54 protein-coding genes, 1 rRNA gene and 2 pseudogenes (1 of these 57 only partly in view) are annotated in these 55,354 nt (G+C 60.2%); 33 read left to right on the forward strand and 24 right to left on the reverse strand.

What is annotated here, in order from left to right; genetic code table 11:
* The 3 genes from M5C56_RS21925 to M5C56_RS21935 all read left to right on the forward strand — a co-directional run.
* Window positions 1–93, forward strand: the 3' end of a protein-coding gene (locus M5C56_RS21925) for a hypothetical protein (protein ID WP_103496921.1). The gene continues 213 nt to the left of window position 1, outside the view; 93 of the gene's 306 nt are visible here — the last part of the coding sequence; its start codon lies beyond the left edge, outside the window; its stop codon occupies window positions 91–93.
* A complete protein-coding gene (locus M5C56_RS21930; RefSeq protein WP_103496922.1) occupies window positions 90–695 on the forward strand; it encodes a hypothetical protein in 606 nt (201 codons plus the stop codon). Before M5C56_RS21925 ends, M5C56_RS21930 begins: the two co-directional genes overlap by 4 nt.
* Before the next feature lie 208 nt (window positions 696–903).
* Window positions 904–2,925, forward strand: coding sequence for a hypothetical protein (locus M5C56_RS21935; protein ID WP_103496923.1), 2,022 nt, complete (start codon window positions 904–906; stop codon window positions 2,923–2,925).
* Between the two features lie 69 nt (window positions 2,926–2,994).
* On the opposite strand, the gene M5C56_RS21940 is transcribed toward M5C56_RS21935, so the two are convergent.
* A complete protein-coding gene (locus M5C56_RS21940) occupies window positions 2,995–3,381 on the reverse strand; it encodes a hypothetical protein (RefSeq protein WP_247263304.1) in 387 nt (128 codons plus the stop codon).
* 1 nt (window position 3,382) lies between these two features.
* The gene (locus tag M5C56_RS21945; RefSeq protein WP_103496924.1) at window positions 3,383–3,724 is read right to left on the reverse strand and encodes a hypothetical protein; all 342 of its coding nucleotides are present in this window, start codon (window positions 3,722–3,724) and stop codon (window positions 3,383–3,385) included.
* 23 nt (window positions 3,725–3,747) lie between these two features.
* Between M5C56_RS21945 and M5C56_RS21950 the strand changes: the two genes are divergently transcribed.
* The 3 genes from M5C56_RS21950 to M5C56_RS21965 all read left to right on the forward strand — a co-directional run bounded on the left by M5C56_RS21950 (window position 3,748) and on the right by M5C56_RS21965 (window position 6,101).
* Window positions 3,748–4,035 carry an HGGxSTG domain-containing protein gene (locus M5C56_RS21950; protein WP_103496925.1) on the forward strand — a complete coding sequence of 96 codons (288 nt, stop codon included), beginning with the start codon at window positions 3,748–3,750 and terminating at the stop codon, window positions 4,033–4,035.
* Window positions 4,036–4,718: 683 nt separating this feature from the next.
* Entirely contained in the window at window positions 4,719–4,937 is a 219-nt protein-coding gene (locus M5C56_RS21955; protein ID WP_103496926.1) for a hypothetical protein, read from the forward strand.
* A gap of 771 nt (window positions 4,938–5,708) precedes the next feature.
* Window positions 5,709–6,101: a hypothetical protein gene (locus M5C56_RS21965; RefSeq protein ID WP_103496929.1), complete on the forward strand. Its 393-nt coding sequence runs from the start codon at window positions 5,709–5,711 to the stop codon at window positions 6,099–6,101.
* 988 nt (window positions 6,102–7,089) lie between these two features.
* Here the strand turns inward: M5C56_RS21965 and M5C56_RS21970 are convergent.
* Window positions 7,090–7,221 (reverse strand): annotated as a pseudogene (locus M5C56_RS21970) (AraC family transcriptional regulator); the annotation flags it as partial.
* Between the two features lie 59 nt (window positions 7,222–7,280).
* Here M5C56_RS21970 and M5C56_RS21975 point away from each other — a divergent pair.
* Window positions 7,281–8,126 (forward strand): LysR family transcriptional regulator, encoded by an 846-nt coding sequence (locus M5C56_RS21975; protein WP_247263303.1) that lies wholly within the window; start codon window positions 7,281–7,283, stop codon window positions 8,124–8,126.
* 335 nt (window positions 8,127–8,461) lie between these two features.
* Here M5C56_RS21975 and M5C56_RS21980 read toward each other — a convergent pair whose 3' ends face one another.
* On the reverse strand, window positions 8,462–8,794 hold the full coding sequence (locus tag M5C56_RS21980) for a hypothetical protein (RefSeq protein ID WP_103496930.1): 333 nt from the start codon (window positions 8,792–8,794) through the stop codon (window positions 8,462–8,464).
* The gene (locus M5C56_RS21985; RefSeq protein WP_103496931.1) at window positions 8,787–9,116 is read right to left on the reverse strand and encodes a hypothetical protein; all 330 of its coding nucleotides are present in this window, start codon (window positions 9,114–9,116) and stop codon (window positions 8,787–8,789) included. The genes M5C56_RS21980 and M5C56_RS21985 overlap by 8 nt, the downstream gene beginning before the upstream one ends.
* A 434-nt stretch (window positions 9,117–9,550) precedes the next feature.
* Here M5C56_RS21985 and M5C56_RS21990 point away from each other — a divergent pair, with 434 nt between their 5' ends.
* The 4 genes and pseudogenes from M5C56_RS21990 to M5C56_RS22005 all read left to right on the forward strand — a co-directional run bounded on the left by M5C56_RS21990 (window position 9,551) and on the right by M5C56_RS22005 (window position 12,558).
* A complete protein-coding gene (locus M5C56_RS21990; protein ID WP_103496932.1) occupies window positions 9,551–9,892 on the forward strand; it encodes a hypothetical protein in 342 nt (113 codons plus the stop codon).
* A gap of 717 nt (window positions 9,893–10,609) precedes the next feature.
* Window positions 10,610–10,921 carry a hypothetical protein gene (locus M5C56_RS21995; RefSeq protein WP_103496934.1) on the forward strand — a complete coding sequence of 104 codons (312 nt, stop codon included), beginning with the start codon at window positions 10,610–10,612 and terminating at the stop codon, window positions 10,919–10,921.
* 2 nt (window positions 10,922–10,923) lie between these two features.
* A pseudogene (locus tag M5C56_RS22000) lies at window positions 10,924–11,760 on the forward strand (AMP-binding protein); the annotation flags it as partial.
* Between the two features lie 531 nt (window positions 11,761–12,291).
* Window positions 12,292–12,558, forward strand: coding sequence for a hypothetical protein (locus tag M5C56_RS22005; protein ID WP_103497528.1), 267 nt, complete (start codon window positions 12,292–12,294; stop codon window positions 12,556–12,558).
* 103 nt (window positions 12,559–12,661) lie between these two features.
* Here the strand turns inward: M5C56_RS22005 and M5C56_RS22010 are convergent, their stop codons facing one another.
* Both M5C56_RS22010 and M5C56_RS22015 read right to left on the reverse strand, forming a co-directional pair.
* Window positions 12,662–12,967, reverse strand: a complete 306-nt coding sequence (locus M5C56_RS22010) for a hypothetical protein (RefSeq protein WP_247263316.1) — start codon at window positions 12,965–12,967, stop codon at window positions 12,662–12,664.
* A 453-nt stretch (window positions 12,968–13,420) separates the two neighbouring features.
* Complete coding sequence (locus M5C56_RS22015; RefSeq protein ID WP_103497530.1) at window positions 13,421–13,756, reverse strand: hypothetical protein; 336 nt, start codon at window positions 13,754–13,756, stop codon at window positions 13,421–13,423.
* Window positions 13,757–13,985: 229 nt separating this feature from the next.
* On the opposite strand from M5C56_RS22015, the gene M5C56_RS22020 reads away from it, so the two are divergent.
* The 3 genes from M5C56_RS22020 (at window position 13,986) to M5C56_RS22030 (ending at window position 15,438) form a co-directional block, all read left to right on the forward strand.
* Complete coding sequence (locus tag M5C56_RS22020) at window positions 13,986–14,207, forward strand: hypothetical protein (protein ID WP_247263302.1); 222 nt, start codon at window positions 13,986–13,988, stop codon at window positions 14,205–14,207.
* Window positions 14,208–14,299: 92 nt separating this feature from the next.
* Window positions 14,300–14,962, forward strand: coding sequence for a YafY family protein (locus M5C56_RS22025; protein ID WP_306110044.1), 663 nt, complete (start codon window positions 14,300–14,302; stop codon window positions 14,960–14,962).
* Window positions 14,963–15,066: 104 nt separating this feature from the next.
* The gene (locus M5C56_RS22030; protein WP_103497532.1) at window positions 15,067–15,438 is read left to right on the forward strand and encodes a VOC family protein; all 372 of its coding nucleotides are present in this window, start codon (window positions 15,067–15,069) and stop codon (window positions 15,436–15,438) included.
* A gap of 92 nt (window positions 15,439–15,530) precedes the next feature.
* Here M5C56_RS22030 and lysA read toward each other — a convergent pair whose 3' ends face one another.
* Window positions 15,531–16,769, reverse strand: coding sequence for a diaminopimelate decarboxylase (gene lysA / locus M5C56_RS22035; protein WP_103497533.1), 1,239 nt, complete (start codon window positions 16,767–16,769; stop codon window positions 15,531–15,533).
* A gap of 151 nt (window positions 16,770–16,920) precedes the next feature.
* On the opposite strand from lysA, the gene M5C56_RS22040 reads away from it, so the two are divergent.
* The gene (locus M5C56_RS22040) at window positions 16,921–17,856 is read left to right on the forward strand and encodes a LysR family transcriptional regulator (protein ID WP_103497534.1); all 936 of its coding nucleotides are present in this window, start codon (window positions 16,921–16,923) and stop codon (window positions 17,854–17,856) included.
* Window positions 17,857–17,894: 38 nt separating this feature from the next.
* Entirely contained in the window at window positions 17,895–18,110 is a 216-nt protein-coding gene (locus tag M5C56_RS22045) for a hypothetical protein (RefSeq protein ID WP_103497535.1), read from the forward strand.
* Window positions 18,111–18,189: 79 nt separating this feature from the next.
* On the opposite strand, the gene M5C56_RS22050 is transcribed toward M5C56_RS22045, so the two are convergent.
* Window positions 18,190–18,621 (reverse strand): nuclear transport factor 2 family protein, encoded by a 432-nt coding sequence (locus tag M5C56_RS22050; protein WP_103497536.1) that lies wholly within the window; start codon window positions 18,619–18,621, stop codon window positions 18,190–18,192.
* 199 nt (window positions 18,622–18,820) lie between these two features.
* Here M5C56_RS22050 and M5C56_RS22055 point away from each other — a divergent pair, with 199 nt between their 5' ends.
* From M5C56_RS22055 to M5C56_RS22065, 3 genes are all read left to right on the forward strand, one after another.
* On the forward strand, window positions 18,821–19,213 hold the full coding sequence (locus M5C56_RS22055) for a tautomerase family protein (RefSeq protein ID WP_103497537.1): 393 nt from the start codon (window positions 18,821–18,823) through the stop codon (window positions 19,211–19,213).
* A gap of 183 nt (window positions 19,214–19,396) precedes the next feature.
* Window positions 19,397–20,068 (forward strand): ATPase, encoded by a 672-nt coding sequence (locus M5C56_RS22060; RefSeq protein WP_103497538.1) that lies wholly within the window; start codon window positions 19,397–19,399, stop codon window positions 20,066–20,068.
* A gap of 357 nt (window positions 20,069–20,425) precedes the next feature.
* On the forward strand, window positions 20,426–21,382 hold the full coding sequence (locus M5C56_RS22065; protein ID WP_103497539.1) for a cation diffusion facilitator family transporter: 957 nt from the start codon (window positions 20,426–20,428) through the stop codon (window positions 21,380–21,382).
* Between the two features lie 24 nt (window positions 21,383–21,406).
* Here the strand turns inward: M5C56_RS22065 and ddlA are convergent, their stop codons facing one another.
* The 4 genes from ddlA to M5C56_RS22085 form a co-directional block, all read right to left on the reverse strand.
* The gene (gene ddlA, locus M5C56_RS22070) at window positions 21,407–22,501 is read right to left on the reverse strand and encodes a D-alanine--D-alanine ligase (protein ID WP_103497540.1); all 1,095 of its coding nucleotides are present in this window, start codon (window positions 22,499–22,501) and stop codon (window positions 21,407–21,409) included.
* Window positions 22,502–22,632: 131 nt separating this feature from the next.
* Window positions 22,633–23,088 carry a hypothetical protein gene (locus M5C56_RS22075; RefSeq protein WP_103497541.1) on the reverse strand — a complete coding sequence of 152 codons (456 nt, stop codon included), beginning with the start codon at window positions 23,086–23,088 and terminating at the stop codon, window positions 22,633–22,635.
* Window positions 23,089–23,380: 292 nt separating this feature from the next.
* Entirely contained in the window at window positions 23,381–24,250 is an 870-nt protein-coding gene (locus M5C56_RS22080; RefSeq protein WP_103497542.1) for a Dyp-type peroxidase, read from the reverse strand.
* A 74-nt stretch (window positions 24,251–24,324) separates the two neighbouring features.
* Window positions 24,325–25,956, reverse strand: coding sequence for a sensor domain-containing diguanylate cyclase (locus tag M5C56_RS22085; protein WP_103497543.1), 1,632 nt, complete (start codon window positions 25,954–25,956; stop codon window positions 24,325–24,327).
* Window positions 25,957–26,091: 135 nt separating this feature from the next.
* Here M5C56_RS22085 and M5C56_RS22090 point away from each other — a divergent pair, with 135 nt between their 5' ends.
* Window positions 26,092–26,571, forward strand: coding sequence for a RidA family protein (locus tag M5C56_RS22090; RefSeq protein WP_103497544.1), 480 nt, complete (start codon window positions 26,092–26,094; stop codon window positions 26,569–26,571).
* On the opposite strand, the gene M5C56_RS32405 is transcribed toward M5C56_RS22090, so the two are convergent.
* On the reverse strand, window positions 26,564–27,880 hold the full coding sequence (locus tag M5C56_RS32405) for a PAS domain-containing methyl-accepting chemotaxis protein (protein WP_103497545.1): 1,317 nt from the start codon (window positions 27,878–27,880) through the stop codon (window positions 26,564–26,566). The two genes, M5C56_RS22090 and M5C56_RS32405, sit on opposite strands and share 8 nt — an antisense overlap.
* A gap of 189 nt (window positions 27,881–28,069) precedes the next feature.
* Here M5C56_RS32405 and M5C56_RS22105 point away from each other — a divergent pair, with 189 nt between their 5' ends.
* Complete coding sequence (locus M5C56_RS22105) at window positions 28,070–28,294, forward strand: DUF6555 family protein (protein ID WP_103497546.1); 225 nt, start codon at window positions 28,070–28,072, stop codon at window positions 28,292–28,294.
* A 50-nt stretch (window positions 28,295–28,344) separates the two neighbouring features.
* Here the strand turns inward: M5C56_RS22105 and M5C56_RS22110 are convergent, their stop codons facing one another.
* The gene (locus tag M5C56_RS22110; protein WP_103497547.1) at window positions 28,345–29,547 is read right to left on the reverse strand and encodes an ROK family transcriptional regulator; all 1,203 of its coding nucleotides are present in this window, start codon (window positions 29,545–29,547) and stop codon (window positions 28,345–28,347) included.
* A gap of 205 nt (window positions 29,548–29,752) precedes the next feature.
* Here M5C56_RS22110 and M5C56_RS22115 point away from each other — a divergent pair, with 205 nt between their 5' ends.
* From M5C56_RS22115 to M5C56_RS22125, 3 genes are read left to right on the forward strand one after another with little or no spacing between them, the layout of a single operon-like run.
* Window positions 29,753–31,189, forward strand: coding sequence for an APC family permease (locus M5C56_RS22115; RefSeq protein WP_103497548.1), 1,437 nt, complete (start codon window positions 29,753–29,755; stop codon window positions 31,187–31,189).
* Window positions 31,170–32,171: an ROK family protein gene (locus M5C56_RS22120; RefSeq protein ID WP_103497564.1), complete on the forward strand. Its 1,002-nt coding sequence runs from the start codon at window positions 31,170–31,172 to the stop codon at window positions 32,169–32,171. The genes M5C56_RS22115 and M5C56_RS22120 overlap by 20 nt, the downstream gene beginning before the upstream one ends.
* A gap of 22 nt (window positions 32,172–32,193) precedes the next feature.
* Window positions 32,194–33,222 (forward strand): SIS domain-containing protein, encoded by a 1,029-nt coding sequence (locus M5C56_RS22125; RefSeq protein ID WP_103497549.1) that lies wholly within the window; start codon window positions 32,194–32,196, stop codon window positions 33,220–33,222.
* A gap of 30 nt (window positions 33,223–33,252) precedes the next feature.
* On the opposite strand, the gene M5C56_RS22130 is transcribed toward M5C56_RS22125, so the two are convergent.
* Window positions 33,253–34,566, reverse strand: coding sequence for an MFS transporter (locus M5C56_RS22130; RefSeq protein WP_103497550.1), 1,314 nt, complete (start codon window positions 34,564–34,566; stop codon window positions 33,253–33,255).
* A 256-nt stretch (window positions 34,567–34,822) separates the two neighbouring features.
* Between M5C56_RS22130 and M5C56_RS22135 the strand changes: the two genes are divergently transcribed.
* The 6 genes from M5C56_RS22135 to M5C56_RS22160 all read left to right on the forward strand — a co-directional run bounded on the left by M5C56_RS22135 (window position 34,823) and on the right by M5C56_RS22160 (window position 43,932).
* The gene (locus tag M5C56_RS22135) at window positions 34,823–36,241 is read left to right on the forward strand and encodes a TIGR00366 family protein (RefSeq protein ID WP_103497551.1); all 1,419 of its coding nucleotides are present in this window, start codon (window positions 34,823–34,825) and stop codon (window positions 36,239–36,241) included.
* A 283-nt stretch (window positions 36,242–36,524) separates the two neighbouring features.
* Window positions 36,525–37,211, forward strand: a complete 687-nt coding sequence (locus M5C56_RS22140; RefSeq protein WP_103497552.1) for an autoinducer binding domain-containing protein — start codon at window positions 36,525–36,527, stop codon at window positions 37,209–37,211.
* Between the two features lie 162 nt (window positions 37,212–37,373).
* Window positions 37,374–39,071 carry an acid phosphatase gene (locus M5C56_RS22145; RefSeq protein WP_103497553.1) on the forward strand — a complete coding sequence of 566 codons (1,698 nt, stop codon included), beginning with the start codon at window positions 37,374–37,376 and terminating at the stop codon, window positions 39,069–39,071.
* Between the two features lie 204 nt (window positions 39,072–39,275).
* Complete coding sequence (locus M5C56_RS22150; RefSeq protein ID WP_103497554.1) at window positions 39,276–40,973, forward strand: molecular chaperone HscC; 1,698 nt, start codon at window positions 39,276–39,278, stop codon at window positions 40,971–40,973.
* A gap of 13 nt (window positions 40,974–40,986) precedes the next feature.
* The gene (locus tag M5C56_RS22155) at window positions 40,987–42,621 is read left to right on the forward strand and encodes a J domain-containing protein (protein WP_103497555.1); all 1,635 of its coding nucleotides are present in this window, start codon (window positions 40,987–40,989) and stop codon (window positions 42,619–42,621) included.
* A gap of 138 nt (window positions 42,622–42,759) precedes the next feature.
* The gene (locus M5C56_RS22160; protein ID WP_103497565.1) at window positions 42,760–43,932 is read left to right on the forward strand and encodes a hypothetical protein; all 1,173 of its coding nucleotides are present in this window, start codon (window positions 42,760–42,762) and stop codon (window positions 43,930–43,932) included.
* A gap of 141 nt (window positions 43,933–44,073) precedes the next feature.
* Here M5C56_RS22160 and can read toward each other — a convergent pair whose 3' ends face one another.
* The 3 genes from can to M5C56_RS22175 all read right to left on the reverse strand — a co-directional run bounded on the left by can (window position 44,074) and on the right by M5C56_RS22175 (window position 46,011).
* Window positions 44,074–44,718: a carbonate dehydratase gene (gene can, locus M5C56_RS22165; RefSeq protein ID WP_103497556.1), complete on the reverse strand. Its 645-nt coding sequence runs from the start codon at window positions 44,716–44,718 to the stop codon at window positions 44,074–44,076.
* Window positions 44,719–44,786: 68 nt separating this feature from the next.
* Window positions 44,787–45,239 (reverse strand): ribosomal protein S18-alanine N-acetyltransferase, encoded by a 453-nt coding sequence (gene rimI / locus M5C56_RS22170; RefSeq protein ID WP_100942348.1) that lies wholly within the window; start codon window positions 45,237–45,239, stop codon window positions 44,787–44,789.
* Window positions 45,232–46,011 carry an energy transducer TonB gene (locus M5C56_RS22175; protein WP_103497557.1) on the reverse strand — a complete coding sequence of 260 codons (780 nt, stop codon included), beginning with the start codon at window positions 46,009–46,011 and terminating at the stop codon, window positions 45,232–45,234. The genes rimI and M5C56_RS22175 overlap by 8 nt, the downstream gene beginning before the upstream one ends.
* Before the next feature lie 167 nt (window positions 46,012–46,178).
* Between M5C56_RS22175 and mksB the strand changes: the two genes are divergently transcribed.
* The 3 genes from mksB to mksF are packed head-to-tail and all read left to right on the forward strand — an operon-like array spanning window position 46,179 to window position 50,999.
* Window positions 46,179–47,459: an Mks condensin complex protein MksB gene (mksB, locus tag M5C56_RS22180; RefSeq protein ID WP_103497558.1), complete on the forward strand. Its 1,281-nt coding sequence runs from the start codon at window positions 46,179–46,181 to the stop codon at window positions 47,457–47,459.
* Window positions 47,449–48,162: an Mks condensin complex protein MksE gene (mksE, locus tag M5C56_RS22185; RefSeq protein WP_100942351.1), complete on the forward strand. Its 714-nt coding sequence runs from the start codon at window positions 47,449–47,451 to the stop codon at window positions 48,160–48,162. Before mksB ends, mksE begins: the two co-directional genes overlap by 11 nt.
* The gene (gene mksF, locus M5C56_RS22190) at window positions 48,159–50,999 is read left to right on the forward strand and encodes an Mks condensin complex protein MksF (RefSeq protein WP_103497559.1); all 2,841 of its coding nucleotides are present in this window, start codon (window positions 48,159–48,161) and stop codon (window positions 50,997–50,999) included. The genes mksE and mksF overlap by 4 nt, the downstream gene beginning before the upstream one ends.
* A 2-nt stretch (window positions 51,000–51,001) precedes the next feature.
* On the opposite strand, the gene M5C56_RS22195 is transcribed toward mksF, so the two are convergent.
* From M5C56_RS22195 to rrf, 5 genes are all read right to left on the reverse strand, one after another.
* Complete coding sequence (locus M5C56_RS22195) at window positions 51,002–51,193, reverse strand: hypothetical protein (RefSeq protein WP_103497560.1); 192 nt, start codon at window positions 51,191–51,193, stop codon at window positions 51,002–51,004.
* Between the two features lie 94 nt (window positions 51,194–51,287).
* Complete coding sequence (locus M5C56_RS22200; RefSeq protein WP_103497561.1) at window positions 51,288–53,591, reverse strand: MlaD family protein; 2,304 nt, start codon at window positions 53,589–53,591, stop codon at window positions 51,288–51,290.
* Entirely contained in the window at window positions 53,584–54,207 is a 624-nt protein-coding gene (locus M5C56_RS22205; RefSeq protein ID WP_103497562.1) for a paraquat-inducible protein A, read from the reverse strand. The genes M5C56_RS22200 and M5C56_RS22205 overlap by 8 nt, the downstream gene beginning before the upstream one ends.
* Window positions 54,194–54,853, reverse strand: coding sequence for a paraquat-inducible protein A (locus tag M5C56_RS22210; protein WP_103497563.1), 660 nt, complete (start codon window positions 54,851–54,853; stop codon window positions 54,194–54,196). Before M5C56_RS22210 ends, M5C56_RS22205 begins: the two co-directional genes overlap by 14 nt.
* A 327-nt stretch (window positions 54,854–55,180) precedes the next feature.
* Window positions 55,181–55,296: ribosomal RNA gene (gene rrf / locus M5C56_RS22215) — 5S ribosomal RNA — on the reverse strand.
* Window positions 55,297–55,354 lie beyond the last annotated feature (58 nt).

Here is a 55,354-nt window from a genome sequence, read left to right on the forward strand (position 1 = left end):
CGCTCCTGCTACGCCCCCACCGGCCGGCACTGCACGGCCGGCGCTGACCTGCGCACCAAGTACGACAGCACCCCTATGGAGAGCCGCCCATGAGCAGCAGCCTTGTCATCGCCCTGGTGGACATCGCCAAAAAGCCTGGCACCAGCATGAGTACCAGCCTGATCACCACTCGGCGAATCTGCCGCATCTTCGGGGAGCGGGTTGATTCGATCCGTGTCGAGCGCCGGGCCATGCGCCGCAAGGCCAGAAAACTGAGCCAGTACCTGCCATTCACCGCCAACGCCATCGCCGAGATTGAGCAGACAGCCGCCGACCACCGCGGAGCGGAGTGGGAAGACCTGCGCACGGTGCTCGCCGCGTTCGGTCGCTCGCTGGTGCTGGACACCGAGGGGCTAGCCAGTGGGCTTGGATTTGATCGGCTATGCGATCTGCTGGCGATCAACAGCGTGGAGCGAGAGACGGCGCGCAAGGACGGTTTGGCCAGCTTGGCCGACCTGGTGTTCGCCTACGCGCTCGAGGAAAGCGCCACCCGCAGAGGCCAGGAATGCAACGACGCGCCACTGTTCAACGCCTGCCAGCTCGCATTCAAGAATTTCATCAGGGAATGCCCTGAGCATCTGCTGCCCGATCCGTTCGCTCCTGGCGCGCCATTCGGGCCCAGGCTCCCGCCCACCTTGAGCATCGTCGGCAAATAGCGATTAACACCCGCGCCACGATTTGAGAATCACGAAAACGTGGCGCGGCACAGAGCAACACCACCGGGCATCTGCCCACCACATGAGAGGTAAGACACATTGGATAAGACGCGCTCCACGAACGCGAATGGCTTCCAGCTATTTCGCCACGGGTTGTTCGGGGCATCACGCCGCCCCGTCACGCTCACATCAAAAAAGGTAACTAACCATGGGACTTGAAACATATTCCGTCGCGGTCCGGTTGTCGTTGATCAACCATGTCAGCGCAGGCCTGATGACGATCAGCAAAAGCCTGCATGGCACCGGCATGGACGTAGACCTGCTGAACTCCAAGCTTGCGGCCATCGGCAAGCAGGCCGCCCTTGGTGGTGCAATGTTCGGCGGCGGCCTGGCTATCGCCAGCCTGTTCAAAGGCCCGCTCAATGAGGCAATCAAGTACCAGAAGGAGACGGCCAAGCTCCAGCAGATGGGGCTTGGGCAATCTCAGATCGCTGATGCCATGAAGTTTTCCGAGGCCAACAAAATCATCGGCACATCGCTGATGGATCGAACCAAGATGTTCACCGACGCCCAGGGCGCATTCCGGGAGTCTGGCAAGAGCGGCCTCGATGCGCTGAACGCGGCGAAAATCATATCCCCCGTACTTGCGCAGTACCAAGTGGCGAGCGGAATGCTCGCTGAAGGCAAGCAGGGAATGGCTCACGCGCAGTTTATGCAGATGAGCAAAACAATGGAGCTGATGGGTGGGCTCAACGATGTAAACAAGGCAACCCAGATCGCCGATGGCATTTTCAAGACCGTTCAATCGAGCGGCAAGATGGTTAGCGAGCGTGACCTGCGACTGTTCATGTCGCACGGTGGCGTCGCGGTAGCCGGCCTTACCAAAAAAACGATCTTCGCTGGTTTGGAACCAATCATTGGTGAACTGGGCGGTTCTACTGTTGCCACGGGCCTGATGACCGGCTACAGCCGCACCCACGGCATGATGGCGCTCACGCCCAGCATCATGGCCAACGAAGCGCTCAGGCTGGGAGTATGGGAAAAGAGCAAGGTGACGAGAACAAAGGGCGGCGGCGCCCGGTTCCTGCATGGCAGCCCCATGAATGCCGGACTTGCGCACCTGCAGGACACCGACACGCTCAAATTTGCTCAGGAGATGATGAGCATCTATGCAAAAAACCACATCACGTCGCTGAGCGACATGGGTCGAGAGAACAACATCCTGTTCGGTCGAACTGGTGGCAGCATCTACACCCGAATCATGCAGCAAATGCCGGTTCTGCTTCATTCGGAAGAGGCTTATGACAAGGCCCAGGGCATCAGCCAGACCATCGCGGCAAACAAAGACTCACCGATGATGAAGACCCTGGAACTGTCGAAAGCGATGGACGATCTGAGCCTGTCTATCGGCCAGAACGTGATGCCGGTGTTTCTCCCCATGCTCACCAAGCTGACGGAGCTATCTCAAGAGCTTGGGAGGCATCCGGCGCTGATCAGGGGCTTCACATACTCACTTGTGGGCCTATCGGCCGTCCTGCTCACCGGCGGCCTGGTCAACATGATAGCGGCCTCGTCGAAAGGCTTTGGCCTGCTATTCACCGTATTGAGCGGAGGGGGCGGGATCACGGGAGCGGTACTTACCGGGGTGTCGATCATCGGCAAAGTGCTGATGTTCGGGCTGCGCGCAATCCCGGTGATTGGGTGGGTGATGTTGGCCGTCACTGCGGGGATTTATCTGTATCGCAACTGGGACACCATCTGGGCCAAAACGAAAGAGATCTGGGCCAAGTTCAGCCCCTACCTCATCGGCGCATTCAATTGGATAAGCGATACGGCATCCAGTATATGGACCGGAATCAAAACTGGCTTCAGGCTGTTCGTCGGCTTCTTCTTGGATCAGTGGCAGTTCTTGTTCAATGCCCTCATCAAAGGCGTCAACACTCTTCTGCCGGCGAGTATGGCGTTCAAACAGCTATCGTTTGCCGATAAGTGGAATAGCCCCGACATCCAGGGGGGCGACACCCGCCTCATCGCGCCGGTGCCGCCGAGACAGTCCTTGATTGCTCAACTGACCCAGCCGATTCATTTGGATGGCCGGAAAATCGCGGAGGTAGTTACCAACATCCAGGCCAAAGAGGCCTCCAAGCCGCAAACCGGCACCCAGGGCTTCGACCCTTCACGCAGCATGCTGATGCCGGGCACCCCGAGCGCGGCCTATCCAAGAGGATAAAAGTATAGGCTTTCCGGCTGCCGGGCCCTATGCCTTGGCAGCCGGAGCCCTGTCGGGGGTCTTTGCTGGTTAAGGGAATTCCGGCCCATGGCATTTGCCCTTAGAAAGCCATAGAGCCGTTCTTGTTGTTGGCGTGTATTTGCCCTTTCTGTACGAAAATCCAGCCGAGCCGATTGCGGCACATTCTTCCGAGTCGGTTTCAAAGCTGTAATCAATGTCGCCGGCCTTGGTGTCCGGGTCTCCTTCAGCATCTGCTTTAGAAAACCTCATCACAGCTACAGACTTTATTTTGACTCCGCTGAGCCTTGCCCGATCAGTAAGGGTTCCGACGATTGTCGGTATTCTGTCTGTGATTTTTTCAATATCTCTTGGGCTTTCGTAATACTCGCTTTCAACAGCCTGTGAAAAGCAGGAGTACACAACCAGAAACGCAATGACGCTTAGCTTTTTGCTCATATCACTCACCAAAAATCACAGCGTAAATAACGCATAGAACGGCAATCAGCGCAGGCACTGCAAACACCATGATTACGCTGCAGATGATGAACAGCAGCAGGCCATTCTGAAAGCCAAGCTTTGCGGGCTTAGGAGGCGCCGCTGACCGCCTGGGGCGTGTCGAGCCTGAAGCTCCGGCAAGCGTGACCTCTTCGACCTCTTCGTTTCGCCACTGGTAAATCCGGCCACGCCTTGCCATACGATCCACCTCGAAAGCATCAGCCATCAGTACGTCACCCAGCGTAGTCGCCACCAGGAATAACCACAGCGGTAACCACCAAAAGTAACCACCCTGACCAGTCAAAGCGCTACACCTTGGAGCCAGGTATGACCGATCATCAAGACCATCTGCGCAAGCTGTGGCGGCAGTATTGTAAAAAAAGCGCCACCGGGAGCGCTGCATGGGCTGAACATGACTACCAGTATCCACCACCGAAGAGCACGCCGCTTCCCGACGAGTTGCGCCGCCTGACCTGCGGCGCCAAGACCCGAGCCGGAACGCCCTGCAAGCGCCGCGATTTGTACATCTCTGGCCGTTGCCGCCTACACGGTGGGCTTTCTACCGGGCCGAAAGGAACAAGCCGAAGCACAGAGCCAGAACATGGCGAAGCGTAACCCCATGAGAGCCTGGTAAAAGTTGACATTGAATTGGTTTCTGCCATGTGAGCGGAAGCGGTGACCACCACCGCGGCCACAAAATCATCAAAACCCTCAGCTGTGGAAATACCGCATGAATGACCCGAGTCAAGCAACGGCCGGCGTATTTTCGCGCAGTGTTTCGCGCACGCCTATCGCGCACCTGGCCCGTGCGCGAATCCTTCCCCCGCCAATGTTTCACGCACCAGTTCACGCAGCATATTCACGCACTGGGGCCGTGTAACAGCCGGTGTAACAGCAGAGCGCGTTGCTGCAGATCGGGGCCGCGCGATGCCCCCTCGCGAGCATGTATACATTCCTGCTCCAGCAAAGGCCCGGCGCTTGGTTGCGCAGTAATTGCGCACAGCAAGTACGCACGGCTGGTACGCATTCTGGGTGCATACCCCCAGCAGGTTCGCACTTCTGGTTCGCAACCGCCAAGGCGCGAACCAGACCGCGCGCTGGTTATCAAAAGTTATGGTTTCCAGGCGCTGGTTTCCACTGTGGTTTCCACGGTATTGCAGTGCTTTTCACTGGTCGAATGCCGGTTTGTGAAATAACCCCATGAATGAGGCCAGTCAACCCCGATTCGCCCCCCCCTATGAATGCCTCCGATTGAGCAACGCTGCTACGCTTTCGTTTTCTCGAATGGAGTCGAGGCTATGCCTCCCGCTGAGTACTCTCTACCTGATGTCCTTGAACGCATGTATCAAAACCAACTCGCCTTGGAGGCCGCCTTACTGGAGCGGACCTTGTTAGTCGAAAGCCAGGGACATACCCAGGCCGGAGACAATATTCCGGGTGCCTTGGACGTGATCGGCGAAAACGCCGGACATATCAATCAGGGGCTGGCTCGACTGAAGGCACAAGGTGCGACGTGAGCCAACGTCAGAATCAGGATCGCTTATGGACGATGACTGTGAAGTGGTGTTTGTTGCCGGCCTGGGAAGGATGCTTGGCCGAACTGAGGCGTCGGTCAGAGAGGGAATTCGCCGCGGCGTGGATTGGCTACCCAAGAGTTTCAAAATGGGCAACAGGCATTGTTGGCTGAAGGCGGACGTCCGGGAGTTCCTGCGTGCTTACCGTGATGGCGAGAACAAGGCTCAGAAAGCGGGCAGAAAGCGACAGGCTCCACCGACGTTTATAACGGCTCTAGAGTTGAGGCGCGGGAGCTGATCAAGGTGTCGGCCAGCTTCCGGTGGGGCACGCGGAAAAGTTGAAGGCCGGTGTCCTCATCAGGGCGAAGGCCGAGTAATCTGGCGGAACGCAAATTTGTAAGTACAGGACGCATAGCCCTGATCGGAAAAATTCTCGCTGTTGGCCCGTTTTTTGATGGGGTACCGTTGGTCTAGATTTCCGTGCGCGCCACGAAATGCTGTAAACAAAATCGTGGCGCGGGCGATCATAAGCTATACATTTCTCAATCCCTGCCGTTAATCGCGGCTTGAGATCGATTTAACACCAGAGCAAGCCCTAGAGGGCAAGACCATGAAGCGCGAGTACCACCCCCACAAACCCGACACCTCCGAAGAAGAGGTCAATTTCGACCTCGTAAGGATGAGGAAGGCGGTAGAGGAAGGGCAGAGATTCGTAATGCCTGAAGGGATGACGCGCGAGAAATTTCGTGACTGGATGCGCGAGAACAATAATAAATGCCAAACCAGGTAGAGGTCGGAGCACATTTCTCAACGCTATTCGAAACCTTGTCTGACGAGGAAAAGACCCTAATCGAGGACTTTGTTTTTCATTTCGAAGCACAGGGCCTCAAAACGTTTATCGGTAAAAAAGGCCCCTCCGATAACGTCCCCATCACCGATCCTAGCCGCGCAGTGAAAATTGCATACGCGAAAAAGCATCAACTTTGGCATGTTCACATCGGCTACCCAAAGTGGAACGCCTCCAGAAATCCGGCAGGCGCCTACCAAACATCAAATTACGTCGTGCACTTCCAAAGATTCAACGAAAACCACATCGCCCTTATAGATTATGGATCTCACAATCCAATGGGGCTGCCTCAGAAGAGCTACCTCTTCCGCCAGCGATAGTTGATCTGCCATAGAAAAGCCAAGCCAGTGCCGGCTTTTCGTTCCTGCTCCAGTCTCGATGTCGCTTGCAGGCAAGCAGCATTCGATTACGACACGCTCTGGCTTTTCGCTAACGACCGCCCAGCATCTGCCCTACACTCGGACCAGTTGAAGGAACGGCGCCCTCTGGGAATAGCCCGGCCCCGCGCCGGGCTTTTTCGTTCTGCCCTACCTGGACGATAGCGGTATTCGAGGAGCAAGCACTCGACCAGTTCACCAAGGGCTTACGCGGGCCATCTCACAGGGTGAGGAACCTCGGCGAATCATCAGTGAAATGCTCATGTAGCCGCTTACTCGAACTACCGGAGTCGCAGTCATTTTCCATCACCCACCCTACCGAAATGGGAGCCCAGGCATTCTCGGCGGTGGCCAGCAATGATGCCTTCCAGACAGGGTAAGAACACCTCCCACCCGACCGCTTAAACAATGGGTAAGAACACCCCTCCCCTGATCACCGATGCCGGTTGCGAAAACACCCCCATGAATGACCACTGCCCCGATCCGGGGTGGCGCTGGCAGGAGGTGATGGCAAGAACGCCTCAGTGTGGTGAAAATGCCACGCGGGGCCAGTGACTCCTCAAGAGTGGGGAGCCAGGCAGCCTGGCCACTTTTGGACTGAGCCGAGGGTGGCGGTGATTCACACACTTGCGCCTTCCGGCCAAAACAGGTTTACCGTTCGTCGGGAGCAAACCCTGCTCTTTCCGGCCTTGTTCGCCGGGACGGAGCCAGGCCAAAAGCACCTCAGCAGACAGCACCGTGTATCCCATGGTGTATCCCTTAAAAACAAAAACTCATAAATTATAAGCAAATACAGCGGCTTACCTACCGAGTTCAAATGTCTGTGTACCACCAAGTACTAAAAACGGCTTACCGAAAGGTAGGCCGTTTTTTTATGCCTGGAGAAAAGTGCCAGGCCGGGCAAGCCGCTCCCGATCTCAAAAAGGCAGGTCTCGGCGGCCTGAAAAAGCCGTGCGTCCCAGGAAAGCCCGCCCGGGATAAATGGCAGGGATTTACCGCCCAAGACCGACTGGATAAGCGCCGACTCGAGGTAAATCATACGGTAGCGAAAGCCGGCTTCGGTACAGGTGTCACTGGCCATGGTAACTTCATTACCTTCGAGACAGGACCTCCAGCTCAACCATGAAAATGCCCGACATCGACGCTATCCAGGCGTTTGTCCTGGTCGCGGAGCTCAAGAGCTTCACCCGCGCCGCTGATGTTATAGGCGGCACCCAGGCAGCTATCAGCCTGAAGATAAAGCGGCTGGAAGAAACCCTGGGGCGCAAGCTGCTGGAACGCACGCCGCGGCGGGTAACGCTATCTGCCCATGGGCAGACTTTCTTGGCCAGCGCACGGCATTTGCTGGATAACTACCAGCAAGCGCTGAACTGCTTCGGCAAGCAGAAACGCACCCTGCGGGTCGGCGTCAGCCATCACATTGTCGGGGCCGATCTCACCCTATGGCTGCGACGTATGGCGAACACCGACCCGGAGGTTATCGTCGCCTTCAGCCTGGGCACTTCCCGGGACATGCTGGAGAACTACGAGCAGGGCAAGCTGGATGTGGCCTTGATCCTGAGGCACGACAACCGACGCCAGGACGGTGAGGTGATTGGCGCGGCACGATTTAGCTGGATGGCTGCACGCGACTTCGAACTGCCGCCCGGAGCACCTTTACCCCTGGCTATACAACCGGCGCCCTGTGGCATGCGGAGCATGGTGATGGCGGTGCTACAAACACAGAATCGCCCTTGGGAAGAGGTCTTTGTCGGCAGCGGGATTCTGGCCATCGGCGCAGCCGTCGCCGCCGGCATCGGAATAGGCGCGATGGTCGGGCGCATGGCTCCAAACGGCTGCGTCGACGCGGCACAGCGGATCGACCTGCCGCCCCTGCCCTCTCGCGAAATCGTGCTCTACACCGCGCAGCGCGACGCCCAGGCGCAAGCGCTGATCAGTACTTTGAGCGCAGACATTTCAAATGGTTGAGCTAGAAGAATAAGCGTCCAGTCAAGGCCATCATCATCGTCAGGCTCAGCAAACCCAGGCTGACGAGGACGAATGCCACGAGATGTACAAGTACGATCATGAGCGACCGCATTCGATACTGTTCCATATTGGCTTCCTTGGTGGGCTCCAGAAGCAGCAGTATGGGGAGGGGGATAGTGCGTGAAACAGACGTCGCGGGCTATTTCAGTGATAACCAAGTACTAAAAACGACTTACCGAAATGTAGGCCGTTTTTTATGCCTGGAGAAAAGTGATGAGCAAGGAAGGCAAAAACAAAAGGCCCGGAACGGGGCCTGGCTTGGCAAGGTTCAGGATTTATGGGTGAATGAATTTTGCTGCTGTGAAGGCAAGCCCCGCGAGAACAGCTGAGATTTGTACGAAGCGCCAAGTCGAGTCACTGACGACTTTTTGAACGTCAGTAGAGATTGAGCCGCGCAGAGCCTCCACATCCGACTTGGTTGCCATGTTTTTCTCAACGTTGTCGAGTTTTGTCTCGACGCGAGCAAGCCGTTCCCTGATCTCAGGGATTGCTTTCTCCAGTGCGGCTACGCGCGCTTCCATGGGGTGATCTCCAGGCGGTTCCTCACCACCAGTATTGCTCGAACCCTCTTTCTTGTCATCCCAGCGACCAGAAACGACATCACCCATTTTCTTTCTCCATGGCAGACAAGCCCTCCACAACTTTTTTAACGCTGGTGTAAGCCATGTAGCCGCAGCTTGGGCACTCCATCGAGAATGTTGGATGCGCCACTCGCTCAGAAAACAAATCCTCTGGTGACATCCCATCCATCCTGGTGATCATCATGCAGGACTCAACGCCCATTCCCAGGGACTTGTCGATATAGAAATTCCACTCTCCATCGTGGGGGCATACCGGACAAGAGCTTGAGCGGCCAACCTTTACCAGAAAGCTTATGAATTGGTTCAACGTGATCCGCCATTCCTTTGGTATAGAGTCGTTGTCTTCCAACCTTCACTCCTCAGTAAATCGCCTGATTTTTGACCACTTCACCGCAATGACTGGACGGATAGCCCTCATCCAACCAAGCGCTCTTACTCTATCCCCCGGCGCTTTTCCTCGACCAGCAAGACACATCTCTTTTCATCGTCTGAAATTTCCTAGAAACTTCCGACCTGTTGCGCCTGCCGATTTCGCTGGCTAGCCTTGAGTCGTCACTGCCAAATGCAGTGATCGGGTTTAGCAGCTCGGATTCGATTGGCGCACAGCGCCCCCTTTAGTCAGGCGCTTTTTATTGCCTGCCTTTTATGGTGGCTGTGCGCAGGGCACCTTCGGGTGCGCCGGGTTCTCCAATCGACCGGTCTGCTAACCTGCGTACAGCTGCCACCCCAAAATCGTTTAGCAGCGATGGTGTCGGCTCCAACCGATTTGATTGGAGATTCATCATGTTCAAGGTAACGCCCAATCCACCCGCCTCACTCGGCATGGAAACCATCGACCCACAAGCTGTCGACCGCGCCCTGGCTCACTACATACAGTCAGAAGGCCACGTACCAAGGCCTCGCAGCTCGATAGCACCGCACAAACACCCAGCCACCTCCCAAAGCCGCGAAGACGCTCTGGTCAACGCCAGCTCGATCCTCGACTCCGCTGCCGCCACCGCCTATGAAAATGCCGACAACCTCACAGGTGCCAACCGCAAGGTGGCGATGGGTATCGTGCATCTGATCGAGCTGGCACAGCGGCAGGTAGACTCTGTGATTGAAGAAATAGCCGTGCCGGGCTGACAGAGCAGTGTGATGGGGGCACCAGGCTAAATGCCCTCTCCTTTTTGCCATCCAAAAACCCTTGCTATTAGCCCCACAAAAAGCCCCGGGCGCCCGTAATGCTCTGGGGCTTTGACCTTGTCCCTGAAAAACGTATTCCTTGCCAGCCAGCGCCCAACGTCGCCGCAAGGATATGGCATGGCTAAGCCCAAGGCAGATCGCGCAAAGCATGCGCTAGCGGCCTATTTGTCTAATTGATTTATCTATTTAAATGAGTTGGCCGCCTGTTTCCTGATTATTTAGATTATCGAATTCCCCGCACAGAAAACCAGCACCGACACCGCGCTGACACGGATCGTGGCGGTGTTCGGCGTGGTGAAGCGTTACTGTGTTTATCTGTTCACGAAGCGCCTGTCTAGCGAGGTAACCGTCCTATCTGTGTAGATTGAAGGAACCGAATAAAGAATTTGGTACAGATTTCAAAAAAAACCACCATACAGATGACCATCTGATTAGTTGTACGGTGAAAAAAACAACGGTCTGGATCTTAGTTTTTCGGTAAAAACGGTAAAAAATATCACGTCATGGATATTGACCATTCTCTAACAAAACACCAACAAGCCAATAAATAATGGCGAATTTATCACTGTCTATAAGCACTCAAATACTTTAAATAAATCAAGTTATGAGCCCGCTAGCGTCGCTTTCAACCACCGTTCTTTTGAAAACGCCCACTCAATGGATGAGCTCGCCGTGAACAAAACAGCTGAATTCAACAACCGCCAGGATAATAAAGCCTCACAACTGAAAGCACGAAATGCGTCGAGAATGGCTGAAATAAGCCGTCCACATTTCGACGGCACTTATGAAAAAAGCCTGATGGGCGTGTCTTGCAGAGTTTTCGAGAACCGACGCATCGAGATTGCCACCCGCGCAAGGGAGGTGATCGATTACACCCGATACGGCTACCTCAGCCTGGACAGTCATCCCAAAGTGCTCGCAATAGCGCTCGCCAACTTTGCCTCGGTCCTTCAGACATACAGGTGCTGAGCATGAATATCGCCAACTGGCTGGACCAAGCCGGCCTTCGCTACCCGAAGCATCCCGCCTTGTTCGAGGGCCGGCAGCAAGTCGCCAACTATGGCGACTTTGTCGCTCTGGTCCGGCACCGAGCTGCGTATCTGATCGACGAGCACGGCATTGCCCCCGGCGACCGTGTCGCGCTGTCCATGAAGAACTGTTGCGAATACCTCGAACTGCTCTACGCCATCTGGTGGGCCGGTGCCGTGGCGGTGCCGATCAACTGCAAGCTGCACCCAGTCGAAGTCGGCTGGATCGTGCGCAACTCGCAGTCTCGGCTGATTTTCACCGATGGCGGCCAGGTGTTCGCGCCCGGAGCCCTGCCCCAGGAGTGTCGAGAGCTGGATCGAGAGGACATGGGAGCACTCACATCAATCACTTCGCCACCGGACACGCCTTGTCCGCGTCAGGCCGATGACGTGGCCTGGTTATTCTACACCTGCAGCCCCACTGATCACTCCCAGGGGGTGATGCTGAGCCACGGTGACATGACGGCCATGTCGCAAGACTGTACGCCCGATGTCGATCCGATCGACGCCATGGTGTATGCCGCGACCATGTCTCACTGCGCCGGACTCTACAGCCTGATCCATGTGCGTCGGGGCGCTCGCCATGTCGTCCCGGAGTCCCGCGACTTCAAGGCCGACGAGCTGTTCGAACTGGCGAGCAGGTTCGGCAATATCACGTTGTTCGTGGCTCCCGCCATGTTCACAGACATGGTCGAACAGGCCCGCCGCCAAGGCTACGACGGCAAGGGAATCAAGACAATCATCTATGGCGACGCGCCCATCTACCCGATAGATCTGCGCAACGTACTGCTCAGGAACAACTACGGCGAACTCCTCAAGACGGAGCTGAGCCTGTGGTTGAAGGTGAGCGCCAATGACGCCAGTGTTCCCTGAAGAACGTTTTCGCCGATAGCCGAACCTTCGGCGGGATCGACCCTACAGCAGTTCATCCAACTGGGGCTGGTACAGATCGTCATTGCCACATGGAGGGAGGGCTTACGTGAAAATAACGACCGTTATAACAAGGGCCATACTTCTCGTTCAGGAAACTTGAACGCTCACTGACACACGATGTCGGGCCGCCTACTCACTCATGTTCGCTTGCACCTGCACGCAGGATCAAAAGCAAGTTAAACAGTGTACAAAAACCCCCACACAGACCCGACATTACGCTGATAAAGCCGACAAAGTAGTGGTGTTAACCTCTGATCAGCTTCGGGACTTTCCCGCAGCCGGCCCCTCTGAATGGTCAAATAATTCAGAGACTACAAATGACTACCTGCGCCTCTCGTTCCGACTCACGCAGGCTTTCCCAATATTCCGGAGGTCACGATGTCTATCGGTGCAATCTCAGCTTCGATTTCAACCCCCACCACCGCCACCACCCAGGCCGCGACAACCGCTGCGAACCAGGCAGCTACGCAATCCGCGACCACCAGCACCACCGCCAGCAGCACCGCGGCAACCCATAAGCACCATCACCGCCACGCCGCACAAAGCAGCACCAGCAGCGACAGCGAAAGCACAACCGCTTCGGCCAAACCGTCTGTAAGCGGCAGCGGGCAGAGCATCGGCGAGACCATCAGCGTCACCGCCTAAGCGCTGCTCAAGCCCGTCAAAACAACAAACCCCGCTTCGGCGGGGTTTGTCGTTATACAGCGCAATCCGAGTCATCACGCCAGTGGCCATGAGCCACAAGCCCCTATTGTTGCATCGGAACCGGTTGTGGCTGGTAGTAGTAGCCCGGCGGCGGAGGGGGTGGCGGTGCCTGGTAGTAAACCGGCTGCGGCTGCTGGACGTACACCGGCTGCGGCTGGACGTAGACCGGCTGTTGAACGTAAACCGGTGGCTGGGAGTTGGCGACGACCGTCCCCACTACCGCGGCGCCGACCACACCACCCAGTAAGGCCGCCCCCAAACCATACCCACCACGGGCCTCAGCCTGCCCCGCGACGGCGAGCACGCCCAGGAGCACGACGGCTATTTTTGCTCTTGAGAGCGGAGTCATCATGATAAATCCTCTTTTCTGCATCAAACCGGCTATTTTAATAAACGCTCCGGGAATACTGATCAGACCGTTTTTCCTGGGGAATACGTCACGCGCCAAAGTAAATACTTGGTAAATTCTGTATCCGATTTGTTACCTTAAACTTTCCCCCGCCGCCCGGCAGTTCCAAAAATGCAGACCCCCCCTCATAAATGGATTGAACTCACCGACCCAACACCAACTTCCGGCTATTTTTTGTGTATATAAAACGATACATGATATAAAAAACAGCGCGACATATTAAATGCAGCACGGCGATAGCAGTATGCCTGCACCCTCGCACCCGCCATTTTGACCACGCCTCGACGGCGCAAGGGTGTCAGCCGGGTCCTGCCTTTTGGCCGCGCAAACAAACAGGTCCCGTTTTCAGGTGGGACCTGCATCACTCAGAACATCACGGTGACCAGCGAGCACTTAACGGGGCGCCGGAACCGGTTGTGGCGCGTAGTAGTAGCCCGGAGGCGGTGCCTGGTAGTAGACCGGCGGCGGTTGCTGGATATACACCGGCTGCGGCTGGACGTAAACCGGCTGTTGAACGTAAACCGGTTGGGAGTTGGCGACAACCGAGCCCACTACGAGCCCGCCGACCACCGCACCCAACAGGGCCGGACCGCCCCAACCCCAGCCGTAACCGTGGCCGTAGCCATAGTGGCCGTAACCGTACCCACCCCGGGCATCAGCCTGCCCTGCAATGGCGAGTACGCCAACAAGCAAGACAGCTACTTTCATTTTTGAGAGTCGACTAATCATGATAAGTCCTCTGCATTTGCACCGAACCGGATTTAATAATATCCCCGGGCATACCTTTCAGACAGTTCTTTTTGATGAATTCGCAACGCGCCAAAGTAAAGACTAGGTAAAGTTTGTACCCCGTTCGTCACTTGACATCGAAACCGAATTAAACACCTGCTTTGGGCAGTTTCATGAATACGAAAATAAGCCCGCAAATGAATGGCTTCCGCCCTCCCCGTCTCAACTTTTGACACGTTTATATGTATATAAAACCATACTCGGCGGCGACGACTTCGATGCGCTGACGGCGGAACGCTATGGCTGGCTCAATCGTGCGTTACCGGATGTCGAGCTGGATGGTTTCGTCGACCGGCTTGCCAGACGAATCGCCTCGTTCGACGGTCAGGCCCGGGCGAACGCGCCGCCGGACTGGGCCTTGAGTTCGAGCTGCGCATGGGTCACCACCTAGGGTGGTTGTAGTGCCTTCTCTGATATGAAATTCTCTCAAGCATCACCTTTTTTGAACTCACCTCAATGTCGCGCTCCCAACGTCTCCTGGCCTTGATCCAGATTTTACGGTGCCACCGCTTTCCGGTGGCCGGTGCAGTGCTGGCCCAGGAGCTTGGCATCACCTTGCGCAGCCTCTACAGGGACATCGGGACCTTGAAGGAACAAGGCGCAAATATCGAGGGGGTAGCCGGACTGGGGTTTGTGCTGCACCCCGGCTTTCTACTTCCGCCACTGATGTTTTCAGAGGAGGAGATAGAGGCCCTCGTCCTGGGTTCGCGCTGGGTAGTCGAGCGTGCAGATGAACGCCTGGGTCGGGCAGCACGTAATGCCCTGGATAAAATTTCGGCGGTCCTTCCATCGGGCCTGAGGGACGAACTGGACGCCTCTGCGCTACTCATCGGGCCCAGCACCTCGCCGTTGCCGGTAGACATTGTGCAGCCGCTGATTCGCCAGGCGATCAGGGCAGAACTGAAAGTGGACATCGTCTACCAGGACTTGAAAGGCGAACAGTCCTGCCGAATCATCTGGCCGTTTGCTCTGGGTTATTTTGATGAAGCCCGCGTACTGGTGGCCTGGTGCGAACTGCGTGAGGGCTTTCGGCATTTCCGCAGTGACCGGATAACCGAATTCAAGGTGGCCCAGGAGCGATATCCGCGCCGACGCCAGGCACTGCTGAAGGCTTGGCGTCTACAGGAAGGAATCAGGCCCCAATAGGCGATGACTGCTGACAAAAATGGGTAGGGGCCTGCGTAGGATAGAAAGCGCCAGCCAGCACTGTGCTGATAGCACCACTTCCATCCCAGGCCAGGAGCCCTTCAATGATCAAGCCCAATTTTTTCATCTTGTATGTCGACAGCCCGGAAGCCAGCGCCCGCTTCTACGCCGATTTGTTCGGTAGCGCGGCGATAGAGGCTTCGGCCACGTTTGCGATGTTCGCCTTGGGCTCCGGGGTCATGTTGGGTCTTTGGTCGAAGCACACGGTGGAACCACGGGTCGCCGACATCGGGGTTGCAGGAGAAGTGGCGTTCTCCGTCGCGGAAAAATCGCTGGTTGAGTCAACCTATCAAGCGTGGCTCGCCAAGGGGCTGAGCATTCTCCAGACACCGGTAGAGATGGATTTCGGCTATACCTTTGTCGCCCTTGATCCGGACGGTCATCGACTGCGTGTGTTCGCTTCGTCGGACGCCTAGTGGCGGGCCAGGCGAGCACCTCCCCAGGTCGGCAATCCCACTCACCCGCAGTGTCGGCGGGCGAGTGGGGCCAACTCCCGCTCTCCGCCTTGTCAGTCGTCTTCTTCAAGCAGCAACAGCGCACTCAGCGTCTGGCGCTTCCTGATCAGACGATGCTCGCTACCCGTCACCAACACCTCCGCCGCCTGGGTACGGCTGTTGTAGTTGGAAGACATGGAGGCGCCGTAAGCGCCAGCGGTATGGAAAACCAGATAATCGCCGACCTCGGCACTGGGCAACAGGCGAGACTCGACGATCCCACCTTCAGACTGGGTGAAGACGTCGCCGGACTCGCAAAGAGGTCCGGCCACAACCGTCGCCCGCATAGGCAATGGCTGATCGCGCCGGGTCAGCAACGATATCTCGTGATAACTGCCGTACAGCGAGGGGCGCATCAGGTCATTGAAGCCGGCATCGACCAGGGTGAAATGGTTACCGCCCATTGGCTTGGTGGCACGCACTTCCGATACCAGCACACCGGCCTCTGCCACCAGGAAGCGCCCCGGCTCGATTTCCAGGCGAACCGGGTGGCCCAGATGGCGTTCAATCTGCTTGCGGGCGTGGTCCCACTGGGCAAAGTAATGATCGACATCCACAGGCTGTTCGCCCGCCCGGTAGGGCACTGACAATCCGCCACCAGCTGAAATGGCCTCGATATCCTGATCCAGGCCCACGACCAATTCCGCCATGGTGCTGCACACTTGCTGCAGATGCTGGTAATCCACCCCGGAGCCGATGTGCATATGTAGGCCCACCAGATGCAGGCCGTAGTCCCGAACCAGCCTCAGGGCTTCGTCCAACCGGGTGTGCCAGATCCCATGTTTACTGTTTTCGCCGCCGGTATTGGTCTTGCGGCTGTGCCCGTGACCGAAGCCCGGGTTGATCCGCAGCCATACGCGGTGGCCGGAGGAAAGCGGCCCCAGTTGATGCAGCATGTCAATGGAGCCGATATTGACCTCGACCTGCGTCTCCACTACTCGCTGCAAAGTGGCCCGATCAAACACATCGGCCGTAAACACGATACCTGCCGCTCCCGCCACAGAATCGGTACTGAATCCGGCCTGCAACGCCCGCTCGATCTCGCCGAGAGAAACCGCATCCACCCTCGCCCCGGCCTCGCGCATCAAACGCAAAATATGGAGGTTGGAACAGGCTTTCTGGGCAAAACGCACTGTGTCAAATGCGCAAAGCTGCCGGATGCGCTCTTGAATCAAGCGACCGTCATACACCCACAAAGGAGTGCCATGTTGCTCGGCCAGTTGCAACAGCAAGTTGTCAGCGAGGGTTTTCATATCAGCAGGTCTCAGGCAAGCAATGCGCGCGCAGCAAGGGGCTATCGCGCAGTCGGCGGCATGATGACGAAACAAGACTCAATCATAAAATATCAATATTCAGAAAGATCATTCATTTATGATATGGCTTTCGAAATCGGTGAGCAGATCCATGTCAGCCACGTTGCGCCATATAGAAGTGTTCAGGGCCGTGATGACTAGCGGCAGCGTGACGGAGGCCGCGGCCATGTTGCATACCTCCCAACCGACGGTCAGTCGCGAACTGGCGCGTTTTGAGCAACTGACTCAACTCAAACTGTTTGATCGCGTGCGCGGCCGCCTGCGACCGACGGCACAGGCCCTCTCGCTGTTCGAGGAGGTGCAACGGGCCTACTTCGGCTTGGGGCGGATTCTCAATACAGCGGCGTCATTGCGCGAGTTCGAGCAGGGCCAGCTATCGATTGCCTGCCTGCCGGTGTTCTCGCAATCCTTGCTGCCCAAGGCGTGCCAGCGTTTCGTTACGCAGTTCCCCAAAGCGAGCATGAGCATCACGCAGCAGGAATCACCGTTGCTGGAGGAGTGGCTGTCGGCGCAGCGCTACGACCTGGGGCTGACCGAAGTGGCGAATGCGCCGCCGGGGACAGAGCTGTCCCCCTTGATGACGGTGGATGAAGTCTGCGTCTTACCGACTGGCCATCCGCTTTTGGAAAAATCGGTTCTGGCACCTGAAGACTTTGCCTTGAAACCCTTTATCAGCTTGTCCAGCCTCGATAGCTACCGGCAACAGATAGACGAAATTTTCCGACAAGCCCAGGTCGAGCGACACAGGGTGCTGGAGACCCACAGTGCCGCTTCGGTCTGCGCTATGGTTCGCGAGCGTGTCGGCCTGGCCATCGTCAACCCGCTGACAGCCCTGGACTTCGTCGGGCAAGGCCTGGAGATCCGCCCCTTCACCGTTTCGATCCCCTTTACCGTCAGCCTGATCAAACCTTTGCACCGCCCGGCTTCCAGGCTGGTCAGCCTGTTTGAGGAAGCCTTGCGGGAAGAGGCTGCGGCAATTGAAGCCCGATTGGCGGCGATCAGTGCGCATTCAAGGGTGAACTTGTAGACTCCAGGCATTGATGCTCTTACCAGGTACAAGGACGTATGAACCTGCTCGACGATATGCTGACCGAAGTAATTGTTCGCGCCATCTGCTTTCCCGTCGGCTGGCCCGTCGTGAAGTTGCTGACGCGAGGTAAATACCCAGCCAAGGGCTCATGGTTCGCCGATACACCGCAAGCTCAATGGACTACTGCTGTGGGACTTGCGGCCCTGGTTATCGCCATGATGGCGGCACTGAAACAGTTTGCTTTCCCATAGCCAGCAGAGCCTGTCGTCAGCGCGAAACGTTGGCCATGTTCAGCGCCGACTCGATAGGCTCCCCTCTATGACTCATATGTCAGAGATGAAAAGCCTGCCGGCCAACCAGCAACCACTTGCCGTGCTGCTTCTGCCAGACTTGGAAGTTCTCGATCTCAGTGGGAATCAACTCGCTGCCCTTGATCGCCTGTCCCGAAAAGTGATGGCGGACGAACGCCACGTCACCTGACAGGGTGATGGTCTGGTTCTGCATCTCCAGCGTCTTGAACGCGCTTTTCCCTGTTTCGATATCACCGATAAAGTCCTTCTTGCCCTGCACCTTCCCGCTGGAATGCCCGTAGGTCAGGTTCTCGGAGGTCAGGGCTTTCAACTCAGGGATATCCCTGGTCAACATGGCCTGGGTCAGGTGATCCACTGCGGCGGCAACCTCCTTCTCTCCCGTCGAAGGGGCTGCGGCTACGTAGCCACTGAAGAGGCACAGGAAACCAATAAGCAGCTTGATTCTTGTCATGGGGTATTTCCTTGTTGTTATGGGCACATGGGCGGTTTTCGCTGCCGACCATATCGTCAGTCATCGTACAACACAACAGGCTTTTGCCGGGCAGACCGACGGACGAAGTGCTTGATGAATCCACCGCTCCGGCCTAGCTTCGTGACACGTGCCGTTGAACGCCTGGCCGTACCGCCAACCTACTCAAAAGGATTGACCCATGCCTTTAGTCAGAATCGATGTGGCCGCCGACACCGCTCCTGAAACCATTGCCACCATCAGCGATGTGGTTTACCTGGCCATGGTCCATACCGCCAATGTGCCTGAGCACGACAAATTTCAAGTTATCAACCGCCATGCCAAGGATGAGTTGGTCTATCCCGCTGACGGCTACCTCGGTATTACCTATACGCCGAACATCGTGTTTATCCAGGTCACCTGGAATGCCGGACGAACGATTGCGGTCAAGAAGGCGTTCTACAGGGCGATCGCCGAGGGGATTCATACTAGGACCGGGCTGCGTAAAGAGGACGTGTGGATCAACCTGATCGATGTAAAACGCGAGGACTGGTCGTTCGGCAACGGCGAGATGCAGTACGCGCCAACGGAATGAGATGACATTTTAAATATTGGGGTGGCGCGCTCAATACGACGCCCCATTGACGGCTACACTACAAGGCAAGGCCGCCTATCATTCGTTCAGTTGATAGTAACCATCAAGGAATGCAAGTTCAGTTTTTCTGTCAAAGGAGGAGGATAGCGTCATGCCGAACCGACTTCAGAAGGAAAACGCGCGATGAGAATTTCTACCTTGCTGGCTCTTGTCGCCGTATTGACCGGCGGCTTCGTCGCTACCGTCCCAGCCTACGCGGCGGACGATCAATCCTGCCATTTCCTGCCGGTGGCCGACAGTGCCGCCAGCCTCAAGCACGCCCAATCGGTGGGGGTGCTTTACAGTGAAAACACAGTCAGCACCCTCCAGTACCTTGAGCGCTACCATAGCGTTGCGCTGAGCGGTGCGAAGAATGCGGCACTGGACCCGCGTATCAGCGACGCCTTCGTCAACAGCTCAGATCCGAAGCTGGCCATCGACTGGCTCATGGGCTCGCTGCAGAAACAGTTCAGCTCGGTGACCGTCTACGACAACCTCGACGCGCTGGTAAAGGCCCGTCCTGACGTGGTGGTGATGCTCGACACCTACAGCCGTCTGGTGACCAAACGCAACAGCCAGTTCGAAGCGCGTTTCGTCGCCACGTTCTACGACTCGAACCTGCAGTACATCGGCAAGGCCGAAGGCTTCGGTGGCAAGGAACTGCCTTCGGTCTGGGTCCATGGCAAGGCCGCGCCGGAGATTGCCGCGCAAATCAACCAGCAACGCGATTTGCAGGTCAACGCCCTGAAGCAATTCGATGCCTCGCTCAAAGCCTTGGTGACCACCGGTGAAACCGATCGGGTCGCCACCAACTGATTCCATACATCGCCAGGGGAAGCCACGCTTCCCCTGCTCTTTTCTACTCGCCAGCCATCAATATCCCGCCACTATTGGCGTCAATACAAGTGCCTTCGAACACGACACGATTAAACATTAAGATTCGCATTTAAGAACATAAGCAATATGCAGACGAAACAAATTTTCAATCGCCCTGATTATTTAAATAGCCTGTGTATCCCCTTCAACTTTTGAGTATGCTTTATCCCTTGAACTCGTCTATTTCAAGGCGAACGCCAATGATTGCCAATGACCTCAGAACCCACACCTGGTTAGTCGACTAGCCTGGTGCGCCGCGGGCTGAGAGTCATTTGCAAATAAGGGAAGAAGTTTCTAATGAACGATGAACAGTTCTCCGACGAACACGAGGACGAACGCTACAGTCCTGCCGAACGTGCGGCAGCGGCGTCCCGTTGTACCTGGGTCAGTGTCGGGGTCAACCTGGCGTTGTCCTGCATTCAGATCATCGTCGGTATCCTGTCGAAATCCCAAGGCCTGATCGCCGACGGTATTCATTCCCTGTCGGATTTGATTGCCGACTTTGTGGTGTTGTTCGCCGGCCATAAAAGCAAGCAGGACGCCGACGAAGGCCATCCCTATGGACACCTGCGCTTTGAAACCGCCGCCTCGATGATCCTCGGCCTGCTGCTGCTGGCCGTGGGCATCGGCATGATCGGTTCGGCCGTGCTCAAGCTGCAAACCCCGGAATCCATCCAGAAAGTACACATCACCGCGCTATGGGTGGCGGGCGCCGCGCTGGTGACCAAGGAACTGCTGTTTCGCTACATGCTCGCCGTGGCGAAGAAGGTGAAGTCGAGCCTGTTGATTGCCAATGCCTGGCATGCACGCTCGGATGCGGCCTCGTCACTGGTGGTCGGTGTCGGGATTGTCGGCAACCTGGCGGGCTACCCGATTCTTGATCCGATTGCCGCACTGGTGGTCGGCGGCATGATTGCCAGGATGGGCTGGTCGTTCGGCTGGAATGCCTTGAACGACCTGATGGACAGCGCCGCCGATGAAGAAGAGGTCGCGTCCATTCGCACCACGCTGCTGGAAACCCCCGGCATCAAGGGCGTGCACGATGTACGCACACGCAAGATGGGCGACATGCTCGCGGTCGATGCACATATCGAAGTCGAGGCTTCTATTTCCGTTGAAGAAGGGCATGCGATTGCCGTGGCCGCGCGTGAAAATGTCATGCTGCGCCATCGGGTCCTGAACCTGATGACGCACATTGACCCCTGGCATCGGCCGGACCTGGACCATCTCGACCCGTCCAGATCCGGAGCCTGAAACCAGGGCTCTTCCACGGGCCTTTTAACGGCTGTTCTTCAGACTCCTGCGCGCCGCATGCCGCTCCAGCGCCAGTTCGATCAAGCGGCTTACCAGCTCGCTATAGCTCATGCCCGCCGCCTGCCAGAGCTTGGGGTACATGCTGATGCGGGTAAAGCCGGGCAACGAGTTGACCTCGTTGATCAGCACTTCGCCGCCAGTGGTAAGAAACACATCGACCCGCGCCAACCCGGCGCAGCCCAGCACCTGGAACGCCTCGATGGCCTGTGCGCGAATGCGCTCGTTGTCCTCTTCGCTGATCGCCGCCGGCACCACCACTTCGGCGGCCTGCTCATCAATGTATTTACTGTCGTAGGAGTAGAAGCCGCTGCGCACGACGATCTCGCCGCAACCGCTGGCAATCGGTTGGTCGTTGCCGAGGATCGCGCATTCGATCTCCCGCCCGCTGACCGCCGATTCGATCAAGACCTTTTCGTCAAAGCTCAGCGCCAGGGCCAAGGCGGCCTGATACTCCTCGGCGGTCTCCACCTTGCTCACGCCCACCGACGAGCCCTGGTTCGCCGGTTTGATGAACAGTGGCAAGCCCAGCTTCGCCTGTGCGGCCTCGAAGCCGAGCCGCGCGGCGGTGGCCCGGTTCACGCTGATAAAGGGGGTCACCGCCAGCCCGGCATCGCGCAACAGGCGCTTGCTCACGTCCTTGTCCATGCACACCGCCGAGCCGAGCACGTCGGAGCCGACAAAGGGCAGGTCGGTCATGCGCAGCAAGCCTTGCAGGCAACCGTCTTCGCCGAGGGTGCCGTGGACGATGGGGAAGATCACATCGACCTGCTCCAGCAGCGCCTGGCTGCTGGTGTCCACCAACTGCTGGCTGGACTTGCCGGGTACCACGGCCAGTTCGCGATTGGATTGGTTCAAGGCGATAAGCGCCGGGTTTTCGGCGTTGATCAGGTAGTTGGAGCTGTCGTTGAGGTGCCAGTGGCCCTGCTTGTCGATACCGATCAGGATCGGCTCGAAACGCTCGCGGTCCAGTGCATCGACCACATTACGCGCCGATTGCAGCGACACCTCATGCTCCGCCCCCAGCCCACCGAAAATAATCCCGACTCGCAACTTGCCCATCTTCCGACCTCGTGTCCAAATCTGTGTTTCAGGGGATTCCCTTTGTGCGCAGACTATTCGCAAGGCGGGGATTTGGCACCCCCCTGATGGGTAATTTCTTGAACACGGCCCCTTGCCGGCTCCTGCAAGACTTATTGTTCGTCGCGCCAGTTCACATTCACTGTCTGGCTGGCCTCGCCATTCAGGACAACACTCTGCCGGTTCTCGCGACCATTACGATGGCTGACAACCTCGTACTTGCCTGCGGGCAACTTCACGTACAGCATCGGCCCGACCTGGGTCAGCGACAGTACCGACTCCCCGCCAGCCTTGTTGATCGTGATGTCCGCATCGGGCACATACTCGCCCTTGGGGCCCACAGTCGCAACAATGTGCAGGTTGTAACCACGGGTTTGCTGTAATGCCTGGCTCTCATCCTGGCCGATGCCTCCCACCAGGTAAGACACGCCGTTCTGGGTTTGAGGCGATAACTGCACCGCCTCCTGATTGATCGGTTCACTCTCACCTGCCGCCCGAACCGTCGGCGACACGCCCAACAGCACAAGGCCCGGCAAGGTACAGAGCAAAAGAGCACGAATGGAGATCATGACGAATACTCCCTGGCTCCGATGGAGCCCGAGTCTCATCCTTCAGGCGGGGCTAGCGCCTGATTTCATTCGACAGGCAGCGGCGGATCCCTGGATGGCGAGCGAGCTGCGCGGATGAGCGGGGGTTGGTTTCACTTCGCAGCGAATGCTGCCTTTAAGTCTAGTACCCGCCGACCAACGACTTAGATCAATTTCAAACCGGGTCGAGATCGGATAGGACTAGCTGTTTCCAGTCGTCCTTATGAAAACGCCCGATGGCTGGCATCGGGCGTGGGTCAGGCAGGGCAGCGGCTCAAGCGGCGTTCAGCACACTCAGGTCCAGGCGCCCTTCGCGCAACGGCGGGCACCAGTAATAGCCGCCGGTAATCGGCCGGCTGAAGCGATACAAGCCGTCGACGATGCCATCGTCCAGGCCGCTCATACGCCGCAGTTGCGCCTCGAAGGCTTCGAAAGAATGGCCGAATGCCAGGAACATCAGGCCCGCACCCTGCTCGTTCGACCAGGGCATCGAGCGGCGCACCACGAAGGCCTCCGGGGCAAAGCTCTCCTGGGCGGTACGTTTGACGTGGGCGGACTCCGGTGCGTCGTCCAGCTCTTCATTGTCGCTCTTGCGCCGCCCCATGATGTTGTCCTGCTCATGGGCGGGCAGCGCGGCGAAACCATCCAGGTCATGCTGCCACTGCTGGATCGCGGCAAAGCTGCCACCGTCCGCGGCGATCCCCGCCGCCACCGCGGCCTCGTCCACCGGGTTCTCGGTGCCGTCTTCATAACCGGTCAGGTCGTGGCCGCTCTTGTGGCGGAAGGCCTCGGTCATCTGCACCAACTTCAGGGCCGGCGCCAGCGCCTGCTCCAGCGCACGACTGCGCAGCAGCAAATCGCCACGATCTTCACCCTGTAACCAGCACCACAGGGCATGCTGGGTCGACGGATTATCCACCCCTACGCCGGTGATAACGGGAAAGGCCCGCAACCCTTGGACATGGCCACCCAGCGCCTGCACCAACGACTCGCCAAAACCGACCACGGTATGCTTTACGTCCACCAGCCGGGTGAGATTGTCGAGTGCGGCCGGCAATGCTTCGGCGGATTCAAGGGCGAAAAACAGGTGGCGTGCCTGCAAGGGCACAGGCTTGGCAAGGATGCCGGGCTGGTAGTGACTCATGGGAGCTCCTTTGGCAAAGCACGGAGTTTACCTTTGTTGCGCTCGCTACGCTTGCGACTGAAGCGACGGCGCCCTCAGAGCTTCTGTGTCATATAACGACCGCGCCCGGTTTTCTTGGCCTGGTACATGACCCGATCAGCGGCCAGCAGCAACGCATCGGCGGAACTCTCGCCGTTGCCCAGGGCGATACCGATCGAGACCCCCACCTGGCAAACCGTGCCGGCAATCAGAAAGGGCGTACTCAGCGCCGCGATGCATTTGGTGGCCACGGTACTCACGGTGTCTTCGGCATCGGTCCCGAGATCGCTCAGCAGGATCACGAACTCATCACCGCCGATGCGCGCCAGGGTATCGCTCAGCCGCACCACCGCGCCAAAGCGCTTCGCCACCTGACGCAAGACCTCGTCACCGGCCTCGTGCCCGAGGGTGTCATTGATTCGTTTGAAGCCATCGAGGTCCATGAACAACAAGCCGACCTGCGTGCCTTTGCGCTGGGCCTGGGCCAACACCTGACGCAAGCGGCCAGAGAGGTGATGGCGGTTGGGCAAGCCTGTCAGGGTGTCGTGATGGGCGATCTTCTCGAGCTCCGCCTGCTTCTCGTTGAGCTTGAGCAACAGGCGATTGAACGCCGAGATCAAGTGACCGACTTCATCGTTACGCACCACCGGCAGGGGCGCATGGGGCAGTTCGTCTCGGGTCATGCAGTCCGCCTGGGCAGCGGCATGGAACAACGGACGAAAGAAAAAATACAGCACGATGGAACAGATAATGCCGAACAGAAAAATCGAGGCGATGGCCCCCCTGATCAGGAAACGCTGGGTTCGCTCAACGGTTGAAAAGGCCTCGTGGCCAGGCAGGCTGGCCACAATGAACCAACCCGTGCTGGGTACGGAGACCATGGCGCGGAGCTCTTCCTTGCCCTCGGCGTTGAGCGTGATCCCGGTACCGCGAAAACCCGCCATGGCCTGGTCCATCAGGGCATCGAGGCCCGGCCGCGATACCGGCTTGAAACCGATCCCCTGCGTGGAAGATTCGATCTGCAGGCGACTTTCCGGAAAAACCAGCTGGAACTCGCCCGTTGTCGTTCCCCCGCGGCTCTGCAGCAAGGAATCAAGAAACCCGGGGGCGGCGAGCGACATCATGCCAACGATGACGCCCCGTACCTCGCCCTCTGCATTCATGATCGGCGCGGAGATCGGCAGCATCGGTTCCGCCTTCGACCGGCCCTCGATCGGCCGGCCGATAAAGGGCTTACCGGCCAACCCGGCCTGAACATAATCACGATCCGCATAATCGCTATCGGGCGAAGCTTCTTGATTGGGGTCGCCCGCCACCCGCTTGCCACGGGCGTCGACGATAAAGAGATCGGTCGAGATCAGGGCCTGGTAGGGAGATCGGTCCTTCAGCCAGCCGCGCAGTTGTTCAGGATGCGCCAACAAGTCGAGGGGCATGCTGGCCGCAAGGCGCTCGATCAAGAGCCTGCGCCGAACAATCTTGCTGTCGACATCGTGCGCGACATAAGTCGCCAACGCCAGTTGCTGGCCTTCCACGACGGCGCTCAGGTCCTCGCGCAGGAAGTGGGTCAATACGTAATAGCGCACGATAGCGCCAGACACGACAATGCACAGCGCCAACACCAGCAATCGGGTCAACACGCTGTTGTAGATTCGGGCGAAGGTCAAAACGGCATGATGTTTTTTTGACATTATCGAAGTGTAACCGACGACATTACACTTTTCGCTATTTTCCCCAACGCTGCACGCACGCCATAGCAAAGCCTTGCGTAGGCAGAATCGCGCTTAGCCCATATGCACTGAACATCACTTATCAGGAGCTGGACCATGTCAGACACCAGAAACGCCTCATTTGATGCCATCGCCCGGGAACTCGGCTACAGCTTCGAGGGTGAAATGAAGATCGGCGGCAACTACGTACCGGCGGTGCGGAACGATCTTGAAGTCTATGTCAGCGGGCAGATTCCGCGCGTCGATAATACCGTGATGGTGACGGGCCGAGTGGGCGCCGAAACCACACTGGAGCGGGCGCGGCACGGGGCGCAGATCAGCACCATGCGGGCCCTGGCGATTTTGCGCCAGTTGCTCGACGGCGACCTCGGACGGATCAGGAAAGTCCTGCGCATCAATGTGTACGTGCAGAGCGCGGCGGACTTCACTCAACAGAGTGAAGTCGCCGACGGGGCGTCCGAGGTACTGTATTCGGTATTCGGCGAGGCCGGAGTGCATACACGTACCTCGGTCGGGGTGTACCAACTGCCGAAAAACGCCTCGGTCGAGGTGGATATGGTAGTGGCGCTCAACTAGACAACTGGTTGGCGAACTGCCCGACCGCATTGACCACCTTCTGCGCGCCGTCCTGGATCTCGACGATCACCGTGCCCGCTTCCGCCGCCAGCGCAAGACCTTCCTCGGCCTGGGTCTTGCCGCTGTTCATCAGCGACACCGCGTCCCGCGCCATGTCCTGGTTCTGCCGGACCACACCGACGATCTCGTCCGTAGCCTGGCTGGTACGCGAGGCCAACTGCCGCACTTCGTCGGCCACCACCGCAAACCCACGACCCTGCTCACCCGCGCGCGCCGCCTCGATGGCCGCGTTGAGCGCCAGCAGGTTGGTCTGCTCGGCAATGCCGCTGATGGTCTTGACGATGGTGCCGATCACCTGGGACTGCGCATTCAAGGCTTCGATGCCGTCGCTGGCGGTTTGCATGTGCGCGGCCAGGTCACGCATCACCTCCACCGCCTGGGTCACCACGGTGGTTCCGCGCTGGGCGGTGCTGTCGGTCTGCAACGAAGTGCTGTAGGCAATGTTCGCCGCCTCGGCCACCGCCTTCTCCTGGTTCACCTGGGCGGTGATCACGGTGGCGAACTTGACCACTTTGTAGAGCTTTTCGTTGGCATCGAGGACCGGGTTATAGGACGCCTCCAGCCAGACCTCGCGACCATGGCTGTCGACCCGCTTGAAGCGACCGGCGACGAACTCACCGGCATTCAGGCGCTTCCAGAACGCCTGGTATTCGGCGCTGCTGGATTCAGCCGGCTCGCAGAAGACACGGTGATGCTTGCCCTGGATCTGCGGCAGGCTGTAACCCATGGCATTGAGGAAGCGGTCGTTGGCGGTGAGCACTTCACCGGCCAGGTTGAACTCGATCACCGCGGTGGAACGCAACAGCGCACCGATCAGGTTTTCGTGCTCGCGGGACGATTCGATGGTGCGGGTCAGATCGTTGGAATAAATCGAAAAATGGCGGATACGTCCCAGGGAATCACGAATCGGCTGCAGGATCGAACGCAGCCAGGCTTCCTGGCCATTACCGCGCAGCAAGCGCACCGCACCGCTGAAATGCTCGCCCCGGGTCAAGGCATTCTTGAAACGCTGCTGAAAGTCAGAATGCTTGAGATAGTCCGGCACGAACTCATCCAGGCTGCGCCCCACCAGCGACGTGCTCGGGTAGAGCATTTCCTGGATGAAATTCTGGTTGGCCGATTCGATGCGACCGTCGGGGTCCAGGGTCAGCACAAGCATTTCCTGCTCCAGGCTATCCTTGACTTGCTGGACGCTGGAGAGTTCTTCGCGAAGAGCCGAGAGCTCCTGCTTCAAGCCTTTGTTAAACATGGGTGGCACCGATGGGCAAATGAAAGCGCGGGTAATCAGTCATTGGCATCGGCTAGGGCAGTTTTTTCTGAAGGCGGATTCCGGGTTATTTCCAGCGAGCGGCCAGCGAACAATTCGACTGAATTTTTTCCGCCCCCCGGGATCACTTTAGAACGACAAGGACGTATCCCCAGGAGGATCCCCAGGTTTATGAGCACGGCAAAGCTTTTCGTTATCGACTACACCCTTAATGGCACGCCCAAGTCTTTCGTGATTCGCTTGGAGCACATGGACAATGCCGAGGCCTGGCACTGGGCCAGTTGTGATGCCGGCGTGGGCCGCATCGGCAAGTTCGGTCGCGAACGGGTGAAGAAAACCAGCAAACCCATGGCCGAGAAATTCGGCATCGACGCGGTGAGCTGGCGCCAGGCCTGAAACATTCCCGCTGCGTGGCCGGGGGCCGTTTGTTACCCCTGGCCGCGCCCTTATTCCGGCTTGAGCAATGCCTCATAGTCCGGACTGATTTCCGCCAGGATCATCAAGGCCGCCGCCCCCAGCGCCACCGCGTCGTGCCCGGCGGTGCCGAGTTGCAGACGTGGGTACTCGCGGTCGCGACGACTGCTGATGGAACGGCTCAACGGTTCCAGCCCCTCCACCAGCCGATTCATGATCGCGGGCGGCAGGAAACCACTGATCAGGATGGTCTGCGGATCGAGTAGAGACTCGAGGATATTGATCGCCTGGCGCAAGGCCGGCACCGCCTCGTCGAGCCAGGCCTGGACACCAGCGGCAAAGCGCGGCTCGCTCATGTCCCAGGTGCTGATGTCCTGGTCGGCACGCTGGCCCAGGTGCTCGAGCAAGGCGGCGATGGAGATGTAGCGCTCCAGGCAACCGTGGTTGCCGCAATGACAGACCTTGCCGCCGGGCACCACAGTCATGTGGCCGATTTCCCCGGCGTTGTGCCAGTGCCCGGAATACAAGCGGTTACCCAGGTACAAGCCGGCCCCCAGGCCACTGCCGATAAACAGGTGGACGAAGTGCTGCAGGTCGCTGGCAATGCCGTGCAGGCGCTCGCCCATGGTCGCCGCCGTGGCATCGTTTTCCAGCAGCACCGGCAGGCCGACGGCCTGTTGCAGGCGCAGGGCAATATCAGGCTCGTCCCAACCGGACATCGCGGTCGGCCCCACCGCGGTCATGCCCTCGACACTGAACGGTCCCGGCAGAGCCACGCCGACGCCGAGGAAGCGTCCATGGGGCAGTTGCCCGCGAAACGCCGTTACCGTCTCGAGAATCAGCGGCAAAGCCTCTTCGAAGCTGGGGTAGTTCACCGTCAGGGTGACTTGGGCGCGGGTGTTGCCCAACAGGTCGAGCATCACGCCGATGATCGAGTGCTGCGCCACGTGAAAGCCGAGGGAAAAGCCACCCTCCGGATTGATCGACAACGGCACCGGCGGCTGGCCACGACCGATCTTCTCGGCCGCGTGCACCAGCAGCATCCCCTCCTCCTGCAACTCGGCAACGATGTTCGACACCGTCTGCGCCGTCAACGAGGTCAGCCGCGTCAGGTCGGCACGGGTCAGGCGTCCGCCCAGGCGAATGGCTTCGAGGATCACCCGGCGGTTGTGCAGGCGGGCGTGTTCAGCGTTGGTGCCGGTGGTCACCGTGCGGGTGTTCTGGAGACTTTTCATCGGCGAATGATCGGCGCTGCCAATTAATTAAATCAAGTTGAATTAATACTCGTGACGTGCTTTTCTATTCGTCAGGTCGCCGCTGTCCCAGGCGCCCGCAACCCATAACAATAACGACACCGAGTCGCTGCAAGGCGTCGCCGGCACGCAGCACCTTCGCTACCTGCCGCCACCTTCGGTTACTCGCGCAAGAGGACGTCACAGCATGAGCATCTCCAATCCCCCCGGGCAGAGCTCGTCCGGCAGCAAACGCAAGATCGGTCTGTTTCCCGCCACGGCCATCAACATGAGCCAGATGTGCGGCGTCGGCCCGTTCATCACCATTCCCACCATGATCGTCATCATGGGCGGCCCACAGGCATACCTGGGCTGGATTCTCGGCGCGCTGCTGGCCCTGTGCGACGGCCTGGTCTGGGCCGAGCTCGGCGCTTCGCTGCCCGGCGCCGGTGGTACCTACGTCTACCTGCGCGAAGCCTTCGGCAAGCGCACCGGCAAGCTGTTGCCGTTCCTGTTCGTGTGGACCGCAATGCTGTTTATCCCGCTGATCATGTCCACCGGGATCATCGGCTTCGTGCAGTACCTGACCTGGTTCTGGCCGGACATGAGCCAGACCACCGGCAACCTCATCGGCCTGGTGCTGATCTGGCTGATCATCGTGCTGCTCTGGCGCAAGATCGAATCCATCGCCCGCCTGAGCATCGTGCTCTGGGTGATCATGCTGGCGAGTATCGCGGCGCTGATCGCCGCGGCCTTTTCGCACTTCCATCCGGAACTGGCCTTCAGCTTTCCCGAAGGCGCCTTCAACCTCGGCGACAGCAGTTTCTGGCTCGGCATGGCCGGTGGCCTGACCATCGGCATCTACGACTACCTGGGCTACAACACCTCGGCCTACCTGGCCGGGGAAGTCGAACAACCGGGCCGGGTGATCCCCAAGTCGATCGTCTGGTCGGTGCTCGGCATGCTGGTGATCTACCTGTTGATGCAGGTCGGCGTGCTCGGGGTGGTGGACTGGCACCGCATGCTCGACCAGAAGTCGGCGGCCTACAACTCCGTGGCCTCGGTGCTGCTCAGTGAAACCTGGGGCGATACCGCCGCGGCCGTGGTCACCGTGCTGATCCTGATCACCGCCGTGGCCTCGGTGTTCGCCGGCCTGCTCGGTGGTTCGCGGGTGCCGTTCGAGGCGGCGAAGGACAAGGTGTTCTTCAACGCCTTCAGCGTCACCCACCCCAAGCATGACTTCCCGGTCTACGGCATCCTGAGCATGGGCGTGCTGACCTCCGTCGGCTTCATGATCGGACGCCTGACCGACCTCACTACCCTGATCCAGTTGCTGACCACGGTGATGATCCTGGTGCAGTCGGTGGCGCAGATCATTTCGCTGTTCGTGCTGCGCAAGACCAAGCCGCACCTGAGCCGTCCCTACACCATGTGGCTGTACCCGGTGCCGGCGGTGATCGCCCTGCTCGGCTGGGTCTACATTTACCTGGCGTCCAACCACAACGCGCCTGGCGCCTACCCGATCCAGTGGTCGCTGGTGTGGGTCGCGGCCGGTTGCGTGGCCTACCTGTTCTGGGCGCGGGTGCAACAACTCTGGCCCTTCAACAAGACAAGCGATACCCACGATGCACGAGCCGTTGAATAACCCGGACGCCATGGCGTCCACCCAAGGTGTGCTGCTGGCGATCGACGTCGGCGGCACCAAGACCCAGATCGCCTGCTACGACCCGGTCAGCCAGCACCTGAGCACCCGCAGGCTGACCACCCATGCCGACGGCGCCCGTGGCGTACCGGCCTTCGAGCGCATCCTCGCGGCGGCACGCGCCTGTGTCGGCGATTTTGGTACCTCACGGGTGGCCAGCGTGGCCGCGGTGTTCCCCGGGGTCGTGCGTGGTCGCAACCTGTTGATGGCACCGAACACGCCGGGGTTCGAAGAACTCGACCTGCCGTCGTTGCTGGGCGAAGGCCTGGACACCCAAGCCGTGATGCTCGACAACGACGTCAAGGCCGGCGCGCTGGCCGAGGCCCGCTGGGGAGCGCTGGCGGGCATCGACAACGCCATCTACCTCAACCTGGGCACCGGCCTGGCGGCGGCGGCCATCGCCAATGGCCGTTTGATTCGCGGGCAGAACGGCGCGGCCATGGAAATCGGCTACATGCTGGAGCCCTTTCTCGACCCGATGTACCCCGAGCTGTGGCGGACCCACGTACAAGGTGCCGCGCCACTGGAAGAGTTTTTCTCGGGCGCCGCGCTGACCCGCCTGGCCACGGAAATGCTCGGGCCGGGCCACCGCGCCCTGGACCTGTTTGCCAGCCGTGACCTGACGGTTCGCCAGGTGCTGGAACGGCGTATCGCCGGCATGGCGGTGCAGGTCAGCAATCTCGCCGTGGCCCTCGATGTCGAGCGCATCGCCATCGGCGGCGGACTGTTTCACCAGGCCTCGACCCTGGCACCGGCACTGAAACAACTGATCGGCCAGGTGGTGCCCTTCCCTCCGGAGATTGTCGCCGCCCACTTTACCCATGACGCGCCGCTGTGGGGCGCCTTGAGCATGGCCATGGACGCCGCCGGCCTGAGCTTCATTCCCGGCGATCTTCTTTGCGTACCCGACGGCCCACGGGGCTGACGGACATCCAGGTATTTACGTTATGTCACTGATGCTCCAGGAAACCCTGTCGATACCCGCCGTCGTGCAACGCATGCTCGACGATGACCGCGCCATCGTCGCCCTCGGCGAGCAACTGGCCGCCGCGCCGCCGGAGCTGATCATCAGCGTCGCCCGTGGCAGCTCCGATCACGCGGCCGCTTACTTCGGCTATGCCATGATGAGCCAGGTGGGGATTCCCTGGCTGTCGATCCCGCTGTCACTGGTGAGCCTGCAACAGCCGCCGCTGCGCCTGAAACACTGCTGGGTGGCCGCCCTGTCGCAATCGGGCAAGAGCCCGGACCTGATCGCCAGCGTGAACTACCTGAAACAACTGGGGGCCCGCGTGGCGGCGTTCGTCAACACCGCCGGGTCGCCATTGGCCGCCGCCAGCGATGCCGAGGTGCTGCTGCCGGCCGGGCTGGAACAGAGCGTGGCCGCAACCAAAAGCTATGTCGCCATGTTGATGGCCGGGGTACAGACCGTGGCGGCGCTGAGCGCCAGGCTGGGGCAGGACAATGGCCTTGGTGTTGCCCTGCAAGGCTTGCCCGCCGCCCTGGCGCGGGCGGTCGACGAGGACTGGTCGCTGGCCCTTGAGGTTTTGCGCCCGGTCGACAAGATGGTGGTGATCGGACGCGGCCCGGCGCTGCCCATCGCCCAGGAAGCGGCGCTGAAACTCAAGGAAACCTCGGGGATCCAGGCCGAAGCCTTTTCCAGTGCCGAGGTCCGCCACGGACCGATGGAAATCATCGAGGCCGGTTATCCGGTCCTGCTCTTCGCCCCGTCCGGGCCCGAGCAGGCCGGCACCCTGGCGTTCGCCGAGGACATGCGCCAGCGCGGCGCCCGGGTCTTGCTGGTGGCGCCACGAGGAACGCCCGGCGCCAACCTGGTCAGCGTGCCGACGGCCCACCCGTTGCTGGAGCCATTCACCATGATCCAGGGGTTTTACCTGATGGCCGCCAGACTGGCCGAGTTGCGTGGCCGCAATCCCGATCAGCCACGCTTCCTCAAGAAGGTGACCGAGACGCGCTGACTGCGCAAAGCCGCCAGGGACGGACGCGGCTCAACAGCCGCGAACGCTCGAAGCCTCGGCCGTCGCAGAGGCACGCGGCCCGAAGTACAACGCGATCAGCACACCGACGCCGCCCATCACCGCGCAATAACCGACGCAGACCCAAGGACTCCAGGGCATCAGGCCGATCAGCAACAGCGGCGTGGTGCTGGCCCAGAGTGCGTAGGCGATATTGTAGGTAAAGGAAATACCGGAGACCCGGATGCGCGCCGGGAACAATCCCACCATCACTGAAGGCACCGCCCCTACAACACCACAGGCCAGGCCCGCCAGGGCATAGGCCAGGCCAACCCATTCAGCGCCATGGATCAGGCAGCTATAGAGCAGCGCGATGCCCAACGGCAGCAAGGCGCTGTAGAACAGCACCGCGCGCCAGGCACCGATCCGGTCCACCAGCCGGCCGGCCAGGACACAGCCAATGTTCAGGAACACGATCCCCAGGCTGCTGAGGGCGAATGTATGGCTGGCGCTCATGCCGAAGACCTTCTGCATCACGGTCGGCGTGACCACCACCAGCACCACCACCGCCGAGGTCAGGACACAGGTCAGCAGCATCGCCGGCAGGATCGCCCGACGGTGAGTGCGTAGGACCGCCTGCAACGGCACCTCCTCGCCTTCTTCACGACGCGCCTGCAAGGCCATGAACACCGGGGTTTCGCTGAGCCAGCGACGCAGCCAGACACCAATCACGCCGAACACCCCACCCAGCAGGAACGGAAAGCGCCAGGCGAAATCGAGGATTTCGCCGGGGCTGTAGATCCGCGCCAGGGCGGTCGCGGTCAAGGCGCCCAGCAGATAACCGAAGGTCAACCCGGCCTGCAAAACCCCCAGGGCATAACCGCGGTGCCCGGATGGCGCGTGCTCGGCAACAAAGACCCAGGCACTCGGCACCTCGCCGCCCACCGCCGCGCCTTGCAACACCCGCAGCAATAACAGCAGCAGCGGCGCCCAGTAACCGATCTGGGCATAGGTCGGCATGATCCCGATCAGCAGGCACGGCAGGGCCATCATCAGGATGCTCAGGCTGAAGACCCGCTTGCGCCCCAGGCGGTCGGCGAAGTGCGCCATCAGGATGCCGCCCAGCGGGCGAGCCAGATAACCGGTGACGAAAATTCCGAAGCTTTGCAGCAAGCGCAACCATTCGGGCATTTGCGGGGGGAAGAACAACTCGCTGAGGGTCAGCGCGAAGAACATGAAAATAATGAAATCGTAGATTTCCAGCGCACCGCCCAACGCCGCCAGGCCCAGGGTCTTGTAATCGGACCGGGCAAAACGACGGGCGTGCGGAATGTGATCGGCAGTCATGAAAACATCCTGGCAACGTATTCAGGTACCGCATCGGCCGGTTTGCCAGCCGCTGCAAAAATCGGAGGATACCTGAGTTTGCCAAGGGCATTGGGACGACATCGCGGATACCCGTCAGAGGGCAATATCACTCTGCTACCAAAGAGAGTCAGAAAATCTCCCCGGATTGATTTATCGTGGGTACCTGCTTACAGATTGCGCTCCCGGCGCTTCGTCTGTAGCTCCCTAATAAGACCAAGAACAAGAGGACCTCTCCATGGCCGCTGCTATAGAAACCAGCCGCTACGCCCGCTTTGCCCTGCGCTGCTCGAACTGGGCCGAACGCTGGTTTCCCGACTCCTGGGTGTTTGCCGCACTGGCGGTGATCGTCGTCGCCCTGGCCACCCTGGCCATCGGCGCGAAGCCGAGCGAAGCCGCGATGGCCTTCGGTGACGGCTTCTGGAGCCTGATCCCCTTCACCATGCAGATGGCCTTCGTGGTGATCGGCGGTTATGTGGTCGCCAGTTCACCACCGGCGGTGAAGCTGATCGACCGCCTGGCCCGGATCCCGAAGAACGGCCGTTCGGCGGTGGCCTGGGTCGCCCTGATTTCCATGGTCGCCTCGCTGCTGAACTGGGGCCTGTCCCTGGTCTTCGGCGGCTTGCTGGTCCGCGCCCTGGCGCGCCGCACCGATCTGCGCATGGACTACCGCGCCGCCGGTGCCGCCGCCTACCTGGGCCTGGGCGCCGTCTGGGCCCTGGGGCTGTCGTCGTCCGCCGCCCAGCTGCAGGCCAACCCGGCCAGCCTGCCACCGTCGATCCTGTCGATCACCGGGGTGATTCCTTTCACCCAGACCATCTTTCTCTGGCAGTCCGGCGTGCTCTTGCTGGCGCTGATCGTGGTCTCGCTGGTGATCGCCTACGCCACCGCACCGGGCCCCGACTCGGCGCGGGACGCCAAGGCCTGCGGCGTCGATCCGAGCTTCAACCTGCCACCGCTGAGCCAGCGCTCGCGCCCCGGCGAATTGCTGGAATACAGCCCGCTGCTGATCATTCTGCTGGCCTTGCTGGCCGCCGGCTGGCTGTTCCATGAGTTCTCGACCAAACCGGCGATCAGCGCCATTTCCGGGCTGAACACCTACAACTTCCTGTTCCTGATGGCCGGTGCGCTGCTGCATTGGCGCCCGCGCAGTTTTCTCGACGCCGTGGCCCGTGCCGTGCCGACCACTACCGGCGTGCTGATCCAGTTCCCGCTGTACGGTTCCATCGCGGCGCTGATGACCACGGTCAAGGGCGGCGACGCGCTGACCCTGGCCCACCACATCTCGACCTTCTTTACCCAGATCGCTTCGCACGATACCTACGCGTTGCTGATGGGGGTGTACTCGGCGGTGCTCGGCTTCTTCATTCCCTCCGGTGGCGGCAAATGGATCATCGAGGCGCCCTATGTGATGCAAGTGGCCAATGACCTGAAATACCACCTGGGCTGGGCAGTCCAGATCTACAACGCGGCCGAGGCGCTGCCGAACCTGATCAACCCCTTCTACATGCTGCCGCTGCTGGGCGTACTGGGGTTGAAGGCGCGGGACCTGATCGGCTTCTCCTTCGTGCAACTGCTGGTGCACGCACCGTTGGTGCTGTTCCTGTTGTGGGCGCTGGGGACCACCCTGGCCTACAACGCACCCGTCATGCCATAGCGGTTGCTACAAACTGCAAGCCGCTGCAAGAGCGCCGTTATCCGCGCTCTTGTGGCTCGCCGCCCCCAAGTAAAGTAACAAGTAAGTGACAATTTCAAAAACGACGACGCTAATCGTAACGATGCTGAATTGATGCTGAATAAGTACGCAAGAACGCAAATTCCGCGAGTCAGTGATCCGCGTCATGTATTACGCTGTCCGGACAAACCGGCACGATCGTACCATCACGTTTTTTTCCGAGCGTGCCCTGCCCCCACCCGTCGTGCTTCAAGGTGGATGAATCATGGACCAATGGAAAGAAGAGCAATTGCGGCTTCTGGGTTCGGCGCAAGACGAGCAGGAATTGTTCGAGCTCTTGCCCGGTCTGGTCAGGCAACTGGGCTACCCCTATTACCGCTATATCAGACTGGACCCCGGCGCCTCCCCACGGATAAAGAACAACTATCCCGAGGAGTGGAACCAGTACTATCAGGACCACAACCTCCACGAGATCGACCCGGTGCTGACCCGTGCCCGGCATTCCCATATGCCTGTGCTCTGGTCGCCGGAAATTTTTGCCAAGGCCCCAGCGTTCTGGACCCAAAAGCAATCGTTTGGCATGCGTCATGGCTGGTCACAGACGGTACAGCATGTTCAGGGCCACCAGAGCATTCTGTGCGTCGCCCGCCCCAAGGGCGAAATCGATCGCCGCGAGTTCTACCAAAAAGCCGGGCATATTCTGTGGCTGTGCAATGTCCTGCATTCAGCAGCCATCCGCGACCTGTCCAGCACGCCCACGTATCTGCTGTCTCCTCGGGAAGTCGAGGTATTGAAGTGGTCGGGCGAAGGCAAGACAGCACCGGAAATCGCCCGGTTGCTTGAGCTCAACGTGCGCACGGTGAACTTCCATATCGCCAACGCGATCACCAAGACCGGCACCACCAACAAAGTCGCGGCGATGGTCGCGGCGATTCAGTCCGGGGACTTGTAAGGCCCCCGGCAAAATTCCGTCACGCAATCCCTGCCCCATCCCCTCGACAATTGGCATACTGCCCGGCGGCAGAATGGATCTGTCGCTGTTCCGTCATATTGCATTGCTAAGTTTCGATGCGAAATATTTTGATACGTCAAACCCAGCCAGCAGGAACCCAGGATGAGTGACGAGAAAGACCTCGACCAGTCGCAAGCGCCCGAAAACGATAACCCCACCGACACCAGTCGTCGCCGCTTTCTCGGTGGCGTGGCGGTGCTGGGCGTTGGCGCGACGCTGACCGCCTGCGGTTCCCCGAGCGAACCCGGCAAGCCGGACACCCGCGAGCTGTCGGGCGCCGAGCTGGACAAGGCGCTGCACGACCAGGTGAAAACCGTGGTGGTGATCTACGCCGAGAACCGCAGCTTCAATAACCTGTTCGCCGACTTTCCCGGCCTCGAGAAACCCTTGTCAGCCCTTGCGGCGGCGGACTACCAGCAACGCGACCGCGATGGCAGCCTGCTGCAGACCCTGCCGCCGGCCTGGGGCGGTGTGCTGCAGATCGGCCCGCAAAGCGTCGACGGTGTGACCTACCCCGCGGAAACCCAGTTCCAGCAGAACCTGCCCAACGCTCCGTACGCCCTCAAGGGCCCGAACGGCGAGGACCTGCCCCTGAGCCTGGTCACCCGCGACCTGTGGCACGTGTTCTACCAGAACCAGATGCAGATCAACGGCGGCAAGAACGACCAGTTCGTTGCCTGGGCCGACTCCGGCGGCCTGACCATGGGTCACTACGCCCAGAACCGTTACTCGTTGCGCCTGTGGGACGTGGCGAAGGAATTCGTGCTCTGCGACAACTTCTTCCAGGGTGCCTTCGGTGGTTCTTTCCTCAACCACCAATACCTGATCAGCGCGACCGTGCCCTTCTACCCGGACGCCGCCAACTCGGTGGCCAAGCCGCAGATCGCCACGCTGCAGAGCGACGACCCGCTCGGCACGCGCCTCAAACCCCTGGAGAAATCCCCGGCCAGCGCCATGACCGGCGCGCCGCAGTTCGGCCCCAGTGCGTTGACTCCAGACGGCTACGCGGTGAACACCATGGCCCCGCCTTACTGGCCGACCTGGATCCGCGACCCCGATCATCCGGACTATGCCAAGCCGGGCTTGCCCACGGTACTGGTGCCCCAGGGCCACGAACACATCGGCGACAAGCTGTCGAAGAAGAACGTCGACTGGGCCTGGTACGCCGGTGCCTGGCAGGTCACCCTGGACCAGTTCAAGGACTCGGCCGGCATTCCGAAGATCCCGAATTTCCAGTACCACCACCAGCCGTTCAACTACTTCAAGCAGCAGGGCCCGGAAAACCCTGGCGAGCGTGCCAAGCGCCTGCGCGATGGCGGATTGGGCGAGGACCCGAGCAGCAACAAGTTCCTCGCCGATGCCCAGGCCGGCAAGTTGCCAGCGGTGACCTTCTACAAGCCCCAGGGCAACCTGAACATGCACGCCGGTTACGCCGACGTGGCGTCCGGCGACCGGCATATCGACCGTATCCTGAAAGTACTGCAAGAAAGCCCGCAATGGAAAAACATGGTGGTGATCGTCACCGTCGATGAAAACGGCGGCTGGTGGGACCACGTGGCGCCACCGCAAGGCGATCGCTGGGGTCCGGGCACACGGGTTCCGGCCCTGGTGGTCTCGCCTTTCGCCCGCAAGGGCACGGTGGATCACACGGTGTATGACACCGCCTCGATCCTGCGCTTGATCACCCGGGTATTCCAGCTGGAGAAGCTCGACGGTCTCAAGCAGCGTGATGACGCAATGGTCGCCCGCGGCCAGAAGCCGATGGGCGATCTGACCAACGCGCTACGATTTACCGTCTGAGACAGGCACGCGGAGGAGCCAGTAGCTGGCTCCTCTTCTCGCCCCCCGTAGAAGCCGGCTTCTGCAGGTTCGCTCATGTATCGGCGCCGACCAAATAATAGCCCAGAGCCACTATCCGCTTTACCCCCTCCGTACTCCGGTAATATCCTTGCCCGCTAGTATTCTGTTTCAGAATTTTGCCGAGCGAAAAGGGAGTTCGTCGTAATGATCGTAGGGATTGACCTGGGGACCACCAACAGCCTCGTTGCCGTCTGGCGCGGGGAAACCAGCGAGTTGGTACCCAATGCCCTCGGCCAGTTCCTGACCCCCAGCGTGGTCGGCCTGGACGATGAAGGCCGGGTACTGGTCGGCCAGGCGGCGAAAGAACGGCTGCACACCCACTCCCAGACCACCACGTCACTGTTCAAGCGCCATATGGGCAGCGCCCAGGAAGTACGCCTGGGCGATCGCCTTTTCCGTCCGGAGGAACTCTCCGCCCTGGTGCTCAAGAGCCTCAAGGAAGACGTCGAACGTGCCTACGGTGAAACCGTGCACGAAGCCGTGATCAGCGTCCCGGCCTACTTCAGCGATGCCCAGCGCAAAGCCACCCGGATCGCCGGTGAGTTGGCGGGACTGAAAGTCGAAAAACTGATCAACGAACCCACCGCCGCCGCTCTCGCCTATGGCCTGCACCAACGCGACAAGGAAACCTCGTTCCTGGTCTTCGACCTCGGCGGCGGCACGTTCGACGTATCGATCCTTGAGCTCTTCGACGGTGTCATGGAAGTCCGCGCCAGCGCGGGTGACAACTTCCTCGGCGGTGAGGATTTCGATAGCGTATTGCTCGAATACTTTGTCGACAGTCAACGCGGGGCCGCGGACTTCCCGGCCCCGGCCAGCGTCAGCCAGGTATTGCGGCGCGAAGCCGAACGTGTGCGCAAGGCGCTGGGCCAGGATGCCAGCGCCGAGTTCAGCCTGCGTGTCGACGGCCGGCAGTGGAGCCGGACCGTTACCCAACAGCAATTGGCCGAACTCTACGCTCCGCTGCTGGAACGTCTGCGCGGCCCGATCGAACGGGCCCTGCGCGATGCACGGATTCGGGTCAACGACCTGGACGAAATCCTGCTGGTGGGGGGCACCACACGCATGCCGCTGGTGCGCAAGCTGGCCGCCGGCCTTTTCGGACGCTTCCCCTCCATCAGCCTCAATCCGGACGAAGTCGTGGCCCACGGTGCCGCCATTCAAGCCGCACTGAAAGCGCGCTCCGCCGCACTGGAAGAAGTGGTGCTGACCGATGTCTGCTCCTACACCCTTGGGATCGAAACCTCCCATCAGTTCGGCCAACAGATCGACAGCGGACACTACCTGCCCATCATCGAGCGCAACAGCATCGTGCCGGTCAGCCGGGTCAAGACCGTGTATACCCTGCAAGACAACCAGGCCGTGGTGCTGCTGAAAATCTACCAGGGAGAAAGCCGCCTGGTACGCGACAACGTCTTTCTGGGACAGCTGGAAATGCCGGTGCCCAAGCGCAAGGCCGGCGAGGTCTCGCTGGATGTGCGCTTCACCTACGACAACAACGGTCTGCTCGAAGCCCAGGTCAATATTCCGCTGACCGGCGAACAGCACTCGCTGATCATCGAGAACAACCCCGGGGTGCTGTCACCGGAAGAGATCCAACAGCGCTTGCAGGCCCTGACCTTGCTCAAGGTGCACCCACGCGATCAGCAGGTGAACACGGTGCTGAGCGCACGCCTGGAACGTCTTTACCAGGAAAGCCTGGGCGAGTTGCGCGAACGTATCGGCCAATGGGCCGGGCAGTTCCAGCAAGTGCTCGAGGGACAGGACGAACGACGCATTCGCGAGATCCGTCAGGAACTGATCGAGCAGCTGAATAAACTGGACAACGGTATCTGGCACTGACAGGAGCCGCGACATGAATTGCTGGACGCTCTTGCAACTGCCGGAAGACGCCGATGAACGCAGCATCAAGCGCAGCTACGCGCGACTGCTGAAAAGCAATCGCCCGGATGAAGACGCCGTGGGTTTTCAACGCCTGCGCGAAGCCTATGAGCATGCGCTCGAGATTGCTCGCTGGCGGGACGATGACTCGCCAGAAGAAGCGCCTCCCCTGCCCATGGCCGTCCTGACAGCCGACGCGATGGAACACGCCCAAACGTATGAATGGCCCTGGCCCGCGGATATTCAACCGCTGAACACGCGCCCCGCGGCGCCGGTCCGCGATGATCCGATCCCGTCCCTCCTGGCCGACCTCACCGAACAGAACTTGCCGGAGCGTTGGCAGCAGGCACGACAACAGCAATGCGCCGACGCGTTTCAACAGGCGCTGTTGAACCTGTGCTTCGAACAACCGGGGCTGCGTCGTTCAATTGCCGCTTGGGCCGTTCAGCAGTTGGAATGGTTGACGCCCTGGCAAACTGTGCGCATGACACCCTGGCAAGCTGAAGCCTTGTCCAGTGGATTGCTGCAGGAATATCGGCAGACACTGCAGGACCTGCTGGAGGCCGGGCAGGAACGGCCATTCCTCCAGCAGTTGAAAAACTACCTGCAACAGCCCTGGATCAAGGTATTCGACCGGAGCCAGGAATGGCAAAGGATTGTGCTGCAACTGCTCAACGAAACCCAATGGAGCGTGCCGTTATTCGACCGGGTCTGTCAGGCGTTCGGCTGGGACGATCAGGCAGGCGTAACCCCTGAACCGCTGTGGATCTGGCAATCGCTGAACAGGCGCTGCGAGCGCGAAGCCTTCTATGGGGAACTGCAAACCAGAGCCTTGAACCATTTCGAGGGGGAGCCGGTGCAAAAAGCAGCCTTTGTGCTGCTGACGCCCCTGTCTCTCTGGCAACTGGGCCTGGAATTCAAGGGCTTTACCCATAGCCATTGGCAGGCCTGCCAGGACCTTGCAGACCAACTCACCCACAGGTACCCGGAACTTATCGAGCGCCTGCCCAATCCCGACGTTTTTTTCTGGCGCAAGTTCCTACCCCGCGCCGTCCCCCCCTCCAGTTGGAGATGGCTATGGGCCGGCTGCTCGTTGGCGCTGATACTGTCGACGATTCCCGCATGGCAAACCTGGCAAGCCAAAGGCGAGCTAGGGACCAATTTGCTTGTTTCGCTGCTGACGGGTCTGGTCCCGGTGATTGTCGGCACCTATGCGATGAATGTCTGGCAGGCCATCTCCAGGCAACTGCTGACGATCGATTTATGGCTGAGCGAATACCTGCTGCCCAAACGCATCAACCCGAACCGATATTGGCTGGTCATTCGTCACGGCGTGCCGCAGGCAGTCATCGCACTGCTGTTTCTGGCCTGGTCCGGCGGCCTGGGCATGGCGACATTCATCGGCATCGGTGCAATCGGCCTCTTCGACAGCAAGCGCCAGGGCGGCGAGCGCCCCGAATCGATCTGGCGACACCCCTGGCAGGCCATCCTGCACTTCACCCACTGGAGCCCCCTGCAACTGGGATTCTTCCTGCTGATGTTGTGCATCACGATCACATGTTTGCTGGTGGTCCCTGGCTATCCACTGACCGCGGACAGCAGGCGATGAAGTCCGGGGGAACGCCTACGCTTGGTCAGGGATATCAAGTACAAGAAAAATCACAGTTTCCCCATAACGGGAAAATACCACCTGCAGCAGTATGAGCAGTCACCTCACCCAATGGTCAACGCTGAAAAGGATCTGAGCATGTCAAAACTCGCTGTATTGACGAGTACCTTAGCCGCACTCACCCTGAGCACCCTTGCCCACGCCGATGTCGAAATGAAACTGGGTAGCCGGGAACGCGTCACCCAGCTTTTCGCCTATCCCAACAACTGCAACGTCATCTGCTTTCGCAACTGGACCCTGGAACAGACCGCCGAGCACTACCTGAACCAGAGCGTGCAGCGCGACGGCTACACCAACGCCAAGGTGACGGTGAAAGCCGAAGCCGGCCAACTCTATGCCCACTTCAGCGGCGTGCCGAACGGTTATGACAAACCGCTGGCGCAACTGCTCAATGCTGGCGAACTGGCCTACAAAGGCGCCTCGAAACTGAATGCCGACAGCAAATGGGCCTACAACTGGTACCTGTTCCTGCCGCTGGGCCTGGCCCTGGACAACCGCAAGAGTGTCGAACTGCTGCACTTCCCGCCGGATTACTCGTTGACCCAGGCCCAGGACTACCTGGAGTCGGCCACCACCGACCGCTGGGCCGAGCTCCTGACCGACAACGGTATTCCCAAGGAGCAGACACCGGGTTACCAGACCATCATCGACATCGCCCCGATTGCCGCGCCGTCCAACGCCGGCAGTACCCTGGAAACCGTCTACAGCTACTTCACCGACTACCAGACCACCATGGTCAAGGAAGTCAGTGTCACGTCCAAGGGCACGGCGTTGCCGATGGTGGCCTTCGGTGCACCGGTGCGCAACTGGATCAAGCAGCAATATGGCGCGGACGTCGGTGTGCTACAGCTGGGTCTCATCCGCCCGGCAGCGGGGACGATAGTACCGGTGCTGGGCTCCAATCACCCGAGCTATATCTGGTACGCAGCGGACCCGGCCAGCTATGGCGGCGATCAGGCGAAGGCCGATGCGGCGGGCTTGAAGGTCATGGGGCAGGACTTGAGTGCCGCCTGCTGGCAGGCCGGCATGGGCCAGAAACCGGGCAGCGATCCGGCGGCGCAGCTGAAAAGCTGTACCGACAACTGGCAGGTGACCAACACCCAGAAAACCTGCGTGCTGTTCTATGAGTCGATACGCAAGCTGTCGCCAGCCGATGCCGAGAAACAATGCTCGACCACGGCGATCAAGACGCAGCTCAACGAGCTGAAGAAACCGGCACCGGCACCAGTGACGGCGATGCCGGTCATCTGACGAGCGCTACAACATCCACTGTGGGAGCTGGCTTGCCAGCGATGGCGGCCTTGAGGTCAATGTCAGACTCAAGGGCCTCATCGCCGGCAAGCCAGCTCCTACAGGGGCGCTCGACGCAAGATTTGCGGGGTCAGCAAAACCTCAGAGCGCATCCACCGGCCGCAACCGGTACTGCGGCGGCAACTGCTCGATGCCGCTGATGGTGGCGTTCAGACTCTTCCAACGCCCATCCTTGATCCCGTAGATGCAGCCGTGGATCGACAGGCTCTGCCCTCGGTGCCAGGCATTCTGCACAATGGTGGTATGCCCGACGTTGGCCACCTGCTGGATCACGTTCAACTCGCACAAGCGGTCGACCCGCTCTTCCTCGGTCGGCAACTGCGCCAGCACTTCGCGGTTCTCGTAGTACAGGTCGCGAATCGACCGCAGCCAGCCATCGATCAGGCCCAACTGGCGATCCTGCATCGAAGCCCGCACACCGCCGCAACCGTAGTGGCCGGTAACCAGGATATGCTTGACCTTGAGCACATCCACCGCGTACTGGATCACCGACAGGCAATTGAGGTCGGTGTGCAGTACCACGTTGGCCACGTTACGGTGCACGAACAGGTCGCCCGGCAGCATGCCGACGATCTCGTTGGCCGGAACCCGCGCATCGGAGCAGCCGATCCAGAGGAATTCCGGGGTCTGCTGGCGCGCGAGCTTGGCGAAAAACTCCGGGTCTTCTTCCTTGATCGCAGCAGCCCAGCGCTCGTTGTTATCAATCAGATCCTGTAGTTCGTTCATGCTCTGCCGCCTCAAGATAGTCCGAAGTTATGACACCCGACCCCGGCTCGGGGTCACGTGGAAAATCTTCAGTCAACCAACGTACACGCCATCACCACCGCGTCTTCGCGTCCACCCACCGCAGGGTAGTAATCGCGACGGCGTCCGACCTCATTGAAACCATAACGCTCATACAGGCGGAAGGCCGCCCGATTGCTGTCGCGCACTTCAAGGAAACATTCCCGGGCCTCGGCCGCATGGGCCCGCGACATCAGGTGTTCGAGCAGGCGCAAACCCAGGCCACGGCCCTGGCTCTCCGGCTTGACCGTGATATTGAGCAGGTGCGCCTCATCGAGAATGATCTGCACCACGCCATGCCCGACCTGCTGGCTGCCTTCGAACATCAACCAGATCTGGTACTTGCCCAGGCCATCGAGGAAAATCCCGCGGGTCCAGGGATGGCTGAACGCCGCGTATTCGATCTTCAGGACCGCATCCAGGTCCGCCTCGGTCATCGGGCGAAAACTTACCGCATCACTCATCGTTACTTTTCCATCGCGCCATCAGCCGGCGCATGGCTTGCCAGACATCAGCCTTGCGCTGTGGCTCATCCATCAATAATTCCAGACCGGGCAACGCCCAGGCCGATCCCAGGCCTTCGACCTGCAGTTCACGGTTATACGATTGGGCATTGGCTTCACCGGCAAAACGCACTGCCGGCAGGCCGATCAGCCACAGGCAGGCGCACTCGCCCTCTTCCCGACGGGCCTGGACAAAGCCCTGGACAAAGTCCCGCGCCGCATCCGGGCCCTGGTCGAGGTTGCCGCGTACCAGCAGCGGCCAGCGCACCGGCTCGCCGACAATCTGCGGGCTGTCCGGCAGCCCGGCGGCGCGCAGCATGTCCTTGAGCAACAGGTAGGCCGGGTCGCGACTCTGGAACGCCTCGCCTGTGGGTAACTCCACCAGCACCAGGCAACGCCCGGCGCGCAACAATTGCAGGGCGAAACGCGGCGGCGGGACCTGAACCGCCTTGACCGGGGCCGGCGCCTCTTCAACAGCGACCGCCGGCTTGCTTTCGGCGCGCTGGATCGGCGAGGGCCGTGGCACTTCGATCTTTGGCCGCTCGACGGGCCTGGCCATCGGTTCAGCGGCCTTGCTCGCCTCAGGCACGGGAGCCTGGACCTCGACCAACGGCTCCGGCTCGACAAACAACTCCGGCCGCGACGGCGCGGCGAACGGCAGTTCGGTGCGGGGCAGCCAGTGGACCACCTGCATGGCGGTCAGATAAGCGCGGCGGCGGGACTCGATAAGCAAAGGTCGGCCATCTGTGGATAAGTTGAAGCAGGGATTCTACCGCCCTTCGGCGAAGATCGCCCGCAGTTGATCGCAAGAACGCCAAGCCTCCGATCACCTGCGGGTCAATCAGGTGCTTGATGCAGTACAATCGCTCCTTTTAATTTGCCAACCAGCCGGCCTCTCCCATGATCGAACCCAAGCGCGTCTTGCGCGCCCTCGCCGAGCACTGGGCCCTTCTGGAGCCTCTGTGCGAACACTTCGACCAAGGCACCCTGAGCCTCGGTGAACTGCGCCAGCAACTGGCTGCCCAGCAGCTGGACAGCACGCCCCAGGACATCACCAGCCTGCTGGACGTGTGGATTCGCCTCGATATCCTGGTGCCCGTGGCGAAAAGCCCGAACCGTTTCGAGCTCAATGCCCAGATCCACGACTTCCTCGCCTACCTGCGCCGCGAACACCGCCTGGGCCTGTGCCTGGAAATCGAAGCCTACCTGCGCCACCTCGAGCGCCTGGCCGGTTACATCCAGGATGCCTTCGATATCCGCGACGGCAACGACCTGGCCCGCCAGCTGCGCCTGCTCGACATGCGCGTGCGTGATGTACTGAAAAAGCTCGCCAACGACGAACAGGCCCTGGTGGCCGTCGCCGAACGGGCCAAGACCAGCGACCGGCAGATCCCGCTGCGCCAGCGTTACGCCGAGGTCCTGGCGACCTGGGACGAATACGTCGAGCCGATGATCCAGCTGGTGAACGCCGACGGCGCCTTCGAACAGGGCGTGCGCAAGGTCGAGAACGTGCTGTTGCGCATGCTCAGCGAACAGCAACGTCTTGGCCACCTGGTGGACGACGACATGCTGCTGCGCACCCACGCGCGGATCCTGGAAATGCAGACCAGCGCCCAGTTGACCCTGCGCCATGCCCGCGAACTGCTGCTGCCGCTGCGTGAAGAAGCCCGCCGGCACAACGCCGTGACCCGTGGCGCGGCCCTGGCCCTGTCGGTGATCCGCCGCAAAGGGCTGGACGCCGTGCCGCAAGCGGCGATGCCGATGTTCACCCGCCCGCAAAGCACCTTTCTCGGCAGCTCCGGCCAGGTCGAGGCCTATGTCTATGCCCTGGCCCGCTTCGAAGCCAAGCCGTCGCGTTTCCCCAAGGCGCACAAGTCGTCCAAGGGCGGCGAGTCGCCACGGGCGCCGCGCACGGTCAAGGAAATGCTCGAACGCTGCAGCGACGCCCTGCCGATGCCGGACCTGATGAGCTGGCTGCTGGAGCAGGAGCCGGACGGCGCCACCGACGAATTGCTCTACTGGTTCTCGCGCCTGTCGCGGGAAAAACGTTTCCAGCGCGAGCGCCTCGAACGCCGCGACTACCACACCCAGGAGCACCAGGTCAGCCTGCGCTCCTTCGCCCTGCTCTCGCGTGTCGAAGAAGCCGGCGAAAATTCCGCGAGCACACCCCATGCATCTTGATCTTTCCGAACTGTCCCAGCTGGCGCCGATCTTTCGCGAGCTGTTCAAGGGTTACCACGTCAGCCGCCGCGACCCGGAGCTGTACGCCCAACTGTCCAACTGCCAGGACCAGTACCGCACCCTGTTCAAGGCCCTGGGCTTCGAGCTGGTCTGCGACACCCGTGGTTTCTACTACTTCGTCCCGGACAATGCCGCCGCCCAGGTGAACAAGACCGCCCAGCGCCTGGCGCTGTTCACCTTCATCCTGGTGGAACACCTCGCCGACCAGGGCCGCGACCCGGTGGCCGTGCTCGATGGCGGCAGCCTCGGTCGTGACGAACTGCCGTCGCTGCTGGAGAAATACCGCGACCTGTTCGTCCAGGCCGAAGTCACCACCCAGGAAGAGCTGGAAGAGAAGATCATGCGCCGCATGACCCAGCTCGGCTTCGCCCTCGAAGAACCCGGCCTGTTCCGCTTCCTGCCACCGATGCACCGCTTCCTCGACGTCTGCCTGTCGGTCCAGCAGGACCGCGACATGGCCGCCAGCCTGCACAGCGTGCTGCCGTTGCCGACGCCGGTGCTGGTGGATGACGACAGCGACGAAAAATTGCTGGAAACCGATGACCCGCTGGACCTCAGCGAATTCGTCGAGCCCACCGAAGAAAGTGAAGAAGACGCGCTGGCCCGGGCCATTGCCGCCGAGCAACAGGAGATGGACGCATGAGCCAGGAACGCTACGGTATTCGCCGCTTCGCCCTGCTGAACACCGCCGGCTACAGCCTCGGCCTGTTTCCCCTGGAACATCCGCTGTCGGTGTACGGCGCGAACAACCTGGGTAAATCGGCCTCGATCAACGCCTTGCAGTTCCCGATCCTGGCACGCATGTCGGACATGAGCTTCGGCAAGTACAGCCTGGAACAGTCGCGGCGCTTCTACTTCGCCACCGACACCAGCTACATCCTCGTCGAAGTCGCCCTGCCCCACGGCCCCCATGTGATCGGCGTGGTCGGGCGCGGCCCGGGCGGCGGTTTCGGCCACCAGTTCTTCGCCTACGCCGGACGCCTGGACCTGGCCCACTACCAGAAAGACGACACCTGCCTGCGCCAGAAGGAACTGTTCAACAACCTTGAACGCAACGGCCTGAAAGCCTACGAGCTCAAGCCCGATGAACTGCGTCGACTGCTGGTCGGCGGTCATACTTCGATTCCGCTGGACCTGACGCTGATCCCGCTGCGCTCCACCAGCGAACAGAGCCTGAAGACCTTCCGCGCGCTGTTCATCAACCTGCTGCATATGCGCGAGATCACCGCCGCCAAGCTCAAGCAGCTGTTCCTCGATGCCTTCGAGCACAGCCTGCGTTCCGGCAGCGTCGACTATATCGCCGCCTGCGAGGAAGCCTTCCGCGATGTGCGGCGCATGGAGCAGGACTACAACGCCATGGTTGCCGCCGGCCCCCTGGTCGAGGCGCTGGCCTCGGGGGTACGCCAGCGCGATGTGCTGCGCGGCAAACTGCACCGTATTTCACCGCTGCTGGACTCGTTGCTCGGTACCTGGTCGGACTATGCCGGTGCGCGCAAGGAAGAGCTGGTCATCCAGTCCGAGCATTACCGTAATGAACAGGACGCCTTGCAGAACGACCAGCGCAGCAGCACCCAGGAGCTGATGCGCCTGGAGCGGGAAATCAGCGACCTGCAACGCTGGCTCGGTGAACTGTCGGTACTCAAGAATCGCTTCGCCCTGGTCAACGATGTGAAGGTGCTGGAGCAGCAACTGCTGGCGGCCAAGGATGCCCACGACGAACTGGCCGGCGCCCTGGCCCAGTCCCGGCAGTTCAGCGCCGAGGACCTGGAAGAACGTCTGCGCGACCTGGAAAAACGCCTGAAGTCGGTGAAACAGCAACTCGATCACGCCGACAACAACAGCTATGCACGGCTGCGCGAAGAGTTCTCGCAACAGGATGTCGAGCGCCTGATGCGCCTGTTCAATAGCGCCCTGTTCAGCCTGCCCCTGGGCGAGCACGGCATTGCCCTGGACGAGGAAGGCGAGTGGGTCAAGTCCATGGAACTGATCCTCGACGGTTTCAAGGGCGAACGCTTCGAAGTGCCGGGCCTGTCCATCGACCTGTCCCATATCGAGCCGCCGGCGCTGCAAGCTCTGGCCGATCGTGCTGCATTGCGTGACCAGAAAGAGCGCCTGGAGAAAGAGCTCAAGCAGCTGAAAACCCAGCAGGCCGTCGCCGCCGACCGGGCCGCGAGCAAGACCCAGACCGAAGCGCTGTACCAGCAAGTGCTGGACGCGCAGAAAGCCCTGGAAGACTTCCGCCGTGCCCAGACCCTGAGCGCCGAGGAAGGCGACAAGCTGGAACAATTGGCCCAACTGGAAGGCGCGCAGGATGAACTGAAGCGCTCCAGCGATGCCTTCACCGAACGCGTCCAGCAGCTGTCGGCCAAGCTGCAATTGGTGGGCCGGCAGATCGGCGATATGGAAGCCAAGCAGCGTACCCTCGACGACGCCCTGCGCCGTCGCCAGCTGCTGCCGGCCGACCTGCCGTTCGGCACGCCGTTCATGGATCCGATAGATGACTCCATGGACAACCTGCTGCCGCTGCTCAACGACTACCAGGACAGCTGGCAGGGCTTGCAGCGGGCCGACGGGCAGATCGATGCGCTCTACGCCCAGGTGCGTCTCAAGGGCGTGGCCAAGTTCGACAGCGAGGACGACATCGAGCGCCGCCTGCAACTGCTGATCAACGCCTATGACCACCGCACCGACGAAGCCCTGACCCTGGGCAAGGCGCGCCGTGCGGCGGTGACCGATATCGCCCGGACCCTGCGTAATATCCGCAGCGACTACGACAGCCTGGAACACCAGCTGGCGCTGTTCAACCGCGAGATCAACAAGCGCCAGGTCTCCAACCTGCAGAGCTTCCGTATCGTGCTGGCGCCAAACAAGGACGCGCTCAAGCATATCGACCAGATCATCCACAGTGCCGGCCAGTACGAGGAAGGCGAAACCCTGTCGGTGTTCGACCTGAGCCAGAGTGCCGATCAGGACAACAAGAACGAAGAGGCCAAGGAATACCTGGCGCGGCTGGTGGCGGCAAACCACAACCAGCTGGGCTTGAAGGACCTGTTCGAGCTGGCGTTCGAGATCACCAAGGTCAACGGCCAGCCGGTGATCCACACCGATATCGACGGCGCGGCGTCCAACGGGACGACCATGACCATCAAGGCGCTGACCAACATGTACCTGTTGCTGCACCTGATGGACCGCGACCAGGCCGGGCGCGTGCGTCTGCCGTACTACCTCGACGAGGCCGCGGACATCGACGAACGCAACCAGGCGGCGTTGCTGGAGACCAGCCTGCAACTGGGCTTCGTGCCGATCCTGGCGAGCGTGAAGCCGCAGGTGTCGGCGCACGTAGCCATCGACCTTGAAGGCGGCAGCGGGCCGAACGGGATCTATATCGACGAAGCGGACTGGAAGTACATCCGCCGGCACGATGAGGTCCGGGCAACGGTGCCGAGCGAAGCGGCGGAACCGGAGCTGGACGAGGTCTGACTTCAGAAGCTGGAAAGCAAAAGGCCGCGATCATTGATCGCGGCCTTTTCATTCTTGTGCCCAGCCCACGAATACATGCCGACATTTGTCGCGCTGCTGCCTGTGTGGGAGCGGAGCTTGCCCGCGAAAGGAGCGCTGCAGTTTTCCAGGCACACCGCGTTATCGTTCTTCGCGGCGGTGCGGCGTCCCGACAAGCTCCGCTCCCACACAAGCTCTACACCCCATACAAACTCTACAGCCGCGCAAGCTCTGCGGCTGCCGGCCTGGTGTCTACCCACAATCCCCCGGCTATTTGCCCAGGCTGATCTTCGGCGCCCAGGTCAGCCACTCATCCTCGAACTTGTCGAACAGCGGGAAGGTCTGCAACGGCCGCGCCGCCGCGCCCATGCGCTCGCCATCCGGCGTGGCAAAGGCGATCCCGCCCTGGATCAGCGTCTCCAGCGATTCGGTACGCACCGTCGCGCCTTTGAACAAGCCGAAGTCGACACCAAACCCGCTGGTGTTCCAGAACCGGCTGCCAGTGTGCACCAGCGATGCATAACGGGGCTCGATCAGGATATGGATCAACACCCGGTCGGCGGTCGCTCCCAGCTCATACCCGGTCACCTTGCCCACCGTCACCTCGCGGTAGGTCACCGGCACGCCTTCCTTCAGCGAACCACGTCGCGCGGCGCTCAGGGTCAGGCTCAACCCGGCTTGCGGCACCGCCGCATCCGGCGGTTCCTTGAGCGCGACAAAATCCTTCTGCACCCCGAGTTTCTTCGTTGCCGGCTGCACCTCGAGGTACTGCCCGGTGACCAGGGTTTCCAGATTGGCGGTCTTGATCAGGCCCAACTCCGGTTTCACCACCCAGAACTGGCTGCCGGCCCGGGCGATACGCTCCGGCACTTCGGTAATCCGCGCCGACAGCAACACCGACTGCAGGTCATCGCTCAGGTCGACACTTTCGATCTTGCCCACATCCAGGCCTTTGAAGCGGATCGGCGTGCCACTGCGCAGGCCGTCGGCGCGATCGACCCGAATGGTGATCAGGGTGCCTTGCTGCTGCGCCTCGTCATGGTTGGGAAACAGGCGGAAACGCGGAATGCGTTTTTGCAACGGGGCTTTGTCCAGTGGGGTCTCGAAGGCGATACCACCGGCCATCAGGCTTTGCAGGGACTCACTCTTCACCTGGATGCCACCGGTCAGGCCACCGCTCAGGGTGATGCCACTGGCGTTCCAGAAACGGCTCGAAGCGTTGACCAGGTTTTCATATTCCTTCTCGATATGGACGCCGATAATCACTTGTTTGCGGGTACGGGAGAACTGGTAGCTCTGTACCGAGCCGACTTTCACCTGGCGGTAGAGCACCGGGCTGCCGACATCCAGGGAACCCAGGTTGTCAGTGAACAGCACCATGTGCAGACCCGGCGAGCGCAGGTCCAGAGGCGGCGCCTTGGCTCGGGCCTCGAACTCACGCTGCGGGTGACCGCCTTTGTCGCCGGGGCGAATGGCGATGTAGTTGCCTTTGACCAGGGCCTCGATCCCGGTGATACCGGCCAGGGAAATCGACGGCTTGACCACCCAGAACTGGGTACCGTCCACCAGGTAATCCTCGGCCAGCGGATCGAGGGTCAACTCGGCGTTGGCGCTGGTCAGGTCGGGGTCGATCTTCAGGGTTTTCAGGCTGCCGACCTGGATACCTTTGTACATCACCGGCGTACGCCCAGCCTGCAACCCCTCGAAGTCGCTGAGTTTCACCTTGACGCGGATCCCGGCCTGGGCGGCGTCGAAATCCTCATAAAGGCGGAACGGCAGGCTCGGGTCGGTGGGCGGGCTGTCCTTGCGATTCTCCGGCGTGGCGAAGGCGATACCACCGGCGACGATGCTCGCCAGGGACTCGCTGCGCACCTTCACCCCGGACAAATTGGCGTCGATGCTGATGCCGCTGGCGTTCCAGAAACGCGTGTGTTTGCGCACCAGGTTGGCGTAGGTCGGCTCGATAAAGACCTTGAGCTCGACCATGTTCTGGTCCGCCGAGAGTGCATAACTCTTGATCTGGCCGACCTGGATCTGCTTGTAGAACACCGGGCTGCCACGGTTCAGGGAACCCAGGCGGTCGGCCTTGATGGTGATATGCAGGCCCGGCTTGAGGTCCGACAGCGGCGGCTCCTGGTTCAACGCCTTGAACCTGCGCTCCGGTTCGCCATCCCCGGGACTGACCGCGATGTAGTTGCCGGACACCAGGGTATCCAGGCCGGTGATCCCCGCCAGGGTCACACTCGGTTTGACCAGCCAGAAGCGGGTGTTGGTGCGCAGGGACGACTCGACATCCTTGTTCATCTCGATGGTGGCGACGACCCCCTTGGTGGAGCCTTCGACATCCAGGCTCAGGCCCTTGACCTTGCCGATGGGCATGCCCTTGTAGACGATCTCGGTCTTGTTGGCCTGGATGCCCTCGCCGCTTTCGAAGCGCACCTGGATTTCAATGCCGGTCTGATTATAGGCACGCCAGCCGAGCCAGCCGCCGATGATCAGGGCAATCAGCGGCAGGACCCAGACGGCCGACCAGTTCGAGGCCGGACGGGTTTTGGCTTTTGGCAAATCACTCATGGTCGTCGTCCGACTCCGTGTTGTCCCAGATGAGTCGGGGATCGAAGGTTACTGCGGCAAGCATCGTCAAGATCACCACACTGGCAAAGGCTATCGCGCCGAGATTGGCTTCGACGCTGGCAATTCTTCCAAAGTTCACGACCGCCACCAGAATGGCGATCACAAAGATATCCAACATTGACCAGCGGCCAATGAACTCGATAAAGCGGTACATGATGATCCGCTGCCGGGCCGACATTGGCTGGTGACGCTGAACCGAGAACAAGAGCAGGGCGATGCCCACCAGTTTGAACGTCGGTACCAGAATACTGGCGACAAAAACCACGGCGGCAATGGGAAACATACCGTGCTGCACCAGGGTGATGACACCGGACATGATGGTACTGGGATCGCCCTTGCCCAGGGAACTGACGGTCATGATCGGCAACATATTGGCCGGGATATAGAGAATCGCCGAGGTCAGCAGCAAGGCCCAGGTGCGCATCAGGCTGTTGGGGCGCCGTGGGTGCACAGCCGCACCGCAGCGAGTACAGGCCTGCTCGTCGCTGTCCTCTTCCTGGCGGTTCAACTCGTGGCATTCCGTACAGATCAGGATGCCTGCATCAATCGCCCGCATGTTCGTCCTCTCCCGATAACGCCTGCCAGATCTGGTGGGGCGACATGACCACCTCCAGCATTACTTGGACCAGCAGCAAACCGACAAAGCAGGCCAGGCCCAATCCGAGGCTCAGCTCCGCCAGGTCGGCGAGTTTGACAATCGCCACCAACACCCCCATGAGATAGACCTCAAGCATGCCCCAATCGCGCAGGTGGTGGTAAATGCGGTACAGCAACAAACCATAGCTGCGCCCGATATCCCAGCGAATGCTCAACAGCACGGCCAACTGGCAGAGCAGCTTGAGCAAGGGGATACCCATGCTGCACAGGAACACCACCACGGCGATGCCGGACATGCTGGTATGGTACAGGCCCAGTACGCCGCTCCAGACCGTATCGTCGGAAGTCCGGCCCAGAAGATTGAGCTGCATGATGGGTAAAAAGTTCGCCGGGATGTACAACAGCAGTGCGGCGAGCACCAGGGCCAGGCTACGTTCGACGACATTGTGCCGATGGGCGTAGAGCTCGTAGCCGCAGCGTGGGCACTGGGCTTTTTCGCCAAGGCCGAGCTGGGGCTTGCGCATCAGCAGGTCGCACTCGTGGCAGGCCACCAGCGTGTCCAGGGGAAGTTCCGACACCTTTGAAGGGTCAACCGGATCCGGCATAAATGGGCTCAGGTTCTGTAAAAGACGGGGGCTATTCTAGTGTTCCGGCTCAAAAATAACCTTGTCAATTTGTCAGGAAACGGTCTGATTCGTCGAGGGCTTGCATATGACTCTTGGGCCCTGCAGCGCCTATTCGGCCGTCTTCGCGGGCAAGCCCTGCTCCTACAGTGTGGTGTCGTACACAAGATCGGTGAACGACGACGTCCTGTAGGAGCCGGGCTTGTCGGATCGCCGCACCGCCGCGAAGAGGCCCCTGAGCCATGCGACATTTCAACGCCACAAAAACAAAACCCCAACTGCTTTCGCAATTGGGGTTTCGGAATTTAATCTTGACGATGACCTACTCTCACATGGGGAAACCCCACACTACCATCGGCGATGCATCGTTTCACTGCTGAGTTCGGGATGGGATCAGGTGGTTCCAATGCTCTATGGTCGTCAAGAAATTCGGTAGCCAGCTCGTTTGCCCTTACGGGTTCACGCTCGTTTGCCCTTACTCGT

This window comes from Pseudomonas sp. MWU13-2862, from assembly GCF_023242495.1.
Taxonomy (GTDB): Bacteria; Pseudomonadota; Gammaproteobacteria; order Pseudomonadales; family Pseudomonadaceae; genus Aquipseudomonas; species Aquipseudomonas gingeri_D.

Bases quoted from the DNA above. Each gene is read 5' to 3' on its own strand.
- M5C56_RS21975 (WP_247263303.1), top strand. From the start codon at position 7,281: ATGAAAATGCCCGACATCGACGCTATCCAGGCGTTTGTCCTGGTCGCG.
- M5C56_RS22005 (WP_103497528.1), top strand. From the start codon at position 12,292: ATGTCTATCGGTGCAATCTCAGCTTCGATTTCAACCCCCACCACCGCC.
- M5C56_RS22065 (WP_103497539.1), top strand. From the start codon at position 20,426: ATGAACGATGAACAGTTCTCCGACGAACACGAGGACGAACGCTACAGT.
- M5C56_RS21935 (WP_103496923.1), top strand. From the start codon at position 904: ATGGGACTTGAAACATATTCCGTCGCGGTCCGGTTGTCGTTGATCAAC.
- M5C56_RS22160 (WP_103497565.1), top strand. From the start codon at position 42,760: ATGTCAAAACTCGCTGTATTGACGAGTACCTTAGCCGCACTCACCCTG.
- M5C56_RS32405 (WP_103497545.1), bottom strand. From the start codon at position 27,880: ATGTTTAACAAAGGCTTGAAGCAGGAGCTCTCGGCTCTTCGCGAAGAA.
- M5C56_RS22140 (WP_103497552.1), top strand. From the start codon at position 36,525: ATGGACCAATGGAAAGAAGAGCAATTGCGGCTTCTGGGTTCGGCGCAA.
- M5C56_RS21995 (WP_103496934.1), top strand. From the start codon at position 10,610: ATGGATGAGCTCGCCGTGAACAAAACAGCTGAATTCAACAACCGCCAG.
- lysA (WP_103497533.1), bottom strand. From the start codon at position 16,769: ATGAAAACCCTCGCTGACAACTTGCTGTTGCAACTGGCCGAGCAACAT.
- M5C56_RS22125 (WP_103497549.1), top strand. From the start codon at position 32,194: ATGTCACTGATGCTCCAGGAAACCCTGTCGATACCCGCCGTCGTGCAA.
- ddlA (WP_103497540.1), bottom strand. From the start codon at position 22,501: ATGGGCAAGTTGCGAGTCGGGATTATTTTCGGTGGGCTGGGGGCGGAG.
- M5C56_RS22210 (WP_103497563.1), bottom strand. From the start codon at position 54,853: ATGCCGGATCCGGTTGACCCTTCAAAGGTGTCGGAACTTCCCCTGGAC.
- M5C56_RS22130 (WP_103497550.1), bottom strand. From the start codon at position 34,566: ATGACTGCCGATCACATTCCGCACGCCCGTCGTTTTGCCCGGTCCGAT.
- M5C56_RS22060 (WP_103497538.1), top strand. From the start codon at position 19,397: ATGAGAATTTCTACCTTGCTGGCTCTTGTCGCCGTATTGACCGGCGGC.
- M5C56_RS22090 (WP_103497544.1), top strand. From the start codon at position 26,092: ATGTCAGACACCAGAAACGCCTCATTTGATGCCATCGCCCGGGAACTC.
- M5C56_RS22075 (WP_103497541.1), bottom strand. From the start codon at position 23,088: ATGATCTCCATTCGTGCTCTTTTGCTCTGTACCTTGCCGGGCCTTGTG.
- mksF (WP_103497559.1), top strand. From the start codon at position 48,159: ATGAGCCAGGAACGCTACGGTATTCGCCGCTTCGCCCTGCTGAACACC.
- M5C56_RS22050 (WP_103497536.1), bottom strand. From the start codon at position 18,621: ATGACAAGAATCAAGCTGCTTATTGGTTTCCTGTGCCTCTTCAGTGGC.
- M5C56_RS22055 (WP_103497537.1), top strand. From the start codon at position 18,821: ATGCCTTTAGTCAGAATCGATGTGGCCGCCGACACCGCTCCTGAAACC.
- M5C56_RS22120 (WP_103497564.1), top strand. From the start codon at position 31,170: ATGCACGAGCCGTTGAATAACCCGGACGCCATGGCGTCCACCCAAGGT.
- M5C56_RS21950 (WP_103496925.1), top strand. From the start codon at position 3,748: ATGACCGATCATCAAGACCATCTGCGCAAGCTGTGGCGGCAGTATTGT.
- M5C56_RS21965 (WP_103496929.1), top strand. From the start codon at position 5,709: ATGCCAAACCAGGTAGAGGTCGGAGCACATTTCTCAACGCTATTCGAA.
- M5C56_RS22080 (WP_103497542.1), bottom strand. From the start codon at position 24,250: ATGAGTCACTACCAGCCCGGCATCCTTGCCAAGCCTGTGCCCTTGCAG.
- M5C56_RS22150 (WP_103497554.1), top strand. From the start codon at position 39,276: ATGATCGTAGGGATTGACCTGGGGACCACCAACAGCCTCGTTGCCGTC.
- M5C56_RS22110 (WP_103497547.1), bottom strand. From the start codon at position 29,547: ATGAAAAGTCTCCAGAACACCCGCACGGTGACCACCGGCACCAACGCT.
- mksB (WP_103497558.1), top strand. From the start codon at position 46,179: ATGATCGAACCCAAGCGCGTCTTGCGCGCCCTCGCCGAGCACTGGGCC.
- M5C56_RS22045 (WP_103497535.1), top strand. From the start codon at position 17,895: ATGAACCTGCTCGACGATATGCTGACCGAAGTAATTGTTCGCGCCATC.
- M5C56_RS22200 (WP_103497561.1), bottom strand. From the start codon at position 53,591: ATGAGTGATTTGCCAAAAGCCAAAACCCGTCCGGCCTCGAACTGGTCG.
- can (WP_103497556.1), bottom strand. From the start codon at position 44,718: ATGAACGAACTACAGGATCTGATTGATAACAACGAGCGCTGGGCTGCT.
- M5C56_RS22205 (WP_103497562.1), bottom strand. From the start codon at position 54,207: ATGCGGGCGATTGATGCAGGCATCCTGATCTGTACGGAATGCCACGAG.
- M5C56_RS21980 (WP_103496930.1), bottom strand. From the start codon at position 8,794: ATGGGTGATGTCGTTTCTGGTCGCTGGGATGACAAGAAAGAGGGTTCG.
- M5C56_RS22155 (WP_103497555.1), top strand. From the start codon at position 40,987: ATGAATTGCTGGACGCTCTTGCAACTGCCGGAAGACGCCGATGAACGC.
- M5C56_RS22040 (WP_103497534.1), top strand. From the start codon at position 16,921: ATGTCAGCCACGTTGCGCCATATAGAAGTGTTCAGGGCCGTGATGACT.
- mksE (WP_100942351.1), top strand. From the start codon at position 47,449: ATGCATCTTGATCTTTCCGAACTGTCCCAGCTGGCGCCGATCTTTCGC.
- M5C56_RS22105 (WP_103497546.1), top strand. From the start codon at position 28,070: ATGAGCACGGCAAAGCTTTTCGTTATCGACTACACCCTTAATGGCACG.
- M5C56_RS22085 (WP_103497543.1), bottom strand. From the start codon at position 25,956: ATGTCAAAAAAACATCATGCCGTTTTGACCTTCGCCCGAATCTACAAC.
- M5C56_RS21955 (WP_103496926.1), top strand. From the start codon at position 4,719: ATGCCTCCCGCTGAGTACTCTCTACCTGATGTCCTTGAACGCATGTAT.
- M5C56_RS22015 (WP_103497530.1), bottom strand. From the start codon at position 13,756: ATGATTAGTCGACTCTCAAAAATGAAAGTAGCTGTCTTGCTTGTTGGC.
- M5C56_RS22145 (WP_103497553.1), top strand. From the start codon at position 37,374: ATGAGTGACGAGAAAGACCTCGACCAGTCGCAAGCGCCCGAAAACGAT.
- M5C56_RS22010 (WP_247263316.1), bottom strand. From the start codon at position 12,967: ATGACTCCGCTCTCAAGAGCAAAAATAGCCGTCGTGCTCCTGGGCGTG.
- M5C56_RS21930 (WP_103496922.1), top strand. From the start codon at position 90: ATGAGCAGCAGCCTTGTCATCGCCCTGGTGGACATCGCCAAAAAGCCT.
- M5C56_RS21940 (WP_247263304.1), bottom strand. From the start codon at position 3,381: ATGAGCAAAAAGCTAAGCGTCATTGCGTTTCTGGTTGTGTACTCCTGC.
- M5C56_RS22030 (WP_103497532.1), top strand. From the start codon at position 15,067: ATGATCAAGCCCAATTTTTTCATCTTGTATGTCGACAGCCCGGAAGCC.
- M5C56_RS22135 (WP_103497551.1), top strand. From the start codon at position 34,823: ATGGCCGCTGCTATAGAAACCAGCCGCTACGCCCGCTTTGCCCTGCGC.
- rimI (WP_100942348.1), bottom strand. From the start codon at position 45,239: ATGAGTGATGCGGTAAGTTTTCGCCCGATGACCGAGGCGGACCTGGAT.
- M5C56_RS21990 (WP_103496932.1), top strand. From the start codon at position 9,551: ATGTTCAAGGTAACGCCCAATCCACCCGCCTCACTCGGCATGGAAACC.
- M5C56_RS22115 (WP_103497548.1), top strand. From the start codon at position 29,753: ATGAGCATCTCCAATCCCCCCGGGCAGAGCTCGTCCGGCAGCAAACGC.